Source organism: Micromonospora sp. NPDC050686 (genome assembly GCF_040654475.1).
Classification (GTDB): Bacteria; Actinomycetota; Actinomycetes; order Mycobacteriales; family Micromonosporaceae; genus Micromonospora.
The window spans coordinates 1-55,945 of record NZ_JBFAID010000041.1 but is presented as its reverse complement, the minus strand read 5'-3'; the positions used below and the strand labels follow the sequence as shown (position 1 = coordinate 55,945).

Sequence of the window (55,945 nt, the reverse complement as noted above, 5' to 3'; positions counted from 1 at the left end):
TCCGGGCCGGTCCCGCCCGGCACCCGGCTGCTGCGGGAGCCGGTCGCCGCGGCCCGCTACTACACCGAGACGCTGCGCCGACCGGTGCCGGTCGGTGCCGCCATCGCCGTCTTCGACTTCGGCGGTGGCACCCTCGACGTCACGGTGGTCCGCAACGAGGGCGCCGACCCGTGGGGAGACTCCGGCTTCCAGGTGATCTCCACCGGCGGGGTGGCGGATCTGGGCGGGCTGGACCTGGACTCGGCGCTGGTCGAGCTGCTCGGGGAGCTGGTCGGTGCGGACCACCCCCGGGAGTGGGAACGGATCACCAGCCCGGAGAGCTCGACCGCCTGGCGCGACCGCCAGCAGCTCTGGGACGCGGTACGCGGGGCGAAGGAGATGCTCTCCCGCGCCACGGTCGCCCCGGTCGCGGTGCCCGGGGTGGATGAGCCCACCCAGCTGACCAGGGCGGACCTGGAACGGCTGGCCACGCCGCTGCTGCAGCCGGCGGTGCACGAGACCCGCCGGGTGGTCGAGGCGGCCGGGCTGGCCACCACCGAGCTGGCCGGCCTGTTCCTGGTCGGCGGCTCGTCCCGGGTGCCGCTGGTCGCCCGGATGCTGCACACCGAGTTGGGTGTCGCGCCGACCGTGCTGGAGCAGCCCGAGCTGCCGGTCGCCGAGGGCGCCCTGACCGACATCCCGCTGCCGGTCGGCGCCCGCCGCCCCGGCGTGCCGGGTCAGGCCGCCGGTCGGGCGGGTCCCGCGATACCGAGGTCCACCCGGGTCGCCGATCCCGAGTTGACCGTGCCGGTCCCCGGTGGCCCTCCCCCGCCCGGCCCCGGCCTACTCGGTCGGCGCGGGGCGGGACGGGCGGCCGGCGGGGCGTTGCGCCGGTGGGCGCCCTGGATCGCGCTCGGCGCCGCGCTCGCCCTGACCGGCGTGGCCGTCCCGGCGGGGCTGTACTGGCTGAACCGGGATCCCTACCCCGCCCTGCGGTTCGGCAACGTCAGCGAGATCGCGCGCACACCGCCCGCCGAGAAGCGGGCGACCAGGATGTTCACCGCCCTGCTGGAGGGTCGCGCCTACCTCGCCGAGCAGCTGGACGACGATCGCCTCGACGTGCGGGCGGTCCGGGCCACCACCGGCGACGAGCTGTGGCGGATGCAGACGTCGGCCCGTACCCGCCAGTGGGCCTCCATCCAGGCGGTGCCGGGCGGGCTACTGCTGGTCGGCGGACCGTCCAACGCCGGCCCCACCCGAGAGCTGATCTTCCTCGACGGCGGCTCGGGGCGGCAGCGCTGGCAGCAGCCGATCGGCGACGACGACAAGGTCTTCGTGGGCCCACGTACGGCCGTCTGGGTGGACCGCGCCGGCGGGCGCCTGGTCGGCCTGGGCGTACGCGACGGCGAGCAGAAGTGGGCCAAGGCCAACCCGCGCGGCCGGTACGGCAGCACCGACACCCAGGTGGTGGTGCTGAGCACCGACCAGTCCCTGGGCGGCCCGTCCTACTTCGACGGCCGGCCGCGGACCCCGTGGGTGGGCGACATCGACCGGCTGGTCCAGGTGGGCGCGGACCGTTCCGTCCGGTTGATCGACCTCTCCAGCGGCAAGCTGCTGCGCGAGCGCCCCAACGTCGCCGACGTCGACGACCGGCTGGTGGCGTACGGAGACCGGCTGTACGTGACCGAGAACCAGAGCGGCTACCGGCTGCTCTCGTACGACCTGGAGACGCTGGGCGAGCCGACCACCCTCTACACCAGCCCCGACGACCAACGCCGCCCGCTGGACCTGGTGGCCTGCGGCGAGCACCGGGCGTGCGTGCTGGAGGAGCGGATCGGCGACGCCGAGCGGACCGAGGTGATCGCGGCGGCGGAGGGCGAGAAGGTGCGCCGGTGGCCGGCGCCGAGGGCCGAGGACCTGGTGCCGCTGGGCGAGCACCTGCTGGCCCGGCGCACCTCGTCGGATCAGTACGTCACCCTCTTCGACGCCCGGGGGCAGGCCGTGCTGGCCGACCGTACCGGCGTCGCGGTCCGGATCGACGGCGGCAACCTGCTGGTCTTCGCCGAGCCGCCGAGCGGCTACGAGGACGACCGCAGCGTCGCCGGAATGTCCGTGGCCGGGGACATCCCGTTCGAGATGGGACAGCTCGCCGACGTACGCAGCGAGACCTGCTCGTGGGACTCGGCGGTGATCGTCTGCGGGGCGGAGAAGCACTTCGTGCTGTACCGCTTCGCCGGCTGACGGCCGGGCTCGCCGACCGGCCGGGCGCCATCGGAGGGCGGCGGTCACGCTCGTTTCCGCCTCCGCCACCCCGGGTACGGCTGCCGCATGGAGACGAACACGAAGGCGTACCTGGTCGGCGGTCCCCGCGACGGCAGCAGCCAAGACGTGGACGAGCAGGCCCTGTTGGAGATCGAGATCGACGGCATGATCCACCGGTACGTCCGGACCACGATCCGGCACGGCGAGGACGGCACCGTCTACAACTACGACGGCATGGTGGCCCCGGGCGGCGGTGAGCCGGGAGTGGAGGACCCTGCGGCCCGGGTGGCCTCGCCGAAGGCCGACGCCGAGGGCCACGGCGGAGCGCACTGACCCGACCGTGGGCCCGGCCGGGCGGATGAACCGGGCCGGGCCGGGTATGCGCCCGCCGTCCTGTTGGGGGAACGACCGGTGTCGCGGCGATCCGCGACCGGGCGCGGGGCGGGCGGTGTGCCGGCCCGCCCCGCCCGTGCCGGCCCGCCCCTGCCGACCGTCAGCTGCCGGTGATCCAGTTCCAGGCCGAGACGACCCACTCCGTCTGCCGCAGGTACGCGATGCCGAGCACGGTCAGGAAGACCGCGCTGACCAGGTGGGCGCCGCGTGCGCCACGCCGCACCCGGCCCAGTTGCCGCTCCCAGACCACCCTGCCGACCAGCCGGGCCAGCGCGAAGAGGCCCACCGCCACCAGCAGGCTGAGCAGGAAGGTCAGCAGCGGCGCACCCAGGTCGCCCCGCCCGGAGATGGCCCAGATCCCCCAGCAGACGAAGGCGAAGAGCCCGGCGGCGGCACTCCACTGCCCGCCGATCTTGAGCTGCGCCAGGTGCCAGCTCATCGGCCGGCGCGGCGCCTCCGCCGCGCCGGCCCAGTCGACGTGCTCGTCGACCACCGGGAACGGCTCCGTGCGCTGCCGGCGGGGACCGACGGTCGCCCGCCCCCGGGAGAAGGCGTCCCGCTGCGGCGGCACCCCGACACCGGGCTGCGGCGGCACCTCGACGGTGCGTTCCGCCCACGGCTGCCTCTGGTCTGCCATCTCGTGTTCCTCCCCCGGGACCGACGCCGACCCTTCGGCCGGCCGCTCCGTTTCGAGGGTAGCCAGCGCGCAAATAGGTCGCCGCCCCGCACCTGGTCGGATAGACACAAGCGGTGACGGACATCCAGGTCGGCCGCGCCGACGAGTACCACCAGATCAGGCAGTTGCTGGCGCTGGCCTTCCACGACACGACGGAGCCGGAGACGAGCGAGGTCGAGCAGCCCCTGTTCGAGCCGGAACGGTCGCTGCTGGTGCGGGCCGGGGAGCGGATCGTCGCGCACGCCGGGGCCTTCACCCGGGAGCTGGAGGTACCGGGGGCGAGCGTGCCGGCCGCGCACGTGACGATGGTCTCGGTCGCGCCCACCCACCGGCGGCGCGGGCTGCTCACCGCGCTGATGCGCCGGCAGTTGCGCGACGTCCGCGCCGCCGGCCGGGAGCCGGTCGCCGTGCTGTGGGCCAGCGAGGGTGGGATCTATCCGCGCTTCGGCTACGGCCTGGCCGCGCAGCGCCTCAGCATGGAGTGCGACCGCACCGAGCTGCGCCTGCCCGAACCGACGCCCGCCGAGGGCACGCTGCGCCTGGAGTCGCCGGCCTCGTGCCAGGCCGAGTTGGCCCGACTGTACGAGCGGGTGCGCCCCGAGCGGCCCGGCTGGTCGGCGCGGGACGAACGCTGGTGGCAGTACGTGCTCAGCGACGTCGCCGCGCTGCGGGGCGGGGCGACCGAGCGGCGGGCGCTGCTGCACGACGGCCCGGACGGGGCGGACGGGTACGCGCTGTACCGCACCAGGGACCACTGGGACCGGCTCGGCCCGCGCGGCGAGGTGCTGGTCGACGAGGTGGTGGCCGCCACACCCGAGGCGTACCGGGCGCTCTGGCGGACCCTGCTCTCGCTGGACCTGACCCGGCGGCTGACGTACTACCGGGCGGCGGTGGACGAGCCGCTGCTGTGGCTGGTGAGCGAGCCCCGGCGGCTCGGCGCCGGCGTGGTCGACGCGCTCTGGGTACGCGTCGTCGACGTGCCCGCCGCGCTGGCCGCCCGCCGGTACGCCACGCCGGTCGACGTGGTGATCGAGGTCACCGACGAGCTGCTGCCCGAGAACACCGGCCGCTGGCGGCTGGTCGGTGACGCCTCCGGGGCCGCCTGCACGCCCACCGACCGGCCGGCGGACCTTGCCTGCGACGTGCGCACACTGGGTGAGCTCTACCTCGGCGGTGCCGGACCGGCCGTGCTCGCCGCCGCGGGCCGGCTGCGCGAGCTGCGGCCCGGCGCGCTCGCCGCGACCGCGCCGGCCCTCGGCTGGCACCGCGCCCCGTCCCCCATGGAGATCTTCTGACCGGCGCGGGTGGCGCTTGCTGAACCGGCGCGGGAGAGACCTTGCGGCAGGGCTGGCCGGAACCGGCGCAGCCGGACGGGCGACGGAAACCGGCGCAGCCGGACGGGCGACGGAAACCGGCGCAGCCGGACGGGCGACGGAACCGGCTCCGGGCGGTACGGTCGGCTGATGGGTGATGCGGAACGACGGCGACGCCGGCTGCGGCACCAGCCGGAGCTGGACGCGATCGGCCGGGAGGCCGACGGGGTCGCGGCCAGCACCGCCGCGGTGCACGACACGGCCGAGCCGCCGCCCCGAAGCCGCCGGAACGGCCCCGGCGAGGAGGGTGAGCGCGGGCTGCGCGGCCTGGTCGGTTCCGGCTCCACCCAGGTCGGGCTGACCGCCGCCCTGCGGGCCCGGGACGCCGCCCGGCCGAACGAGGAGGACCTGGCCGAGGCCGAGGCCCGGATGGTGATCATCCGCCGCAACTGGGTGCCGCGCGAGGACCTGCCCCGCCCCGGCCGCTGACGCTCCCGCGCGCGGGACCGCGTCGGTCTGTCCCCGGGTGTGGCCGACCGGACGCGGGGCGCGCCGGGTCAGGCGGGCAGCTCGGGAAGCTGGTGGCTCTCCTCGTACGTGGCCACCTGGGCGATCCGCCGGGCGTGGCGCGGGTTGCCGGAGAACGGCGTGGCGAGGAACGCCTCGACGATGGCGGTCGCCTCGTCCAGGGTGTGCTGGCGAGCGCCGATCGCCACCACGTTGGCGTCGTTGTGCTCCCGGGCCAGCTGCCCGGTGTCGATGTTCCAGGCCAGCGCCGCCCGGACCCCGGCGACCTTGTTGGCGGCGATCTGCTCGCCGTTGCCGGAACCGCCGATGACCACGCCGAGGCTGCCCGCGTCACGGACCACCCGGTCGCCGGTGTGCAGGCAGAACGCCGGGTAGTCGTCGTCGGCGTCGTAGGCGTGCGGGCCGACGTCGACCACCTCGTACCCCTGCTTGGCCAGGTGGTTGGCCAGGTGCACCTTCAGCTCGAAACCGGCGTGATCGGATCCCAGGTAGACGCGCATACCGCGCAGTCTGTCAGGCCGCTCTCCGCGCCGACGCGCGGGCGGCGGCACGGAGGCGGATTCGTCACAGGATTCAGCGGGGCAGCTCGGCGACCACCAGACCGGCGCGTGCCTTCGGGGTGAACCAGGTGCTCTTGCGCGGCATCTTCTCCCGGGTCAGGTTCACCGCGACGAAGTCGTCCACGGTCACCGGGGCGATCAGGATCGCCAGCTCCGCCCGGCCCGCGTCGACCTCACCGGTCAGCCAGGAGGCGGGGTAGTCGCCGCCGACGTAGGTGATCCGCTTGTCGCCCGGGTCCAGCCCCAGCGCGTCCCGCAGCACCAGCCGCTCGACCAGGGCGTGGTCCAGGTTCTCCAACCGGCCACCGCCGACGTGCGGCAGGCGCACCGCGTACCCCTGCCCGGCGAGGTGGAGGTGGACGGTGCCGCCGGCCGCCGGCACGCCGGTCGGGCCGGCGACCGGGGTGATCTCCGCGCCGGCGGCGCGGAGCCGGTCGAGCAGCTCCGGCGCGGTGGTGGTCAACTCGCTGACCAGCCGGTTGTACGGCTGGATGGCCACCGACGCCGGCGTGGTGATCACCGAGAGGAAGCGGGGCAGGCCGCCGGTCTGGGCGGCCAGGCTGCGGTGGTTGCCGTCCGCCACCACCAGCTCGCCGCCGGCGGCGAGCGCGGTCAGCCCGTCCTGCTCCGGGCCGGGGCCGACCAGCCAGATGGCGTGCGTCCGCCCAGCCTGGTCGGTGTCGGTCGCGGCGGGGGCGCCGGCCGCCTCGGTCGCCGCGGCGAGCGCGGCCTGCAGCTCGTCGCCCCGCCCGGTCTGCAACAGCAGTACGGGCGAGAGCAGGTGCCCGAGCGCCTCGGCCAGGGCGACCCGCTCCCGCACCTTGGCGATGAACACGTCCTCGTTGCGGATCACCAGGCCGGGCTCGTCGGCCCGGGTGGAGATCTGGTCCGTGTCGACCATGGCGAACAGCCCGTACGCGGTCTCCTCGCCGGGCGCGCTGATCCGGTAGAGCACCACCACCTGCTCGGCGGGGGTGTAGCTGCCGTCCGCCTTGGCCTCGGCGAGGCGGGCCACCGCGTCGGGGAGCGCGTCGAGGAAGGACTTCCCCAGGCTCTCCGGCGCCCGGTGGGGCATCTCGATGCCCAGGGCACTGTGCGGGTTCGCCTCGATGATCGCGGTGATCTCCGCGTCGTCGGCGAACTCGTCGTAGTTCTGCGCGCCGGTGCCGCCAGTGGTGATCCAGGCCCGGGCGATCGGATGCACGACCGTCATGCCCGCTGACGCTACCCGCGCCCCCATCCCGCCGACGCCAGACCCACCCGCCGTCCACCAGATGAAAGCAGGGGGCCCCGGTTAACGCATTCTGTACAGGCGGGGGCCCGCTCAACAACCGACGCCCCCGGCGGCTCTGGCTCAGCCGGCGCGGTCGGCCGGGGCGTGCGGGCTGCGGTGCCGGCCCGGCGTCGGGGCGGTCGGGCGGCGGCCCGGGACCGGGCCGGCGGGGCGGTACGGCCCGGCCGCCGGCCCGAGCCGTACCGTCGTGACCGCCGGCGGCATCGGACGGCCGGCCGGGGCGGTGGCCCGGACGGGGTCGACGGCGCGGGGATCGGCGACCGCGTCGGCCGGCGGGGTCAGCCGGGAGCTGGCCGCCACCCGGGCGACGCCGACCACGATCGGCGGGGCGAGCAGGTCGCCCAGTTCCGCCGGGAAGGTCGGCCGAAGCTCGGGCCAGTCGGCCTCGGCCACGGACCAGTACGTCGCACCGGGTTCCTCGGTCGCCACCTCCGGCGGCGCGTCGTCGGACAGGCTGCGGTGCTTACCCATGGGAACGCCTCCAGGAGCTGCCAGGGGTGCGGCCCGGAGGCCGCCGGCTGGGACAACACCCGGTGAAACGAGACCCGCGCCGACCGGGTGACGCCCGGGCGGCGCGGGGTTGCGGCTGTTGACAGGAGCCCCTCCTCTACCGAAAGCGTTAACCGGGGGCCCCGCCTTACACCTCAGTCGAAGATGGGGGACTGCTCGCGGGTGCGCTTGAGCTCGTAGAAGCCGGGAGTGCCGGCGACCAGCAGCACGCCGTCGTAGAGCCGGCCGGCCGCCTCGCCCTTCGGGGCGGGGGTGACCACCGGCCCGAAGAAGGCCACCATCGCGCCGTCCGGGCCGGGGGCGTGCACCACCGGGGTGCCGACGTCGGTGCCGACCGGCCGCATGCCGGCCTCGTGGCTGGCCCGCAGCGCCTCGTCGTACGCCGTCGACTCGGCGGCGTCGGCCAGCGCCGGGTCCAGCCCGACGTCGGTCAGCGCGGCCACCAGCAACTCCCGCCCGACCTGCTCCTTGCCGAGGTGGATCCGGGTGCCGAGCGCGGTGTACAGCTTGCGCACCTCCGCCGGGCCGTACCGCTGCTCGACCGCGATGCAGACCCGCACCGGGCCCCAGCCGGTCTTCATCGCCTCCTGGTACGGCTCGGGCAGCTCCCGCCCCTCGTTGAGCACGGACAGGCTCATCACGCGGAAGCGGATGTCCACGTCGCGGACCTGCTCGACCTCCAGCAGCCAACGGGAGGTGATCCAGGCCCACGGACAGATCGGGTCGAAAAACATGTCGACGGCGGCGCGCTCGGCCACGGTGATATCCCTTCACGATGCGACGCCGGGCCTCCGGCGCCTCTCCCCCGATCCTCACCCCGGCGGTCATCGACCGGCAGCGGAATGAGAGCGTGACCTCGACCACCGAGGGGCGTGGTGCATGGAAGACTCGATCCCGGGCCCGGCCGCCACGAACGGCCGCCGGGGTCGCGACGCCGGGCAGCGGCGATAGTGGGATGGAGACGAAAAGTGCCGGGAGTGCGCAACCTGAACCAGGTCGAGGCCACCGAGCGGGCCCGTCTGCTCGATGTGGCCGGATACGACATCCGCCTGGACCTGTCGACCGCCGTGCAGGCCGAAGGACGGACGTTCCGGTCCGTGACGGAGATCCGGTTCCGCTGCGCCGAGCCGGGTGCCAGCACCTTCATCGAGGCCGCGGCCGAGTCGGTCCGGTCGGCCACCCTCAACGGGGCCCCGCTCGACCTCAGCGGCTGGTCGGCCGAGAAGGGTCTCGCACTGCCCGACCTGCAGGCCGAGAACACGCTGGTGGTGGACGCCGACTTCGGCTACTCCAGCAGCGGGCAGGGCCTGCACCGCACCGCCGACCCGGTGGACGGCGAGACCTACCTCTACAGCCAGTTCGAGACGGCGGACGCGCAGAAGGTCTTCGCCTGCTTCGACCAGCCCGACCTGAAGAGCGTCTACACCTGGCACGCCACCGTCCCCGACCACTGGCGCGTGGTGTCCAACATGCCGGTGGAGCGGGAGGAGCCGGCCGGTGAGGGGCTGAAGACGGTCCACTTCGTCGAGTCGGCCCGGATGAGCACCTACATCACCGCGCTCTGCGCCGGGCCGTACCACGAGGTGCGGGACAGCCACGACGGCATCGACCTGGGGGTCTTCTGCCGCGCCTCGATGGCCCCGCACCTGGATTCGGACGACCTCTTCCTGATCACCAAGCAGGGCTTCGACTTCTTCCACGAGAAGTTCGGCGTGCGCTACCCGCTGCCCAAGTACGACCAGCTCTGGGTGCCGAACTTCAACGCCGGCGCGATGGAGAACTTCGGCTGCGTCACGCACGCCGAGTCGCACTACATCTTCCGCTCCCAGGTCACCGACTTCGAGTACGAGCAGCGGGCCAACACGATCCTGCACGAGCTGGCCCACATGTGGTTCGGTGACCTGGTCACCATGCGCTGGTGGAACGACCTGTGGCTGAACGAGTCGTTCGCCGAGTGGGCCAGCCACTGGTGCAACACCAACGCCACCCGGTTCACCGACGCGTGGACGACCTTCCTGTCCATCCGGAAGAACTGGGGCTACCGGCAGGATCAGCTCTCCTCCACCCACCCGGTCTACTGCGAGATGCCGGACCTGGAGGCGGTCGAGGTCAACTTCGACGGCATCACGTACGCCAAGGGCGCGAGCGTGCTCAAGCAGCTCGTCGCGTACGTGGGCGAGGAGCCGTTCCTGGCCGGCCTGCGGGCCTACTTCGGCAAGCACGCCTGGGGCAACGCCACCTTCGACGACCTGCTCTCCGAGCTGGAGGCGGCCTCCGGCCGGGAGCTGCGCAAGTTCGCCGCCCAGTGGCTGGAGACGGCGCAGGTCAACACGCTGCGCCCCGAGGTGAGCATCGACGCGGACGGCAACTATCAGCGGGTGGTGGTGCGCCAGGAGGCGCCGGCCGGACACCCGACGTTGCGTACCCACCGGATCGGGGTCGGCCTCTACGACCTGGCCGACGGGCGGCTCAGCCGCCGGGAGCGGGTCGAGGTGGACGTCACCGGGGACGCCACCGAGCTGTCCGCGCTGCACGGCAAGCGGGCCGCCGACGTGCTGCTGCTCAACGACGACGACCTGACGTACGCCAAGCTGCGGCTGGACGAGCGTTCGATGGCCACCGTGGTGCAGCACATCGCCGGCCTCGACTCGTCGCTGTCCCGGGCGCTGTGCTGGGCCGCCGCCTGGGACATGACCCGCGACGCCGAGCTGGCCGGCCGGGACTACGTGGCCCTGGTGCTGGCCGGGCTGCCCGCCGAGACCGACATCAACCTGGTCACGGCCACCGTGCGGCAGGCGGCCACCACGCTCGCCGTCTACGTCGATCCGGCGTGGGCGCCGACCGGCTGGGCCGAGCTGGCCCGGACTGCCAGGACCGCGCTGGCCGCGGCCGAGCCGGGCAGCGGCTTCCAGCTCGCCTGGGCCCGCGCGTACGCCTCGGCGGCCCGCTCGGCCGAGGACCTCGCCACGCTGCGCGGCTGGCTGAACGGCGGAGATGTGCCCGCCGGGCTGACCGTCGACACCGAGCTGCGCTGGTCGGTGCTCCAGTCGCTGGTGGCCAACGGCGCGGCCGGGGCCGCCGAGATCGACGCCGAGCTGGCGAACGACCGGACCACCAGCGGCGAGCGGGAGGCCGCGTACGCCCGGGCGCTGATCCCCACCGCCGAGAACAAGGCCGCCGTCTGGGCCGAGCTGACCGGCCCGGAGCAGTTGCCGAACTGGCGGCAGCGGGCGCTGCTGCAGGGCTTCAGCCACCCGACGCAGGTGGAGCTGGTCGCGCCGTACCGCGACCGGTACTTCGCCGCGGCCGGCGACGTCTGGGCCAGCCGGGACAGCGAGCCGGCGCAGGAGTTCGCGCTGCTGGCCTACCCGTCCTACCTGGTCGAGGAGGACACGGTCGCGGCCACCGACGCCTTCCTGGCCGCCGAGGGCCACCCGGCGTCGCTGCGCCGGCTGGTCGCCGAGGGCCGCGACGGCGTGGTCCGCGCGCTGAAGGCCCGCGCCAGGGACGCGCGGAGCGCCTGACGATCCGGAGTACGCGGCCCGGGGGTCGGCGTGGGCAGTGGCCCGCGTCGGCCCCCGGGCCGTTATCGTGACCGGAGGAGGTGGACGTGATGGCACAGCCGACCCACGAGTGGCGCCCACCGGAGCGTGCCTGGCGGGAGCAGGACCTCTTCGACCTGCCAGAGGACGGGAACCGCTACGAGATCATCGACGGGAGCCTGCACGTGACCCCACCTGCCGGGCCGGATCATCACGAGCTGGCCGATGACATCCGGATGTCGCTACGGCAGGCAGCTCCGGCAGGCTGGCGGGTGATCCGCGAGATCGGTGTCCGGATTCCGGACGGAAATCTGATCCCGGACATCACCGTCGTGCGGCCGGAGGCCCCCCGGGGCCGGCTGTGGACCGACGCCGCCGACGTCGCTCTCGTGGTCGAGGTCGAGTCGCCGAACAGCCGCCGGCAGGACCGGTTCACCAAGCCCGCCCTCTACGCCGAGGCCGGCATCACGCACTACTGGCGGGTGGAGCGGGGCGACTTCGGGCCGGTGGTGTACCGGCACCAGCTGGTCAAGGGCATCCACTACGACCTGCTCGGCACGGTCGGGCCGGACGACCCGGTCGAGGTGAGCGAGCCGTGGCCGATGCGGCTCGAGCCGAGCGACTGGCCCCGCTGACCCGGAGGACAGCCGGAAAGCCCGGCCCGCGGGAGTCGCGGACCGGGCTTCCTCGTAGGCGCAGGAGCGGGCTCAGCCCTTGCCGGCGTGGCTGGCGAGCTGGTCGAGGCCGTTGATGATGCCGCCGGCCAGGTCGCCGCCGCCGAAGGCGGCCACCATGCTCAGCGCGGCCAGCTTGGCGTACGTGTCGGGGATGCGCTTGCGCGCGTACTTCCCGGTGATGATCTCCAGCCGCCGCTGGTTCGGGGAGACCGCGAGGAGCACGGACTTGTCCGGCTCGGCGAGCTGCCGGTGCAGCCGCTCGGCGTGCTCCCGGATCGGCTCGTCCAGGCCGCCCACGTAGACCGAGAAGACCAGCCCCGTGCCCTGGTCGGCCAGGCGCAGGGCCTCATCGATCCGCAGCAGCTGGCGGGTCGAGAACGGCCCGTCCAGCACCTGGGGCGGGGTGCCCGTGCCCGCCTCGGGCTGCATCTCACCAACGGTCACTTGCGCCTCCGGTTCCACCGGCCGGCGCCTCGACACCGGCCTGCTCCTGCTTGCGGCTGGTCAGCGCGGGCGCTTGCGCCCCCGCGGCCAGGGCGGTGCCGGCCGAGTCGGCCAGCTGCTCCGGGCGGCCCAGGAACCAGACCGGAGTGAAGTCGAACCGCCGGCCCGGCCGGTAGCGCTTGGCGGGGCCGCCACTGCCGCGGTTGCCGGCGAAGACCAGCCCGACGATCACCAACATGATGGCCGCCGGGATGCCGACGAAGATCAGCGACGTCTCGGTAACAGACAATCCCAACGCCCCCAGGCGGAAGAGAGACCAGGAATTTCCGGGTCGGGTGGACGATCATGACATCGGCCGCCCGACTCCGCTTGTATTCACGTTAGCGGAGCCGACCGCTCGCCAGATTGCGGGGTGCTGATCCCACCCGTCACTCGCGTGCTCGACCTGCGCGGCGACGGCGAGCAGCCGCGCGTCCTCGCCGTACCGGCCGGTGAGCAGGGCGCCGACCGGCAGCCCGGCGGCGGTGCGGCCGACCGGCAGGGACACGGACGGTTCGCCCGTGAGGTTGAAGATGGCGCAGTACGGCGAGAACCGGCGTTGCCGGTCGAAGTCGCCGGCCGGGTCACCCTCCGCGAACCAGCCGACCGGAGCCTGCGGGGCGGCCAGCGTCGGGCAGAGCAGCAGGTCGCATCCGGCGGTGCGGCGTGCGCCGAGGCGTACCTGGTTCTGCAGCTCGCCGAGGGTGGCCATCAGCGTGGCCGCGCCCACCGCCGCGCCCCGGGCGCGCAGGTAGCGGGTCAGCGGCAGCAGCTCGCGCTCCCGTTCCGGCGGCACCGGGGCCAGCGCCAGGACGTACCAGACGGTCTCGAAGAGCGGCCAGGCGCGCGGCCCGAGCGGCGGATCCACCTCGACCACCTCGTGACCGGCGGCGGTGAGCAGCGCGGCGGCCCGGTCCACGGCGGCGACGCAGTCCGGATGGACCGGCGTGTCGGCCAGCATCGGCGCGGTGAACCGGCCGATCCGCAGGCGGCCGGGCGCGGCGGCGCGGGCCGCCGCCAGGTGGCCGCCGGCGGGCGCGGCGGGCGGCAGGTACGGCTCGCCGGGCACCGGTTGCGCGAGCACGTCCAGCAGCGCGGCGACGTCGGCGACGGTCCGCCCGATCGGGCCGTTGGTGGGCAGGCCGAACGCCCCGAAGCCGAGCGGCCCGCCGGAGACCAGGCCCCGGCTGGGTTTGTAGCCGACCAGGCCGCACAGCGACGCGGGGATGCGCAGCGAACCGCCGCCGTCGGAGCCCTGGGCCACCGGCACCAGGCCGGCCGCCACCGCGGCCGCCGCGCCGCCACTGGAGCCACCCGCCGTGTACGCCAGGTCCCACGGGTTGCGGGCCGGCGGCGCGACCAGCCCCTCGGAGTAGAGCGAACAGCCCAGCTCGGAGGTGGTGGTCTTGCCGAGGCTGACCAGGCCGGCGGCGGCCATGAACCGGACCACGTCGGCGTCGACCGGCGGCACGAAGTCGGCGAACGCCGCCGAGCCGAAGGTGGTGCGCACGCCCGCGGTCAGCGTCAGGTCCTTGAGCGCGGTCGGTACGCCGTGCAGCGGGCCGCGCTGCGCCACCGGGGCCGCGTCGGCCGCCCGGGCGGCGGCGCGCGCCCGCTCGGGGGTGACGGTGACGAACGCGCCCACCGTGTCGCCGAGCGCGTCGACGCGGCGCAGGTGGTGCTCGACCAGCTCCACGCTCGACAGCTCGCCCCCGGCGATCGCGGCGGCCTGCTCCAGCGCGGTCAGGTCGTGCGGCTCGGCCATGGGGACATCCTGCCCCGTCGGGCCGGCCCACGCCCGACCCGACACAGCTCAGGACAGGGTTCCGGGCGGGGCCACCCACTCGGACCGGGGACCGCCGACCTCCGCCAGCAGATCGAAGTCCCGGTCGTAGTGCAGGACGGTGGCGGAGTATTCGGCGGCTACCGCCGCGACCGTGAGGCCGGTGGGACTGGCCGCCCGGTGATGTCCCGGGGCGGTCAGTGCCAGTTGCAGGTCCCGGGCGCGAGTGGAGACGGCAGCGGTGACCGGAAGCTCGACCATCACCTGGGCGCGGCGGGCGCGGATCGCCATGGCATCGCGGAAGTCGCGTGCGCTGCGACCATCCTCAAGGTCGAGCGGTAGGCATGTCGCCGCCAAGCCTTCCTCCAGGACGGCGGTCAACCGCTTCGCCACCAAGGGCAACCGCAGCCGCGCCCATGCCGAGGTGTCGATCAGGTACAGGCCGGGGGCAACGTTCACGCGGCGTCCTTCTCGCTGTCGGGCACCTTGTCGTCGTCGACGATGCCCGTCCAGTCACGCTCGATCGACAGGAGTTCCCGGATCGCCTCCATCCGCTCGCCCCGCTCGGCGACCAACCGCAACGCGGCGTGAACGGTGTCCTTCTTGCTCTTCGTCCCCAGCTCACGCCGGGCTCGTTCGAGCAGTTCGTCGTCAAGGTCGATAACAGTCTTCACGCCAGCAGTGTATATGAAACCGAGACCTCTATATATCGACTCTGCCGAGGAAGCGCAGGGCGTTGCCGCCGAGCAGCGCGGCCCGCTGGGCGTCGGTGAGGAAGTCGGACCGGTGCACGACCTGCCCCACCGGCCGCTCGCCCAGCGGGTACGGGTAGTCGCTGCCGAGCAGCACCCGGTCCGCGCCCATGGTCTCCACCAGCAGCCGCAGCGCGGCCGGCGCGAAGACCACCGAGTCGACGCTGAACCGGTCGACGTACCCGCTGGGCGGGGCGGTGGAGGCGCCGCGGACCAGGTCGCCCCGGCGGTGCCAGGCATTGTCCGCGCGGCCCAGCCAGAACGGGAAGCTGCCGCCGCCGTGCGCGAAGCAGATCCGCAGCGTCTCCGGCACCCGGTCGAACACCCCGCCGAGGATCAGCGCCAGCACCGACAGGTGGGTCTCGGCGGGCATCCCGGTCAGCCAGCGGGCCATCCAGCGGTCCAGCCGGGGGCCGCCCGGCATGTCCCACGGGTGCACGAAGACCGGCGCGCCGACCTGCGCGCAGTGGGTCAGGAACTGCACGATGCCGGCGTCGTCGAGATCCCGGTCACCGACGTGGTTGCCGATCTCCACGCCGGCGTGCCCGGCGGCGAGGCTGCGGTCCAACTCGGCGCAGGCCGCGTCCGGGTCCTGCAACGGCACCTGGCAGAACGGCACCAGCCGGTCGCCGCCGGCGGCGGTGACCTCCAGGGTCAGGTCGTTGAAGATCCGGGCCACCTTGACGGCCTGGTCGGCCGGGCGGTCGTAGCTGAAGAAGACCGGCGTGGGCGAGACGACCTGCACGTCGACGCCGTCGGCGGCCATGTCGGCCAGCCGGGTGTCCGCGTCCCAGCACGGCGCGCCGACCGGGCGGAACTCCGTCTCCCCCACCATGATCATGGCGGCGCGCTCGGAGTCGATCCGCAGCCAGGGCCAGCCGGACCCGCCGCAGGCCGCGTCCAGGTCCGGCCACCCCTTCGGTACGACGTGCGTGTGCACGTCGACCACCGGCGCTCGCCCGGGCGCGCGGGTCGGGTCCGGCTCGGCCATCAGCCCTTGCCCGGGTGCAGCGCGCCGCAGTTGCCGCAGGTGCGCGCCTTCTCGTCGGCGTAGAACGCCTGGAACACCGGGGGCAGGTCGGCGGCGATGTCACGGACCTGCAACTCCACCTCGTGCACCTTGTGGTGACACTGCGGGCAGTACCACTGGAACTTCTCCAGGGTGCCCTGCTCGCGGACCCGCTCGATCACCATCCCGATCGAGCCGGCCTCCGGGCGCTGCGGCGAGTGCGGGGTGTTGCGCGGCAGCATCCACATCTGCCCCTCCCGCACGTGCACCGTACGCGGCCCCTCGGGAAGCATCAGATCGACGTGCATGTTGCCCTTGACCTGGTAGAAGAACTCCTCGTACGGGTCGACGTGGAAGTCGGTGCGCTGGTTCGGCCCGCCCACCACCATGACGATGAAGTCGTCACTGCCCGGCAGCATCTCCTTGTTGCCCACCGGCGGCTTGAGCAGGTGCTGGTTCTCCCCGATCCAGCCGGAGAAGCTGAACGGCTCGGCGATCTCACTCACGATGACCCTCCCGACGGAAGTAGCGCCACGGCCTGCATCTCGATCAGCAGGTGCGGATGCGGAAGCTGGTGCACCGCCACCGTCGTCCGGGTCGGCCCGGTGGCGTCGAAGAACTCCGCCCACACCTCGTTGTATCCACCGAAATCATTCATGCTGACCAGGTACGACGTCACCTGCACCAGATCGGTCAGCTCGGCGCCGACCGAGCGGAGCAGGTCCCGGATGTTCTCCACCACGGCCCGGGTCTGCGCCCGGATGTCCAGGTCGGTGGTGCCGAACTCGTCGACCGTCACGCCGGCGAAGGTGTTGTCCGGCCGGCGTGCCGACGTACCCGACACGAAGACGAAGCCGCCCGCGACCTTGACGTGCGGAAAGGCACCGCGCGGCACGGCCTTCCCGGCCACGACGCGCGCGGTCATCCGGCGGCCTTGAGGGAGGCGGTGCCGAGCTTCTCCACGACGGCCCGGACGTGCGCGCCCGGCCGCAGCGGCACGGCGGCGGTGGCCGCGCCGGCGAGGAAGACCCAGCCCTTGCGCAACCGGACGCCGTGCCGGCCGGCGAGCCGGATGCCCTCGTCCAGCGCGCGGCGCGGGTCGCCGAGGATCGCCGCCGTCGAGCCGACCTGCGCCACCCGGCCGTCGATCTCCAGCAGCACGCCGAGGTTGTCCAGCCCGTCCGGCACCGGGGACCAGGGCCCCACGACGAACGCCGCCGCCGAGGTGTTGTCGGCGATCACGTCCGGCAGGGAGAAGGTGAAGTTGGCGTACCGGGAGTCGATCAGCTCGATCGCCGGGGCGACCGCGCGGACGGCCCGGGTGAAGGAGCCGACCGGCTCGCCCGGGTCGGGCAGCCGGTCCAGCAGGAACGCCACCTCCGGCTCCACCCGGGGGTGGATGAAGTCGGCGACGTCCACGGTGCCCCCGTCGGGCACCCGCATCACGTCGGTGAGCCGGCCCCAGATCACCTCGTCCACCCCGACCTGGGCCATCTTGGCCTTGCTGGTCAGCCCCATCTTCAGCCCGACCAGCCGCTCGCCGCGGTCGAGGCGGCGCTGGAGCAGGGCGGCCTGCACCGCGTACGCGGTGTCCACGTCGAGGCCGGTCTCGGCGGCCAGTTGCGGGATCGCGGTGGCGGTGTCGGCCGCCGCCCCCAGCTTGTCGGCGATCCCCGCGACGTCCGGCCCGATCATGAGAGCTTCTCCTTACCGGCGGCGAGGTCCAGTGCCACGTCCACGATCATGTCCTCCTGGCCGCCGACCATCCGGCGCCGGCCCAGCTCCACCAGGATCGACCGGACGTCCACCCCGTACTTCGCCGAGGCCCGCTCGGCGTGCCGCAGAAAGCTGGAGTAGACACCCGCGTACCCGAGGGAGAGCGTCTCCCGGTCCACCTGGACCGGCCGGTCCTGGAGCGGACGGACGACGTCGTCGGCGGCATCCATCAGCGCGAAGACGTCGCAGCCGTGCTTCCAGCCGTGCAGTTCGGCGACCGCGACGAAGACCTCCAGCGGGGCGTTGCCCGCGCCCGCGCCCATGCCGGCCAGCGAGGCGTCCACCCGGACGGTCCGGCCGTGCGGGGCGTCCGGACCGGCCGGCCCGGCGCCGAGGACCCGGCCGTGCTCGACCGCCAGCACGCTGTTCGCCACGCCGAGCGACAGGTTGTGGTGCGCGTGGATGCCGATCTGTGTCTCCGGTTCGAGCACCTGCCGGTACGCGTCGACCCGCTGCGCCACGTCGGACATCAGCAGCCGGCCGCCGGAGTCGGTGACGTAGACGCAGTGCGCGCCGTACGACTCCATCAGCTTGGCCTGGGCGGCCAGCCCGGCCGGGTCGTTCAGGTGCGACATCATCAGGAACCCGGAGACGTCCATGCCGTGCTCCCGGGCCCAGGAGATGTGCTGCGCGGAGATGTCCGCCTCGGTGCAGTGGGTGGCGATCCGCACGCTGGTCACCCCGAGCGCCTTCGCCGCCTTCAGGTCGGCGATGGTGCCGATGCCGGGCAGCAGCAGGGTGGTGAGCTTCGCGCCGGTCAGCACCTCGGCGGCGGCGGAGATCCAGTCCGCGTCGCGGGCCGCGCCGTGGCCGTAGTTGACGCTGGACCCGGCCAGGCCGTCGCCGTGCGCCACCTCGATCGCGGCCACCCCGGCCGCGTCCAGCACGGCGGCGATGGTCCGCACCTGGTCCACCGTGTACCGGTGCGCGATGGCGTGCATGCCGTCCCGCAGCGTCACGTCCTGGATATACAGGTCGGTCATGCCGGGACTCCCTTCGCCCGCAGGGCCACCAGCCGCTCCGCGGTACGCAGCGCGGCCGAGGTCATGATGTCCAGGTTCCCGGCGTACGCGGGCAGGTAGTGCCCGGCGCCGGAAACCTCCAGGAAGACCGAGACCTGGAGCCCGGTGAAGTGCCGGCCGAGCACCGGCGCGTACGTGTCCACCCGGTCGAACTGCACGTCCTGCTTGAGCCGGTAGCCGGGCACGTACTCCTGCACCGCCCGCACCATGTCGGCGACGGAGGCGGCGATCGCGGCCCGGTCGGCGTCGGCGTCCGGGCAGAGGCAGTAGACGGTGTCCCGCATCAGCAGCGGCGGGTCGGCCGGGTTCAGCACGATGATGGCCTTGCCGCGCTCGGCGCCGCCGACCACCTCGATGGCCCGGGCGGTGGTCTCGGTGAACTCGTCGATGTTGGCCCGGGTGCCCGGCCCCGCCGACTTCGAGGCGATCGAGGCGACGATCTCCCCGTACGCGACCGGGGTGACCCGGCCGACCGCGTGCACGATCGGCACGGTGGCCTGCCCGCCGCAGGTCACCATGTTGACGTTCGGCTGGTGCAGGTGTTCGTCGAGGTTGACCGGGGGCACCACGTACGGGCCGATCGCCGCCGGGGTCAGGTCGACCACGGTGCGACCGTGCGCCCGCAGCACCGCGTCGTGCCGCCGGTGCGCGCCGGCCGAGGTGGCGTCGAAGACCAGCTCGACGTCGGCGAACTCCGGCATCGCCACCAGGCCGTCCACGCCCTCGGCGGTGGTGGCCACGCCGAGCCGGCGGGCCCGGGCCAGGCCGTCGGAGGCCGGGTCGATCCCGGCCATCGCCACCATCCGCAGGCTCGCCGGGGAGCGCGAGGAACGCAGCGAAGCGGAGTCCCGCAGTCGCGACCCATCAGCAGCACTGCTCAACCGCAGTACCTTGATCATCAGGTCGGTGCCGATGTTGCCCGACCCCAGCACCGCCACCCCGACTGTCATCGCGTCTCCTCGATCGCAGAGAAACAGGTCCGGACCGAGCCGAGCCCGGAGATCCGCGCCTCGTACGCGGCGCCCGGGGTGACCGGCACCATCGGGCCGAGCGCGCCGGAGAGCACCACGTCCCCGGCGCGCAGCGGGTCGCCGGCCCGGGCCATGGTGCCGGCCAGCCATTCCAGGGCGTGCAGTGGGTTGCCGAGGCAGGCCGCCCCGGCGCCGACCGACACCGGCTCCCCGGCGTGTTCGAGCACCATGCCGGCCAGCCGCAGGTCCACGTCGGCGAGCCGGCGGGGCGTGGTGCCCAGCACGAAGAGCCCACTGGAGGCGTTGTCGGCCACCGTGTCCACGATGGAGATGTCCCAGCCGGCGATCCGTGAGTCGACGATCTCGATGGCCGGCAGCACGTGGTCCACCGCGCGGATCAGGTCGACGCCGGTGACCCGTTCGTCGGGCAGGTCGGCGCCGAGCACGAAGGCGACCTCCGCCTCCACCCGGGGCTGGAGCAACCGGCTCATCGGCACCTCGACCCCGTCGCCGACCGACATGTCGTCGAAGAGCACCCCGAAGTCGGGCTGGAAGACGCCGAAGCTCTCCTGCACCGCCCGCGAGGTCAGGCCGACCTTCGCGCCCACCCGCCGGTGCCCCTTGCCGAGCCGCTGCCGGGTGTAGACCTGCTGCACCTGGTACGCGGCCTCGATGTCGCCCTCCGGCAGCAGCCGGCCCCGCAGGGGCGGGCACGGCTTCTCATCCTGCCGGGCGACGGCCAGTTCCCGGTTCGCGGCCTCGATGTCGACTGTGGTCATCCCCGCTCCTCGCTTCGCTCGCTGACGACCCCGTGCATTCTGCCCGGAACGTGCGCTCATGTGAGGTCCACGCAGACGTTGGTCAGCTCGGAGTAGAAGTCGAGCGAGTGCACGCCGCCCTCCCGGCCGACGCCGGAGGCCTTCACCCCGCCGAACGGGGTGCGCAGGTCGCGGAGGAACCAGGTGTTCACCCAGACGATGCCGGCGTCCAGCCGGGCGCCGGCCCGGTGCGCCCGGCCCACGTCCCGGGTCCAGACCGTCGCCGCCAGGCCGTAGTCGGTGCCGTTGGCCAGCGCGTACGCCTCGTCCTCGTCGTCGAACGGGGCGACGTGCACCACCGGGCCGAAGATCTCCTCCCGGTTGGTCCGGGCGTCCGGCCCGAGCCCGGTCAGCACGGTCGGCCGCACGTACGCGCCACCGTCCCGGGCGTCGCCGAAGTGCGGCACCCCGCCCCCGGTCAGCACCTCGGCGCCCTCGGCCCGGGCCAGCTCGTAGTGGCCGAGCACCTTGTCCCGGTGGGGGTGCGAGATCAGCGGCATGTTGACCGTCGCCTCGTCGGCCGGCCAGCCGTACGCCAACTCCCCCGCCCGCTTCGCCAGCCGGGCGGTGAACTCCTCGAACACCGGGCGCTGCACGTAGATCCGCTCGGTGCAGAGGCAGACCTGGCCGCCGTTGGTGAAGCTGGACCGGACCGAGCCGGCGACCGCGGCGTCCAGGTCGGCGTCGGCGAAGACCAGGCCGGCGTTCTTGCCGCCCAGCTCGAAGCTGACCGCCTTCACCCCGTCCGCGGCGGCCCGCATGATGGCGCTGCCGGTGGCGGACTCGCCGGTGAAGGTGATCGCGTCCACGCCCGGGTGCCGGGTGAGGAACTCGCCGGCCGAGTCCGGGCCGAAGCCGTGCACCAGGTTGAACACGCCGTCGGGCACGCCGGCCGCGGCCATCACCTCGGCCAGCAGGGTGGCCGACGCCGGGGTCTCCTCGCTGGGCTTCACCACCACCGCGTTGCCGCAGGCCAGCGCCGGGGCGACCTTCCAGGTCAGGAGCAGCAGCGGCAGGTTCCACGGCACGATCACCGCGACCACGCCGACCGGCTTGCGGACCGCGTAGTTCAACGCCCGGCCGCCGGTCGGGGTGACCGTGGTGAACGACTCGGTGGGCGCGGTCGCCACGATCTCGGCGAACGCCCGGAAGTTGGCCGCGCCGCGCGGGATGTCCAGCGTACGGGCCTGGGAGATGGCCTTGCCGGTGTCCGCCACCTCGGCGGCGACCAGGTCGTCGAAGCGCCGTTCCAGCTCGTCGGCGATCCGGCGCAGCACCTCGGCGCGTTCCCGCTCACCCGTCCGGCCCCACGGCCCGCGCAGCGCCGTCCGTGCCGCGGCCACCGCGTCGTCCACCGTGGACCGGCCCGCCTCGACCACCTCGAAGACCGGCTCGCCGGTGACCGGGCTGCGCTTGGTGAACCGGGAGCCGGCGTCGACGAACTCCCCGCCGACGAAGTTGCGCAGCAGGACCGGCCCGTCCGGCGCGGTCCCGGCCATCAGCCGCGGGTCCCAGCGCGTCATCCCCGCCTCCCCCGGCCGATCAGGGCGCCGATCGCGCCGGCCAGCAGCGCCGCCGCACCGGCGGCGGCCACCCCGACCAGTTGGTGCTGCCGCCGCACCCGGCGGCGCACCTCGGCGTACGGGGTGGTCGAGAAGGACACCATCTCGTAGCGGGACACGTACCGGCCGGGCAGGGCGCGTTCCAGGGCGTGCTCGATCCGCTTGCCGGCCCGGAACAGCGGGGAGGCGACCTTGTCCCGCATCTCCACGAAGTTCGCCAGCGCCATCCGGGCGATCGCCTCCGCGTTCTCCTGCCGCCGCGCCTGGTACAGCGGCAGCGCCGCGGCCCACTCGTCGGCGCACTCGTCGAGGCAGCGGTCCAGCTCCACGACGTCCTCGAACGCGCAGTTGGCGCCCTGGCCGTAGAACGGCACGATGGCGTGCGCCGCGTCGCCGACCAGCGCCACCCGGCCGTCGACCTGCCAGGGCGCGCAGCGGACCGTGCCGAGCACCCCGACCGGGTTGTGCTGGTAGTCGTCCACCAGGTTGGGCGCGAGCGGGATCAGGTCCGGGTAGTGCTCGGCGAAGTGCTGTTCGATCGCGGCCGGGCTGCCCAGCGAGGCGAAGCTGGCGGTGCCGTGGGTCGGCCAGAACAGGGTGCAGGTGAAGGAACGGTCCGGGTTCGGCAGCGCGATCATCATGGAGGTGCCGCGCGGCCAGATGTGCAGGGCGCCCGGGTCGAGGGCGAACTCGCCGCCGACCGGCGGGATGGCGAGCTCCTTGTAGCCGTAGTCCAGGAAGTCCAGGCTCTCGGTCAGCACCCCGTACCCGAGGAGCTGCCCGCGCACCGCGGACCCGGCGCCGTCCGCGCCGAGGACCACCGGGGCGGTCTCGACGACCTTGCCCTGCGGGGTCTCGAAGGTCAGCTCGCCGGTGGTCGGGTCGAGGCCGACCAGCCGGTGGTCGAAGGCGATCCGCACCCCGGGCAGCGCGGCGGCGGCGTCGAGCAGGGCGTTGTTCAGCGCACCCCGGCTGATCGAGTTGATCGCTCGGTCGCCGGAGACGCTGTACGACTGGAACTGCTGCTCGCCGGAGACCGGGTGGATCATCCGGCCGCGCATCGGCAGGGCGTCGGCCAGCACCCGCTCGTCGAGGTCGATCCGGCGCAGCGCGTCGATGCCGCGCTCGGAGAGCGCCAGGTTGATCGAGCGGCCCCGCTCGACCTTTCCGGTACGCGGGTCCGGCCGCCGCTCGTAGAGCGCCACCCGGTAGCCGCGCCGGGCCAGGTAACAGGCCAGCAGACAGCCGGCCAGCCCGGCCCCGACCACGGCGATCTCGTCCCGCTCGCTCACCGGTTCACCTCCACGGTCGAAGCCAGCGCGTCGGCGACCCGCCAGCAGTCGTGGTACGTCGAGTAGAGCGGCACCGGCGCGAACCGGACGACGTCCGGCTCGCGGGCGTCGGCGATCACGCCGTGCTCGTGCCGCAGCCGCTTGGTCAGCTCGTTGGCACTGCCGGTCCCGATCCGGATCGAGAGCTGGCAGCCGCGCCGGGCCGGGTCGCGCGGGGTGACCACGGTCAGCGGCCGATCCGCGGTCACCTCGTCGAGCAGCCGTTCCAGCCAGCCGGTGAGCCGCACGCTGCGCTCCCGCAGCGCGGGCATGCCGACGGAGTCGAACAGCTCCAGCGAGGTACGCACCGGTCCCATCGCGAAGATCGGCGGGTTGGAGATCTGCCACGCCTCGACGGTGGCCGGCGGCCGGGAGACCGGGGTCATCTCGAACCGGGTGGCCGCCTCGGTGCTCCACCAGCCCTCGAACCGGGGCAGCTCCGCCCGGCCGAGGTGCCGCTGGTGGACGAAGACGCCGGCCAGCGCGCCGGGCCCCGAGTTCAGGTACTTGTACGAGCACCAGGCGGCGAAGTCGACGTCCCAGTCGTGCAGGGCGAGCGGGACGTTGCCCACCGCGTGCGCCAGGTCCCAGCCGACCACCGCGCCCGCGGCCCGCCCGGCGGCGGTGATCGCGGGAATGTCCATCAGCTCGCCGGTGAGGTAGTTGACCCCGCCGAGCAGCACCAGCGCCACGGTGTGCCCCTCGGCGGCGAGGAGGTCCACCACGTCCTGGGTGCGCAGGGTGTCCTCGCCCGGGCGGGGCTTCAGCCGGACCACCGTGGCGTCCGGGTCCAGGCCGTGGAACCGGGCCTGGCTGCGCACCGCGTAGCTGTCCGACGGGAAGGCGCTGTCCTCGATGACGATCCGGGTGCGCTCCCCCGCCGGCCGGTAGAAGCTGACCATCAGCAGGTGCAGGTTGACCGTGAGCGAGTTCATCACCACGGTCTCCGCCGGCAGCGCGCCGACCAGTCGCGCGGCCGGCGCGGTCAACAGCTCGTGGTACGGCAGCCAGGGCCGCTCGGCCTCCAGGTGCCCTTCGACGCCGAGCCGGCGCCAGGCGTCCAGGTCGGCGAGGAGCTCGTCCCGGGTGGCCCGGGGCGGCAGGCCGAGCGAGTTGCCGGCCAGATAGGCGACCTCGGGATAGCGGCCCCCCTCGGCGGGCGGCACGTGGAACAGGTGCCGGTGCCCCGGGTCGGCGGCGTCGCGGCGGTGTGCCTCGGCTTCGGTGTGCATGTCCTGCCCTCCGGTCACATCGCGGTCCGGGCGGACCACAGCTCGGGGAAGACCACCCGGGCCATGCTGCGCTGCAGCCACGCCAGCCCGGCGGAGCCGCCGCTGCCGACCTTGGCGCCCATGGTCCGCTGCACCGCCTTGACGTGGTGCCAGCGCCAGTCACCGAAGCGCTCGGCGACCTCGGTCAGCGCCTCGCCCAGCAGCCGGAGGTGATTGTCCGGGCCGCCGTCGGCGTAGATCCGCACCCAGGCCGCCTCGACGGCCGGGTGCGCCTCGTGCTCGACCGTCAGGTCCCGGGCCAGCAGCTCGTCGGGGATGCCGAAGCCGCGCCGGGCGAGCAGCGTCACCACCTCGTCCCAGAGGCTCGGGGTGGCCAGCGCGGCGGTCAGCTCCGCGTGCACCTCGGCCTGCCGGCGGAACGGCCGGATCAGCGCCGGGTCACGCAGGCCGAGCAGGAACTCCAGCTGCCGGTACATCGCCGACTGGAAGCCCGAGCCCTCACCGAGCTGGTTGCGGAACCGGTTGAAGTCGGCCGGGGTCATCCAGCGCAGTCCCTGCCAGGCGGCGTTCAGCCCCTCCAGGTGCAGGGCGGCCCGGCGCAGCGCGGGCAACGCGTCCCAGATCCGGTTGGCGCGCAGCTCCCGCTGGGCGTGGCGCAGCTCGTGGCAGGTCAGCCCGAAGTACAGCTCCATGATCTGGCTGACCATCAGGAAGGACATCTCGCCCGGGTCGTCGCTGAGCGGCTGCTGCAACTGGTGCAGGGTGCTCGCCCGCACGTACGCGTCGTACGGCACCCGGTCGGCGAACTCCAGGGTCGGCTCGCCGCCGTTGCGGGCCGCCCGGGCAGCCCGCTGCCGGGCGGTGGCCGGGCGCACCGCCGCGGTCATCGTGGGTGCGCGCAGGTCCGACTGTTCCACCTGTCGTCTCCCTCCGTGGGCCGGTAGCGTCATGATCTCGCGGTCGGAACGGCCAATGGAATGCCGGATCAACGGCGCTGCGGCACGGTGGCCTACCATTCGGAAAGCCGTACGGAGTTCGGGTTCACGAGTGAAAGGTCACGCAGTGGATCACATGGACTGGGCGCTGCTGCGGGAGCTGCAGGCCGACGCCCGGCTCTCGTTCAGCGAGCTGTCCCGCCGGGTGCACCTGTCGCCGCCGGCGGTGGCCGAGCGGGTCCGCCGGCTGGAGGAGGCGGGGGTGATCACCGGCTACCACGCGCACGTGGACCTGGCCCGGGCCGGCCGGACGGTGGTCGCGCTGATCCGGATGTCCTGCTACGGGTCCCGCTGCATCCTGAACGACCCGGAGGTAGCCGGCTGGCCGGAGATCATCGAGATCCACCGGATCACCGGCGACGCGTGCAGCATGCTCAAGGTGGCGGCCGGCTCGATCACGGAGTTCGAGCGGGTGATCGACCGCCTCGCCCCGTACGGCCAGCCGTCCAGCACGATGGTCCTCTCCACCCCGCTCGACTGGCACCCGGTCACCCCCCTGGCGTGACCGGAGGGGCCCCTGCCGGGGTTTGTCCCGGGGCCAAGGGGAAAGCAGTCCCCGCTGCCCGTCAGCAGGATTCCGGTGCGACCGCACCGGGAGGGGGGAAATCATGCGAGGGCTTCACGTGTCACATCGCGCCCTTTCGGCCGCGCTGGTGCTGCTCGGTCTGGTCGGGGCGTTCGTCCTGGCCACCGGCACGCCGGCCCACGCGGGCGAGAACGTCTTCGTCGAAGTCACGCCGAGCAGCGTGCAGGCCGGCAGCCGGGTGAACATCCGGGCCAGCTGCGGCAACAACAACAATCGCCAGGCGACGGTACGCTCGGACGCCTTCGGCGGCCCGGTGACGCTGCGGCCGAACAACGGCTTCCTCACCGGCTCGGCCACTGTGCCGGGCAACAAACAGCCCGGTGACTTCCCGGTCGACCTGCGGTGCGAGAACGGCCAGACGGCCTCGACCATGCTGACCGTGCTGAACATGGCCCAGCCGAGCAAGGGCCCGGCCACCGGGGGCGGCGGCACGGCGGGCGGCGGCCCCGGCGTCGGCTCGGTGCTGCTGGTGGGCGGTCTCGCCGCGGTGGCGGTGGTGGCCGGCTTCGGTGCCCGCCGCAGGACCACGTCCGGCCGCTGAGCCCGGGTGCGGCGATGGCCCGCTCAGCTGACCGCGCGGACCGGAGCAGGCGGGACGAGCCGGCCGCCCGGCACCGGCGAGGCGCTCGACGAGGTGCCCCGACAGCCCGGGACCGACGCGACGGTCGCGGTGGCCGGCACCGGCGGAGTCGGGGCGCGGGCGACCGGTTCCGGAAGGCGCTGCGGCTGGCTGCCCGGACGTCCCGGCGGTTCGTCCGGGTGGCCGGGCACGCCTACTCGGCCAGCGTGGCGACCCCGGATCCGCGGGCCCGTCCGGTGCGCGCCGCAGCCGTCGGGCCGGGGCGCCGGTATCCCGTCGGGCAGCGCGGCCCCGGGGCGCCGGTGCTGGTGGTCGCGGCGGTGATGGCGCTGATCGTGGCGATGCTCGGGGTGGAGCGGTTCACCGGGATCAGCGTGCTGCCGGCGCAGCTCAGCGCGGGGTTGCGCCCGCCGCCGAGGAAGTTCCCGGTGCTGCCGGCCAGCCCGCCGACGGACATCACCATCGGCAAGATCGGCCTACGGGCACCGGTGCACCCGGTCGGCATCGCCCGCGACGGCAGCATCGACGTGCCGGACCTCGGCCGGGCCCAGGAGGCCGGTTGGTACGACCAGGGCCCGACCCCGGGCCAGTACGGTCCCGCGGTGATCGTCGGTCACGTCGACACCACCACCGGCCCAGCGGTCTTCCACGACCTGAAGAGCCTGGCGGACGGGGACCGGGTGGAGGTCACCCGGGAGGACCGGTCGGTGGCGGAGTTCGAGGTCACCGAGATCCGGCGGTACGGCAAGGAGCGGCTACCGGTGGACGAGATCTACGGCGACTTCAGCCGACCGAACCTGCGGCTGATCACCTGTGGCGGGCGCTGGGTGGGCGGCGAGACGGGGTACGCCGACAACCTGGTCGTCTACGCGTCACTGGTCAAGGCCCGGTGACCCGTCGGGGCGGGCCGGTCCGCCGCGCTCAGGCCGCCTCGGGCTCGCGCAGGTCGAGCCAGTCCGCCCAGCGCGGGTCGGGTGCCCGGTGGCCGAGCACCCGCCAGGCCGTACCCTTCGGCGCGGCCGGCAGGTTGTGCAGCCGCCAGCCGAGCTCGGCCGGGGTCTTGTCGCCCTTGGTGTGGTTGCACCGGGCGCAGGCGGCGACCACGTTCTCCCAGGCGTGCCGGCCGCCCCGGCTGCGCGGGAAGACGTGGTCGATGGTCTCGGCGGGCCCCCGGCAGTACGCGCACCGCCAGCCGTCCCGGGCGAAGATCGCCCGGCGGGAGAGCCCGACGTGGGTGCGGTATGGCACCCGGACGAAGCGGGTAAGCCGCACCACCGACGGCACCGGCAGCGCGTTGCGGGCGCTGTGCAGGAACCCCTCGCCGTCCGCCACGCAGACGGCCTTGGCGGAGAGCACGAGAATCGCGGCTCGACGCACCGACACGACACACAGCGGCTCGTAGGTGGCGTTGAGAACCAACGCGCCGGAGCCCACCATGGGTCGTATGTCAGGCATCGTGCTCACCCTCCCGGTCCAGCCGCTCCCACCGCATCGCGTCGACCGGGCCCGGGGGGCAGCCGGCAACCACGCCGACGCCGGCGGGACCGCCGACGTCCGTTGCGCCAATCGTCCCTGATCGGAACCGGGATTGCACGTACTAATCCGGGGTCCCCGGTGAAGCTTTCTCGACCTGTGACACGATGACCGGTTTCGGCCCGGATGACCATCGAGTCGGGGCCCGGCCACGAGGCGGAGGGCCGAAAGCGGAAGGCCCCCCGCCGTGCGGTACGAAGACAGCGTGACTTCCGTCAGCTTCCCGGCGCCCGTCGCGGCGCTCCCGCCGATCACCAGCGAAAGCCCGAGCGTGGAGTGCCTCGACGACCCGCTCTGCGAGATCGCCTACCGGATCAGCGGCTCGACCTGGTTCGCCGAGGGCAGCTACTGGATCGTGGTGAAGCCGCTGCGGATCGTACTGATCCTGCTGCTCGCCCTGATCGCCCGCTGGGCGCTGCACCGGACCATCAACCGGCTGGTCCGCACCACCGGCCACAGCCCGATGCCGACCCTGCTGCGCCCGTTGCGGGAGCGGATCCCCACCGCCGCCACGGAGCCCGGCGAGTTCGTCCCCGAACGGCGCCGGCAGCGGGCCGAGGCGATCGGCTCGGTGCTGCGCAGCGTGGTCACCGCGTTCGTCCTCGGCATCGCGCTGCTGATGATCCTGCGCGAGTTCAACTTCGACCTGGCCCCGCTGCTGGCCAGCGCGGGCATCGTCGGCGTGGCGCTGGGCTTCGGCGCGCAGAGCCTGGTCAAGGACCTGCTGGCCGGCCTGTTCATGCTGATCGAGGACCAGTACGGGGTGGGTGACACGGTGGACCTGGGCGAGGCGACCGGGGTGGTCGAGTCGGTCGGCCTGCGGGTCACCACCGTCCGCGACGGTCGCGGGGTGCTCTGGTACATCCGCAACGGCGAGATCGTCCGGGTGGGCAACAAGAGCCAGGGCTGGGCGCTGGTCGTGGTGGACCTGCCGATCGGCTTCGCCGGGACGGAGGAGGCCACCGCGGTGCTGCGCACCGCGGCGGAGTCGGTGGCGCTGGATCCGGGGCTGGCCGAGCAGATCGTCGAGCCGCCGAACGTGCTGGGCGTCGAGCAGATCACGGTGGACGGCGCGGTGCTCCGGACGGTGGTGAAGACGACCGCCGAGGGGCAGTTCGCGGTCGGCCGGGAGCTGCGCCGCCGGTTGGCCGAGGCGCTGGACAACTCGGGCATCACCGCGCGGCTCGCCGCCGCCCGCCTCCAGCCGGGCGTAGCCCCGTTCGGGCCGACCGAGACCGACCGGGGCGGAAGCACCTGAGGACCGGCGGACGGGTGGCCGGCCGCGCTGGGCGGGCAGGGGTCGCGAGCCGCCCGACCCCTCAGGTATCGTCCGTTCGTTCAGTCGGAGATGCGACGATCGAGCCGTTCGCACTAGCCAGCCTTCGGACGATCGGGCAGAATCCGGTAAACCGCGGCTCCGATGGGAGGCGCGCAGACGTCCTCGCTGATCCGTAGATCTGACGACGGTCCCCGACCCGCCATCACGAGTGGCCAACCCCCGGGGACGATGGAGGCCACGGTGTCCGACGAGCGACCCCCTGCGGACGGGCCGGCCACCTTCCGCGAGGTGTTCGCCGAGCGTGAGTACCGGGCAATCTTCGCCGCCAGCGTGCTGTCCTGGCTCGGCGACTACGTCGCGCGAGCCGCGGTGACCGTGATGGTCTACCGCCAGACGGAATCGGTCGCCCTCTCCGCCACCGCGTTCGCCGTCAGCTACCTGCCCTGGCTGGTCGGCGGGCCGCTGCTGACCACGCTCGCGGAGCGGTGGCGCTACCGGTCGGTCATGGTCGCCGCCGACCTGGCCCGGATGGTGCTGATGGCGCTGGTGGCCATCAAGGGCCTTCCGGTGCCGGCGGTGCTGGCGCTGCTCTTCCTGGTCACCCTCGCCAACCCGCCCAGCCAGGCGGCCCGGTCCGCGCTGCTGCCGGTGATCCTGACCGGCGACCGCGTGGTGCTCGGGCTCTCCCTCAACGCCAGCGCCGGCCAGGCCGCGCAGGTCGTCGGCTACCTGGTCGGCGCCAGCATCGCCGTGGTCAACCCGACCGTGGCGCTGCTGCTCAACGCGACCACCTTCGGCCTCTCGGCGCTGCTGGTGCGGTTCGGGGTGCGGAACCGGCCCACGGCGATGACCGCCGCGCACCGCAGCCACCTCCTCCGGGAGACCGCGCAGGGCTTCCAGATGGTCTTCGGCACCCCGATCATGCGGGCCATCGCGCTGCTGGTCTTCGCCTCGATGCTCTTCTCGATCGTGCCCGAGGGGCTCGCCGCCGCCTGGGCGGACGATCGCCACGACGGCATGGAGGCCGGCCTCAGCCAGGCAGTGATCATGGCGGCCAACCCGGTCGGGTTCATCCTCGGCGGCCTGCTGATCGGGCGGATGGTGGCGCCGGCCCGCCGGTTACGCCTGATCCGCCCGCTGGCGGTCTTCTCCCCGCTGGTGCTGGTGCCGGCGTTCTTCGACCCGCCCCCGACGGTGGTCGCCCTGCTCGCCGCCGCCTGCGGCTTCGCCGTGGCCGGCCTGCTGCCGACGGCGAACGGCCTGTTCGTCCGGGTCCTGCCCGACGGCTACCGGGCGCGGGCCTTCGGCGTGATGGCCACCGGCGTGCAGGTGATCCAGGGCGCGGCCGTGCTGATCACCGGCCTGCTCGCCGAGCGGTTCCCACTTCCCAAGGTGGTCGGGGTGTGGAGCGCGGCGGGCGTGCTGCTGATGCTGCTGATCACCTTGCGCTGGCCGAGCGCGGCGGCGGTGGACGCCGCCGTGCGGGCGGCCAGGCAGCCGGACGGCCAGGCCACCCGGGCGCCGGTGGTCGCGCCCCGATCCGCGCCCGCCCAGGAGGGGCCGACGAGCGGCATCACCGCCGCCACCCGCTGACCGGGCCACCCCACCCCGCCGGGCGGTCCCCGTTCCGCGCGCCTGGCAGGATGGGAGGGTGACTCCCGCAACCGGACCCGACCGCCCCCAGCCGTCGATCACCCTCTTCGAGGCGGTCGGCGGCGAGCCCACGTTCCGCAAGCTGGTGGACGAGTTCTACGCCGGGGTCGCGACCGACCCCCTGCTGCGCCCGATGTACCCGGAGGAGGATCTCGGGCCGGCGGCCGACCGGCTGGCGCTCTTCCTCATGCAGTACTGGGGCGGCCCGAACACGTACTCGACCACCCGCGGGCACCCGCGGCTGCGGATGCGGCACGCGCCCTTCCGGGTCGACGCGGCGGCCCGGGACGCCTGGCTGCGCCACATGCGCCGGGCGGTCGAGTCGCTGGACCTGGCACCGGAGCAGGCCACCGCGCTCTGGGACTACCTGGAGCGGGCCGCCTACTTCATGGTGAACGTGGCGGAGGAACCGGCGGGCTGACGACCCCCCCGCCGGCCGCCCCGGCCAGAGCAGGCGCCCGTCAGAGCAGCGCACCCTCGTCGTGCAGCCAGTCCACGAAGCTGGTGGCGACCGCCGCACCGCAGTCGAGCATCTCGATCAGCAGCGCGTCGTGCGTGCCGGCGCCCAGCGGCACCTGCAACTCGGCGTAGATCGGCAGCTGGCCCCGCTCGGTCGGGTCCCCGATGTACGCCTTGCAGAACCGGCGGGTGTGGTTCCACTCGTTGACCACCCGGTAGGCCCGATCGGCCCAGTCGGGCGGGACGGTGGCGTGCGGGCGGGCCCGCATCACCAGGATCTCGTCCTCCGGCCCCTCCAGGGTCACCAGCACGGCGTGCCGCTCCCACATGGCCAGCAGGTTGCCGTCGCCGTCGGCCAGGTATCGCACGTCGAGCAGGTCGAGCGCGTCGCAGACCCGGCCGAGGGTCACCGGCTCGACGGTGGTCCCCATGTCCCCGATGGGAGCCCGCTCACTGGCGAGCACGTCGTCCTCGGGCTGGCGTTGGGCCGGTGGACCGACCCGTACGGTGGCCTCCTCCACTGTGATCCCGCTTCGACCGTCGTCCGGATCGCCGCCACCGGCGGGCCCGGGGCGCCATGACCACCACGGCATCGCTCGCGCACCTCACTCCCCAGCGGATCCAGCCGCATACGGTGCGTTGGATCCGAGGATGGACGGTACCCGGACAGCCGGGTTGAAGCACCCCCCCAACGGCCGCCCCAAACCAGAAGAACGACCATGGGTCATCCTTTCGGCCGATCAGGGAGCCGGTCGGACGACCAGACCCCCGGGCTTCTGCGACCAACTGGCCCCGTACGGTCCGACCAGCCCGACCCATCGGCCCGCCACCCGGACCTGGACCCCGCCGTCGGCCGGCGGCGCGGCCCCGGCGGCCGGCGCCGCGCCGAGGAAGCCCATCCGGACCAGCCCCTGGACCAGGCGCTGCGGCACCTCCACCGGTTCGGCGCCCGGGTCACCCTCGGGGGTGACCACCACCGCCACGTGGTCCAGCAGCGCGTCGCGCAGCGCCCGCTGCCCCACCGCGCGGCCGGCGACCCCGTGCGTGGCCGCGCTGCGCAGGGTGCCCGCCGCCGCGTCGGCGATCCGCCGCACGTCGGCCACCGGCAGCAACTCCACCGGCCGGCTCACCGGCGGCGGCAGCGGCCAGCGCCACTGCGCGTCCCGCGGCCCGGGCAGCACGGTCCCGCCCCGTTCCAGTTCGGACAGCAGCTCGCCGGCCGCCACGGTCACGTCCCCCGGGCCCACCCCGGCCACCGTGCGGACCACCAGCACGCCCCACGGCAACCGGGCCCAGAGGGCCGTACGGCCACCTTCGGGCGCCGGGCGGAGCCGGACCAGGGCGGCCGGGTCCAGCCGGACGAGGCGGGCCAGGAAGGCCCCCGCGTCGGCCACCCCGGCCAGCCCGTGCCCGCCGCCGGTGGCCGGCCCGCCGACCGTCGGGCTCACCCCGGGCCGCCGGGCAGCGCGTACCGGCTCAGGAACGCCCGCTCGTCGGCGCTGATCCGGCGGGGTCGCTGGGTGGACAGGTCGAACGGCACCAGCACCGAGCGGGCCCGGCTGGCCAGCACGTCACCGTCGTACAGCTCGTAGTCGACGGTGAACCGGGCGGCCCGGATCTCGGAGATCCACAGCTCGATCCGGACGGCCGGGGCCGCCTCCGCGGTCGCCCGGCCCAGCGCGTAGTCGACCGGGCGCAGGTAGTCGACCTCGTGCCGGCTGATGACCACCCCGTCGGCGAACGAGCCCACTCCCCACGCCCGGCCGCCGGCGAACATCAGCGCCACCCGGGCCTCCTCGTACAGGGTGAGGAAGCGGGCGTTGTTGATGTGGCCGTACGCGTCCAGGTCGGACCAGCGCAGCGCGCAGTGGTAGACGAACTTGTCAGTCACGGGTGAGCTTGCGGTAGGTCACCCGGTGCGGCCGGGCGGCCTCGGCGCCGAGCCGGTCGATCTTGTTCTTCTCGTACGCCTCGAAGTTGCCCTCGAACCAGAACCACCTCGACGGGTCCTGGTCGTCGCCCTCCCAGGCCAGGATGTGCGTGGAGACCCGGTCCAGGAACATCCGGTCGTGGGAGATGACCACGGCGCAGCCGGGGAACTCCAGCAGCGCGTTCTCCAGGCTGGAGAGGGTCTCCACGTCCAGGTCGTTGGTCGGCTCGTCGAGCAGGATGACGTTGCCGCCGATCTTCAGGGTCAGCGCCAAGTTGAGCCGGTTCCGCTCGCCACCGGAGAGCACCTTGGTCGGCTTCTGCTGGTCCGGCCCCTTGAAGCCGAACGCGGCGATGTACGCCCGGGACGGCATCTCGACCTTGCCCACCATGAGGTGGTCCAGCCCGTCGGAGACGACCTCCCAGACGGTCTTGTCGCCGTCGAGGCCCTGCCGGTTCTGGTCGACGTACGACAGCGAGACGGTGGGCCCCACCTTGACGTCGCCGCCGGTCGGCTGCTCCAGCCCGACGATGGTCTTGAACAGGGTGGTCTTGCCGACGCCGTTCGGGCCGATGATGCCGACGATGCCGTTGCGCGGCAGCGAGAACGACAGGTTGTCGATCAGCAGCCGGTCGCCGAAGCCCTTGCTGAGGTTGTGCGCCTCGATGACCGTGCTGCCCAGGCGCGGGCCCGGCGGGATCTGGATCTCCTCGAAGTCCAGCTTCCGGGTCTTCTCCGCCTCGGCGGCCATCTCGTCGTAGCGGTCGAGGCGGGCCTTGGACTTGGTCTGCCGCGCCTTGGCGTTGGAGCGCACCCACTCCAGCTCCTCGGAGAGGCGCTTCTTCATCTTGGCGTCGCGGCGCCCCTCGACGGCCAGCCGGGCGGCCTTCTTCTCCAGGTAGGTGGAGTAGTTGCCCTCGTACGGGTAGGCCCGGCCGCGGTCCAGCTCCAGGATCCAGTTGGCCACGTTGTCCAGGAAGTACCGGTCGTGGGTGATGGCGATGACCGTGCCGGCGTACTTGGCCAGGTGCTGCTCCAGCCACTGCACGCTCTCCGCGTCCAGGTGGTTGGTGGGCTCGTCGAGCAGCAGCAGGTCGGGCGCCTCCAGCAGCAGTTTGCACAGCGCCACCCGGCGACGCTCACCGCCGGAGAGCTTGGTCACGTCGGCGTCCGGCGGCGGGCAGCGCAGCGCGTCCATCGCCAGTTCGAGCTTGGAGTCGATGTCCCAGGCGTCGGCGTTGTCCAGTTCCTCCTGGAGCCGGCCCATCTCCTCCATCAGCTCGTCCGAGTAGTCGGTCGCCATCTCCTCGGCGATCTTGTTGAACCGCTCCAGCTTGGTCTTGATCTCCGCGACCGCCTCCTCGACGTTGCCGAGGACGGTCTTGGTGTCGTTGAGCGCCGGCTCCTGGGCCAGCATGCCGACGGTGAAGCCGGGCATCAGCCGGGCCTCGCCGTTACTCGGCTGATCCCAGCCTGCCATGATCTTGAGAAGGCTGGACTTACCGGCGCCGTTCGGGCCGACCACACCGATCTTGGCCCCCGGCAGGAAATTCAGCGTCACGTTGTCGAGCACGACCTTGTCGCCGTGCGCCTTGCGCGCCTTTTCCAGGACGTAGATGAACTGGGCCACGGTGCGGGCTACCTCCGTCGGTTGCGATCGCGGGCTGGCGGGGCGCGGGGCGCGGGCTTCGACCTGCACCCGCCGCCGCCGGCCGGGAGCCGGCCGCGCGCACGCCATCGTCAATCCTGACAGGTACGGCGCGCCGCGCCCACATCACCCCGCCCGAGGAGTACGCGGCGGGCCGCCCTGCCCCGCTCCGACGAGGGAGTTGTCGACAAGATCACCATCGCGGTTCGGCGGTTCTGGGACGGGTAGGTAACTCCGGCACGGGGCAACAGAGGCCGCAGCTACGCTCAGTAGGCTCATCGCGGTGGACCCGTCAGCACCCGGAGGTGGCCGATCGTGACCGTCCGTAGCTCCTTTGTCGTAGTGGCGAACCGACTGCCGGTCGACGAGGTGAGCACCCCCGAGGGACGCCAGTGGCGGCGCAGCCCCGGCGGGCTGGTGACCGCGCTGCACCCCGTCCTCGCCGAGCACCGAGGCACCTGGGTCGGGTGGGCCGGGGGCACCGGGCCCGCGCCCGAGCCGTTCGACCTGGAGGGCATCCGGCTGCACCCGGTGCCGTTGAGCGCCGAGGAGCTGGAGCGGTACTACGAGGGGCAGTCCAACGCCACCATCTGGCCGCTCTACCACGACGCGGTGGAGACCCCGGCCTACAAGCGCCGGTGGCGCGAGGCGTACCGCCTGGTCAACGCCCGGTTCGCGGAGGCCGCGGCGGAGGTCGCGGCCGAGGGCGCGACGGTCTGGGTGCAGGACTACCAGCTCCAGTTGGTGCCGTCGATGCTGCGTGAGCTGCGCCCGGACCTGCGGATCGGATTCTTCCTGCACATCCCGTTCCCGCCGATCGAACTGTTCATGCAGATGCCGTTCCGCACCGAGATCCTGCGCGGCCTGCTCGGCGCGGACCTGATCGGCTTCCAGCAGCGGCTGGCCGCGCAGAACTTCGTCCGGCTGGCCCGGCACCTGCTCGGGCTCCGCTACGAGGGCCAGATGATCCAGGTCGACGGGCGGCAGGTGAAGGCGGGCGCCTTCCCCATCTCGATCGACACCAAGGAGATGGAGCGGCTGGCCGAGGACCCGGCGATCCAGGCCCGGGCCAAGCAGATCCGCGAGGAGCTGGGCAACCCGCGGACCATCGTCCTGGGCGTCGACCGGCTCGACTACACCAAGGGCATCGAGCTGCGGCTCAAGGCCTTCCGGGAACTGCTGGCTGACGGAAAGTTGACAGTTCCCGAGGCGGTGATGGTGCAGGTGGCCACGCCCAGCCGGGAACGGGTCGAGCACTACCAGGCACTTCGGGTGAAGGTGGAACGCGAGGTCGGCCGGATCAATGGCGAGTTCGGCCGGGTCGGCGTGCCGGCGGTGCATTACCTGCATCAGTCGTACAGTCGCTCTGAACTGGCGGCGATGTACGTCGCTGCCGACGTGATGATGGTGACCCCGCTGCGAGACGGAATGAATCTGGTGGCCAAGGAGTACGTCGCATCGCGCGCCGACCAGGGCGGCGCGCTCGTGCTCAGCGAGTTCGCTGGCGCCGCCACCGAGCTGCGCCAGGCGTTTCTGTGCAATCCGCACGATCCCGACGCGGTCAAGGACGCCCTGCTGAAGGCCGTGCACGTGGAGCGTCCCGAAGCGCGCCGCCGCATGCGTATCATGCAACGCCACCTGCGCAGCCACGACGTCGGGCACTGGGCCAAGTCCTTCCTGACCGAACTGGGTGTGCCCGATGCGGAGGAAGCCGCTTGACCACCGCCCTCAACACCCCGGCCAGTCCCTCCGGAGTGATGGATCCCGAGCTACGCGCCGCCATCGGGCGGATCGCCCGGGTTCCCCAACTGCTGATCGCCTGCGACTACGACGGCACCCTCGCCCCGATCGTCGAGGACCCGAGCAAGGCCGTACCGCTGCCCGAGTCCGTCGCGGCGGTCCGGGCGCTGGCCTCGCTGCCGCAGACCACCGTCGCGGTGGTCTCCGGGCGGGCCCTGCGTGACCTGGCCGCGCTCTCCCGGCTGCCCAGCGAGGTGCACCTGGTCGGCAGCCACGGCTCCGAGTTCGACATCGGCTTCGTCGAGCGGCTCTCCCCCGAGCTGATCGCGACCCGCACCCGGCTGCGCGACGCGCTGCGCGAGATCGCTGCGGCCCACCCGGGCGTACGCCTGGAGCGCAAGCCGGCCAGCGTCGCCGTGCACACCCGCGGCCTGGACCCGCAGGTCGCCGCCTCCGCCATCGACGCGGTCCGCAGCGGCCCCGCCACCTGGGATGACGTCACCGTCACCCAGGGCAAGGAGGTGATCGAGCTGTCGGTGGTGGCCACCCACAAGGGCACCGCCATCGACCAGCTGCGCACCCAGTTGGCGGCGAGCGCGGTGCTCTTCATCGGCGACGACGTCACCGACGAGAACGCCTTCGGCAACCTGCACGGCCCCGACGTCGGCATCAAGATCGGCCCCGGGGAGACGAAGGCCGACTACCGGGTGGCCGAGCCGATCGAGGCGGCCCGGGCGCTCGGCCTGCTGCTGGAGACCCGGCGGCACTGGCTCTTCGGTGAGCGGGCCGTACCGATCGAGCGGCACTCGATGCTGGCCAACGGCCGCACGGTGGCGCTGCTGACCCCCGAGGCCAAGGTCACCTGGCTCTGCCACCCGAAGCCCGACTCGGCCGCGATCTTCGCCGACCTGGTCGGCGGCAGCCCGGCCGGGCACTTCACCGTCGGCCCGGAACGCGGCGGCATCCCGCTCGGCCAGCGCTACCGCAACGGCACCATGACCGTGGAGACCCGCTGGTCCGGCCTCACCGTCACCGACTGGCTGGACCTGCCGGCCCGGGAGACCACCCCCGACGGTCCGGCCGTGATCACCGGCGACTCGGCGCTGGTCCGGGTGCTCACCGGTTCCGGTCGAGCCCGGGTCGAGTTCGCGCCGCGGCCCGAGTTCGGGCAGGTGGCGGTGCAGCTCCAGCCGATGGACGACGGCCTGCTCGTGCTCGGGTCCAACGAACCGGTCGCGCTCTACTCGCCCGGGGTGGAGTGGGAGGTCGGCAACGACGGCGGGTACGAGACCGCCAAGGCGGTGGTCGACCTGCGGGCGGCCGGCGGCCAGGTGGTGCTGGAGCTGCGCTTCGGCACGCAGAGCCTGGAGCACCACCGGGTGCCGATCCACGAGCGGCAGGCCGCGGCCGAACAGCCGTGGAAGGACTGGGTCGGCACGCTGCGGCTGCCCGGCACCGCCCGGGACCTGGTCGCCCGGAGCGCGCTCACCCTGCGCGGGCTGGTGCACGGGGGGACCGGCTCGATCCTCGCCGCCGCGACCACGTCGCTTCCCGAGGAGCTGGGCGGGGTCCGCAACTGGGACTACCGGTACTGCTGGCTGCGCGACGCGGCGATGACCGCCCGGGCGCTGGTCGACCTGGGCTCGACCGAGGAGGCCGAGGGCCTGCTGCGCTGGATCGACGGCGTGGTCGAGCGCACCGGCGGGCACCCCGAGCGGCTGCACCCGCTCTACACGGTCGACGGGTACGAGCTGGGCGCCGAGGCGGTCATCGACACCCTGCCCGGCTATGCGGGCTCCCGTCCGGTCCGGGTCGGCAACCTCGCCAACCACCAGCTCCAGCTCGACGTCTTCGGTCCGATCGCCGACCTGATCGCCGCGGTGGCCGACGCCCGGGGCTCGGTCCGGGAGGACGAGTGGCGGGTGCTGGACAACATGGTCGAGGCGGTCCGGCGCCGCTGGCACGAGCCGGACCACGGCATCTGGGAGGCCCGCCTGCCGCCACGGCACCACATCTTCTCGAAGGTCATGTGCTGGATGACGGTGGACCGCGCCCTGCACGTGGTGCGCCAGCACGGCGGCGAGGACCAGCCCGAGTGGGTGGAGCTGCGCGACCGGATCGGCGCCAACGTGCTGGAGCACGGTTGGCACTCCGAGGCGGAGGCGTACAGCGTCGCGTACGGGCACGACGAGTCGGACGCCTCGTCGCTCTGGATCGGCCTGTCCGGGCTGCTTGCCGGCGACGACCCCCGCTTCCTCTCCACCGTGCTGAAGATCGAGGCGGACCTGCGCAGCGGCCCGGTTGTCTACCGGTACCACTGGGACGACGGCCTGCCCGGCCGGGAGGGCGGCTTCCACATCTGCACGGCGTGGCTGATCGAGGCGTACCTGCGCACCGGCCGGCGCACCGACGCGGAGGAGCTGTTCGCCCAGATGGTCGACACCGCCGGCCCCACCGGCCTGCTCCCCGAGCAGTACGACCCGCTCGCCGAGCGGGGGCTGGGCAACCACCCGCAGGCGTACAGCCATCTGGGGCTGATCCGGTGCGCCCTGCTGCTGGACAACATGCTCAAGCAGTGACCTGACGCGAGCGCACGGCGGCCCGGGACCTCGGTCCCGGGCCGCCGTCGTCCTGCCCCACGTCTCCTGCGGGGCCGTGGCCGCCGGGAGGCCGCCGGAAGGCTGCCGGGAGGCCGCCGGGACCCTTCTTGCAGCCTTTGCTCTGCTTCAGCCGAGGCAACACTTTCGGGGTCCCGGTGTTGCCCGGGCTGAAGCAGAGCAAAGGCTGCGGAAGGACCACCCGGGAGGGCCTTCCCGCAGCGCGCGAGAGGCCCGCCCGTGTGGGCGCGGGTGAGAGGCGGCCGGCACGCGAGAGAGCCACGCCGCGGACGCGCGCGAAAGCCGGCCCGCAGGGGCGAGAGAGCCGGCCCCCGTCAGCGGCCGAGGGCTTCCGGGCCTGAGCCGTCTGGGCCGTCTGGGCCGTCCAGAGCACCCACGACGTCCCCGATCACCACGATGGCTGGCGGACGCAGCCCGGCGGCGACCACGTCGGCGGAGACCTCGCCCAGCGTCGAGCGTAGGGTGCGCTGGCTGCCGGTCGTACCCTCCTGGATCACCGCGGCCGGGGTCCCGGCCGGCCTGCCGTGCGCGACCAGCGTCGCCGCGATCGCCGGCAGGTTCTTCAGGCCCATCAGGACGACCAGCGTGCCGCGCAGCCCGGCCAGCGCGTCCCAACGCACCAGCGAGGCCGGCGAGTCGGGCGCGACGTGGCCGGAGACCACGGTGAACTCGTGCGCCACCGCCCGGTGGGTCACCGGCACGCCGGCCACCGCCGGCACCGCGATCGCGCTGGTCACCCCGGGCACCACGGTCACCGGCACGCCGGCCTCCGCGCAGGCCAGCAGCTCCTCGCCGCCCCGCCCGAAGACGTACGGGTCACCGCCCTTGAGCCGGACCACGAACCTCCCGGCCAGGGCCCGGTCCACCAGGATCCGGTTGATCTCCTGCTGGGTGCGGGACGGGCCGTACGGGATCTTCGAGGCGTCCACCAGCTCGACGTCCGGCCGCAGTTCGTCCAGGAGCAGCCCGGGCACCAGCCGGTCGGCGACCACCACATCCGCCTCGGTGAGCAACCGCCAGCCCTTGACGGTGATCAGCTCCGGGTCGCCCGGCCCCGCACCCACCAGCGCCACCCGCCCCGCCGCGCTGACCGCGCCGGCCGAGATGTTGACCGCGGCCCCTTCCTCCACCGAATGCGTTAACAGGGGGCCCTTCGTTGCACTCAGGAGGTGGCGGATGGCGTCGCGGACGGTCATCGCGCGGCGGGGGTCGCCACCGCCGAGCACGGCGACGGTGACCGGGCCGTGCCGGGTGACCGCCGGGGTCCACGCCGTGGCCGCGGTCCGGTCGTCGGCGCGGACGCAGAAGATCCGGCGCTCCTCGGCGGCGGCGCTGACCTCGGCCGCGGCGGTCCCGTCGTCGACGGCGACCTGGACCAGCCAGGCGCCGTCCAGGTCGCTCGGCACGAACCGGCGCGCCGCCCAGCGCAGCCGGCCCGCGTCGACGTGCGATCGCAGCGCGGGAGTCAGGTCCGGCGAGACGAGCAGCACGTCCGCCCCGGCGTCCAGCAGCGCGGGGACGCGACGGGTGGCGACCACTCCCCCACCGACCACCACCACCCGGCGGCCGGGCAGGCGCAGCCCGAGCGGGTACGGGTTGGGGCTCCCGCCGCCGGGCCCCACGGCTGGCTCGGTCACTTCTCGGCCACCCCGGCGGCGTCGAAGGTGGCGACCTCGTGCAGCACCCGGACCGCGCCGGTGACCACCGGCAGTGCCAGCAGAGCACCGGTGCCCTCACCGAGCCGCAGGCCGAGGTCGATCAACGGGTCCAGCCCGAGGTGGCGCAGGGCGACCCCGGCACCCGGCTCGGCCGAGCGGTGGCCGGCGATCATCGCGCCCACCGCGTCCGGGGCGAGGGCCGCCGCGGCGAGCGCCGCGCTGACCGCGATCACCCCGTCCAGCAGCACCGGGACCCGGCGGGCCGCAGCGCCGAGGATGAACCCGGTCAGGGCGGCGTGTTCCAGGCCGCCGACCGTGGCGAGGGCGCCCAGCGGGTCGGCCGGGTCCGGGGCGTGCCGGCGGAGCGCGGCGCGTACCACCTCGATCTTGCGGCGGTGGGTCGCGTCGTCAACCCCGGTGCCCCGGCCGGTGACCGCCGCGGGGTCCGCGCCGGTGAAGACGGCCACCAGGGCCGCGGCGGGGGTGGTGTTGCCGATGCCCATGTCCCCGGTGAGCAGGATGCCCGCCCCGTCGTCGGCCAGCCGCTCGGCGACCGCGACCCCGGTCCGCACGGCCGTGATCGCCTCGTCGCGGGTCAGCGCGGCGGTGACCGTCATGTCCCGGGTGCCCGGGCGCACCTTCGCCGCGATCAGCCGCGGCCCGTCGGCGCCGGCCGCCTCGACGGGCAGCGGGGTGGCCACCCCGACGTCCACCACGGTGACCGTGGCGCCGGCCTGCCGGGCGAACGCGTTCACCACCGCGCCGCCGGCCAGGAAGTTGCCCACCATCTGCGCGGTGACCTCCTGCGGCCACGGGGTGACCCGCTGGGCGTGCACCCCGTGGTCGCCGGCGAAGACGACCACCGCCGCGGGCTCGGGCAGCGGCGGCGGGCAGCGGCCGGCCAGCCCGGCGAGGCGTACCGAGAGCTCCTCCAGGGCGCCCAGCGAACCGGCCGGCTTGGTCAGCCGCCCCTGCAGCTCGCGGGCCGCCGCCATGGCGCCGGCGTCGAGCGGCCGGATCGCCGCGACGGTCTGCTGCACTGTCATGCCTCCAGGATCTCCGCCAGCGTCCGGACGAACGCGTCGGTGGTGGCCGGGTCACGGACGGCCAGCCGCAGCCAGTCCGGGCCCAGGCCGGGGAAGGTGTCGCCCCGGCGTACCGCCCAGCCGCGCTCGCGCAACCGTTCGCGCACCGCCGCCGCGCCGGGCCGGTGGATCAGCACGAAGGAGCTGGCCGGGTGGCCCGCGACGCGTACCCCGGGCAGGGCCGACAGGCGGGCCACCAGGTGGTCGCGGTCGGCCGCGAGCCGGTCGGCGAGGGCGCGTTCCGCCGCGACCGCCGCCGGCGTCGCGCAGGCCGCGGCGGCGGCGAGCGCCGGGGTGGAGACGGCCCAGAGCGGCTGGCCGGCGGCCAGCCGGTCGACCAGCTCGGCGTCCGCGAGCAGGTAGCCGATCCGCAGGCCGGCCAGCCCCCAGGTCTTGGTCAGGCTGCGCACCACGACCAGGCCGGGCAGCTCCCGCCGGCCGGCCAGCGACTCCGGTTCGCCGGGCACGGTGTCGGCGAACGCCTCGTCGACCACGAGGATCCGGCCGGGGCGGGCCAGCGCGGCCAGGTCCGCGGCGGGATGCAGCACCGACGTCGGGTTGGTGGGGTTGCCGATCATCACCAGGTCGGCGTCGTCCGGCACCCGGGCCGGGTCCAGCCGGAAGCCGTCGGCCGGGTCGAGCAGCAACCGCTCCACCCGGTGCCCGGCGGCCCGCAGCGCCGCCTCCGGCTCGGTGAACTGTGGGTGCACCACCACCGGCCGGCGCACCCCGGACAGCGCCCGGGCGAGCAGCACGAAACCCTCGGCCGCGCCGGTGGTGAGGAGTACCTCTTCCGGGGGACGGTCGTGCCGGGCGGCGACGGCGGCCCGGGCCGGCCGGGGGTCCGGGTACGCGGCCAGCTGGCCCAGCGCGGCGACCAGCGGATCGGCCAGCCAGTCCGGCATCGGGTCGCGCCGGACGTTGACCGCGAGGTCGACCAGGCCGGCCGCGACCTCGGCGTCCCCGTGGTGGGTCAGGTCCGGTTCCGGCCCTGTCGTCCCGTTCCGTTCCCGGTCCGCCCTGGGCTCGGCATCGACCAGTTCACCACGCATGTCCGCGATCCTGCCGGGAAGCCGTCGTCCGGGACAGCGGATCCCGGCGTGCGCCGCGTCACCCCACGTCCGTTTATGAATTCTTCTCATTTCCGAATCGGAAATGTCATAGCTTGACGACGTGAGCAAACGACCCCTTGCCGCCACTGGTCGAACCGTTCCCCTCCTCCGCGCCGGGCTGATCGCCGGGATCGTCGTCGCCGCCGCGCTCTATCCGTTGGCCGCCGTCACCGGCATCGGCGCCAAGGCCACCGCGCACGCCGTCGAGCAGAAGACGGACATCCTCCGCGAGGCGCTGCCCGCCGAGACCTCCTACCTGTACGCGCCCGACGGCAAGACCGTGCTGACCATGTTCTACGAGGAGTACCGGCAGTACACGAAGCTGCGGGACATGTCGCCGAACATCCAGCAGGCGATCGTCGCCGCCGAGGACAACCGCTTCTACCAGCACCACGGCGTCGACCCGAAGGGCGTCGCCCGGGCCTTCGTCGCCAACGCCCACTCCAGCGGCGTCTCCCAGGGCGCGTCCACGCTGACCATGCAGTACGTCCGGATGGCCCTGCGGGACAGCGCCAAGACGCCGAAGGACGTCCAGGAGGCCACCCAGCAGACCAGCCTGCGCAAGGTCAAGGAGATGCGGATGGCGCTGGACGTCGAGAAGTCGCTGACCAAGGAGCAGATCCTCGAGCGCTACCTCAACTCGGCGTACTTCGGGCACCGCGCGTACGGCATCTACGCCGCCTCGCAGATCTTCTTCTCCAAGACCCCGGCCACCCTCACCCCGGTGGAGGCGGCCACCCTCGCCGGCCTGGTCAAGTCCCCCTCCGAGTACGACCCGATCACCTCGGACCAGAAGGACGCCACCGGGCGGCGCAACTACGTGCTCGACAACATGACCCGCCTCGGCTACATGTCCCCGGACGCGGCGGCGGCGGCGAAGAGCGAACCCATCCAGCTCAAGCTGACCACCCCGGCCAACGACTGCGCCTCGGTGCCGAAGAAGTTCAACAGCTGGGGCTTCGCCTGCGACTACGTGAAGAACTGGTGGAGTTCGCAGCCCGCGTTCGGGGAGAACCGGCTGGAACGGATGGACAAGCTGCGCCGCGGCGGCTACCACATCGTGCTGAGCATCGACCCCAAGATCCAGGAGGCGGCCGAGAAGAACGTCGGCGCCCAGTACGGCAGCCCGTTCGCCAACGGCATCGTGGTCACCGAGCCGGGCACCGGCCGGGTCAAGGCGATGGCGGTGAACCGGACGTACTCGCTGGACCTCGACGAGAACCCGCCGACGTCCAACCCGGAGGCCGACCCGAAGGTCAAGGCGAACTATCCGAACACGGTGGCGCCGCTGCTCGGCGGGGGCACGCTGCCCGGGTACCAGGCCGGGTCGACGTTCAAGATGTTCCCGATGCTGGCCGCTCTCAATGAGGGCATGCCGCTCTCCACCACGTACAACTCGCCGTACCGCTACCAGTCCAAGGTCTACGACGGCTGGGCCCCGTCCAACGCCAGCGGCGCGATGACCGGCGTGCAGACCATGTGGTCGGGGTTCGGCAAGTCGGTCAACACCTACTTCGTGCAGCTGGAGGAGCAGGTCGGGGCGGACAAGGGGGTCCGCCTCGCCGAACAGCTCGGGTTGCGCTGGCGCACCGACGTCGACCGGGATCACGCTTCCCCCCAGAAGGCGAAGAAGTGGGGCGCCTTCACCCTGGGCGTCTCCGACGCCACCCCGCTGGAGATGGCGAACGCCTACGGCACGATCGCCGCCGACGGGCGCTACTGCGAGGCCATCCCGGTCAACTCGATCAAGAACCGGGACGGCACGCCGACCATGTACCGGACGGCCGGCGGGGTCGAGCGGGAGGTCGCCAAGCCGCGCTGCCGGCAGGTGGTGAACGCGGACGCGGCGCGGGCCGCCACCGACGCCGCCCGCTGCCCGACCGGCGACACCCCGGCCAAGGGCGGTTGCGGGGGCTGGTCCACCGCGGACAGCGTCCGGGGCACGGTCGGCCGCCCGGTGGCCGGCAAGACGGGTACCACGGACAGCACCCGCTCCGCCTGGTTCGTCGGCTACACCCCGGAACTGGCGGCGGCCAGCTTCATCGCCGACCCGGACAACCCGTTCAACGCCGTGGGTGACGGGCAGTCCCAGATCCCGATCGACGCGGTGGCCCAGACGCTGCGCGACGCGCTCAAGGGCCAGCCGGTTCGCCAGTTCACCCCGCCGTCGGACCAGATCGTCGGCTGAGCACCGCACCGGACCGCCCGGGGGTGCGCCCGGGCACCGGTCAGGGGGTTCGCGTCCGGACGCGAACCCCCTGACCGTCGTCGCGCCCGGGCCGCCCGCTCAGTGCAGGTCCGCCGCCACCAGGGACCACAACTCCAGGTCCGCCCGGGCGCCCCGGACGAAGCCGGCGTTGCGCAGCAGCCCCTCGTAGCTGAAGCCGGCCTTCTCGGCGACCCGGCGGGACGCCACGTTGCCCGGCGCCACCCGCAGCTCGATCCGGTGGAAGCCGTGCTCCAGCAGCAGCGCGATGGCCACCGCGTCCACCGCCTCCGCGGCCAGGCCGAAGCCCCGGGCGTGCGGGGCGACCGCGTAGGAGATCTCGGTGAGCCGGGCACCCCAGTCGGTGCGCCGGGTCCACAGGCAGCCGACCACCCGGTCGTCCTCCCGGCGGACCAGCGCGTAGTGGTCGCCGTCGCCGCTGTCCCGGCGCTGCCGGGCCAGGTCCGTGCACCAGGCCCGGCCGTCGATCCGGCCGGTCGGCTCGGCCAGCGGCAGCCAGCGCTGGGTCTGCCGGTCGGCGAAGACCTCGTGGACCGCCGCGACGTCCGCCGGCACGTGCCGGCGGACCTCGGTACGCGGGGTGGAGACGGTCAGCGTCGGAAACCGGCGGACCGCGACCTGGCCGATCACCGGGTCGCCTCGGCGCCCTCGACGCCGGCCGGCTCGGCCGTGGCCGCGGCGACCAGCCGGCCGGCGATCTCCGGGGCGGCCGCCCAGTGCAGGCTCAGCTGCGAGGCGTGCACCCCGCGCCAGACGAACCCCTCCGGCGTGCCGCCGTCCCAGCTCCACGCCGGGGTCTGCCCGGCCCGCGGGGTCAGTACGGCGGCATGCTGCTTGTGGCCGACCAGCACCGCCCCGGCCGGCGCGACCACGCTCGGCGTGCAGGCGGTGGCCTCGCGGTAGCCGACGACGAGGCCGTCCCGGGTGTGCCCGGCGGCGTCCAGCACCCCGCACATCGGCGCCCCGTCCAGCTCCCGGGCCAGCCAGAGCAGGCCGGTGCCCTCGGCGAGCACCGGCCGGCCGGTGCGCGCCAGCTCGGCCACCGCGATGCACAGCCGGCGGTTGGCGGAGAGTTGCTCCGCGTACGCCTCGGGCAGGCCGGCGCCGACGACCAGCGCGCGGGTGCCCGCGGGCAGTTCCTCGTCACACAGCGGGTCCACGGTGACCACCTCGGCCCCGGCGGCGCGGAGCAGCTCGGCCGTTTCGGGATGGCTGTAGCTGCCGCCGGCGACCCCGGCGACCGCGACGACGGGCGCACCGGGGACGGCGACCGGCTCCACCGGCTCGGGCGACCAGGCGGTGACCGCCAGCGGCGGCGCCGAGCGGGCCAGGCCGAGCAGCCGGTCCAGGTCGACGGTGGCGCTGACCGCGTCGCCCAGCCGGCGCACCGCGCGCACCGCCTCGGCCTCGCCGCCGATCGCCGGGAGCACCCCGTGCCGGCGGGCCGGCAGCACCGGGGGCAGCTCGTGGCGGCGCAGCGCCCCGTAGACCGGCACGCCCAGGTCGTCCAGCGCCTCCCGCAGCATCGTCTCGTGCCGGGGCGACGCGACCCGGTTGAGGATCACCCCGCCCAGCCAGAGCTGCTCGTCGTACGCCCGGAAGCCGTGCACCAGGGCGGCCACCGACTGGCCCATCGCCGCGACGTCCACGACCAGGACGACCGGGCTGCGCAGCCGGAGCGCGACGGCGGCGGTGGAGTCCTCGTCGGGGCGGCCGGAGACCGAGTCGTAGAGGCCCATGGTGCCCTGGACCACGGCCAGGTCGGCTCCGGCGGCGCCGTGCGCGAAGAGCGGGGCGAGCCGGTCCGGGCCGGTCAGCCGGGCGTCGAGGATCCGGCCCGGCCGGCCGGCGGCCAGGCCCAGGTAGGCGGCGTCGACCTGGTCGGGGCCGACCTTGAAACCCGCGCCGGTCAGCCCCCGGTCGGCGAGCGCGGCGAGCAGGCCGATGGAGAGCGCGGTGGTGCCGTGCCCCGAGGCGGGCGCGCTGAGCACGAGGCGAGGCACGGCGGTCATCATCGACTCCTCGGTGCGACGGGTGCGGATGGCGGGTGCGGGTGGCGGTCGGTGCGCGGCGGGAGCGGTCGCCGGCGTGACGATACCGGTCCGGTGCGACCGGTGGCGGCCGTCGCACCAGCGGTCCGGTCGGTGTGACTGAGGGTCACCGGGCCACCGCTCGGGTGGTGCCGGTCATACGGGTAGCCTCGTGCTGTGTACCGGTTCCTCCTGACCCCCCGCTGGCTGGGCTATCTGGCGCTCGCGCTGGTCGCCGCCGCGGTGATGGTCCTGCTCGGCAACTGGCAACTGGACCGTTACCGCGCGCGTACGGCGGTGAACGAACAGATCGACGCCGGGGCGCGGATGACCCCGGTGCCGGTGACCGACGCGCTGGCCGCCCCGGCCGGCGGTCGCGGCACGGCCGGGCCCGCCCCGGCCGAGGCGGTCAACTGGACCAAGGTCACCGCCACCGGCCGCTACGACACCGACAACCTGGTCCTGGTCCGGGGCCGGACCGTGGACAACTCGGTCGGCTTCGAGGTGCTCACCCCGCTGGTGCTCGCCGACGGCTCGGCCGTCCTGGTGGACCGGGGCTGGATCCCACCCGCGCCGGGTGGCGCGATCGCCCAGCCGACCGTGCCGGCCACCCCGGGCGGGGAGGTGACCGTGGTCGGTCGGGTGCACCCGGGCGAGAGCGGCGGCGCGGTCGACCGGCGGGACGGCCGGCTGGAGACCCGGCGGATCGACGTGTCCCGGCTCGCCGGGGAGCTGCCGTACCCGGTGCGGGGCGCGTACGTGCTGCTGGACGAGCAGACCCCGGCCGCGGACCCGACGTTCAAGGCCATCCCGATCGGGCACACCAACAACTGGCAGAACTTCGGCTACGTGATCCAGTGGTGGATCTTCGCCGGGATGACCCTGATCGGCTACGGCTGGGCCGCCCGGCGCGAGGCCCGGGGCCGGGCCGGGCTGAACCGGCCGCAGCCGCCGGTGGACCGGGCCGCCGAGCCGGCGCCACCTGCGCCCGCCTGACCGGGACGGGCCGCCCGCCGGCGGGTCAGCCGCCGGCGACCCGGCCGGCGTGGATCGCCCGGACGGTGTCGACGGTGTCCGCCTCGGCGGCGGTCTTGTCGTGCCGGTAGCGCAGCACCCGGGCGAAGCGCAGCGCCATCCCGCCCGGGTAGCGGGTGCTGGTCTGCACCCCGTCGAACGCGATCTCGACCACCTGCTCGGGGCGCACTCGCACCACCCAGTCGCCCCTCTCCACCGCGAGGGCCAGGAAGCGCTCGGTCTGCCAGCGCAGCACCTCGTCGGTCAGCCCCTTGAAGGTCTTGCCGAGCATCACGAACTCGCCGGTGGCCGGGTCGCGCGCGCCGAGGTGGAGATTGGACAGCCAGCCCCGCCGCCGGCCGCTGCCCCACTCCACCGCCAGCACCACCAGGTCGAGGGTGTGCCGGGGTTTCACCTTCACCCAGGCCGAGCCGCGCCGCCCCGCGTCGTAGGGCGCCGCCGGGTCCTTGACCACGATGCCCTCCTGGCCGGCGTCGACCGCCGCGGCGAACGCCGCGCCGGCCTGCTCGGCGTCGTCGACCTCGACCCGGCCGACCAGCAGCGACCCGTCGACCGCGCCGGCGAGGGCGGCCCACCGCTCCCGGCCGGGTTGGTCGATCAGATCCTGTCCGTCGAGGTGCAGCAGGTCGAAGAAGTACGGGGTGAGCACGGTCGAACCGGTGGCCCCGGCGGCGGCCAGCGTGGCCGGGGCGGCGGCGGCCGGGCCGGTGGTGCTCGCCGTGGTGCGCCGGGCGGCCCGGCCGGCGGTCTCCTGGAAGGGCAGCGGGCGCCCGGCCGGGTCCAGTCCGATCGCCTCGCCGTCGAGGACCAGCTCGCGGCCCGGCAGGGCGCGGACGGCGGCGACCACCTCGGGCACCCGGGTGGTGATCTCGTCCAGGCTGCGGGTGAACACCGCGATGTCCGACCCGGACCGGTGCACCTGGATGCGGATGCCGTCGAGCTTGACGTCGACCATCGCGGGAGCGCCGGTGGCGGCCAGCGCCTCGTCCACCGACGGCGCGCTCTGCGCGAGCATCGGGGCGAGCGGGCGGCCGACCTGGAGCCGGAAGGCGGCCAGCGCGGGGGCGCCGCCGCCCAGCGCCGCGACCGCCACCGAGCGCAGGTCACCGGCGAGCAGCAGGGCCCGCCGCACCGCGGCCACCGGCACCTCGGCGGCCCGGGCCACGGCGTCGGCGAGCAGGCCGGCCTGCGCACCCTGGCGCAGCTCGCCGCTGAACAGGCCGATCAGCAACCGCTGCTCGTCGGCGGTGGCGGCGGCGAAGAGCCGGTGCAGCAGCGCGCGCCGGCGGGCCTGCGAGCCGGCGCCCGCGACCGCCGCGATCTCGTCGATGGCGGCGTCGACGCCGGCCACGGTCAGCGTCGGGGTGGCCGCCGGGGGCGGCAGGTCGCGCAGGCCGGCGTAGCCGACGCCGGTCTGCCGCTGGCGCAGCTCACCGGCGAGCCAGCCGGAGCCGGCCGCCACCTCGCCCGGGTCGAGTGAGCGCAGGGCGGCGGCGAGCAGCTCCACCTTGGCCCGCCGGCCGCTGGTGGCGCCCACCGCCGCGGAGGTGGCCGCCAGGTCGAGAAACCGCACGTCCACCATCCTGCCAGCCAGCACCGGCACCGCCCGGCCGGTCGGTCCGACCGGAACGGCGGAAGCTGGGCCGGTCGCGCCGGGCGGTGCGGCGGAAGCTGGGCCGGTCGCGCCGGGCGGTGCGGTCAAGACCGGGGCCCGCCGCCCGCCGCCTCAGGCGGGGACCGGCTCCTCGATCCGCAGGCCCCGGGCGCGGACCTCGTCCGCCACCCGGGTCAGCTGCGCGTCGATGGCGACCAGAGCCGCGGAGAGCTCACCGAGCTGTTCCTTGAGCGTGTCCTCGGGCCACGCGGAGACGTCCAGGTCCCCCAGAGCGCGGACGGCGGCCTCCAGCCGCACCATCACCTCATTCGTACGCATGTTCGAAAGGCTATAACACCCCTGCGTCCGACACACCGCAAACTTCCCGACCGGGCGGGAAGTTACGGTTTCGACACCTCAGGCCGGGACGCCGACGCGGGCCACCTTCGCCAGCAGCAGCGCCTCGGCCAGGCAGACCCGGGCGAACTCGCCCAGGTGCAGGCTCTCGTTCGGCCCGTGCGCCTGGGCGTGCGGGTCCTCCACGCCGGTGACCAGGATCGCGGCCCGCGGGAAGAGCTCCTGGAAGGTGGCGATGAACGGGATCGAGCCGCCGATGCCGATGTCCACCGGGGCGGTGCCGTCCCAGGCCTCCCGGAAGGCGGCCCGGGCGGCGTCGAACATCGGCCCGGAGGCGTCGATGACGCACGGGGCCCCGTCGTGTTCGAAGGTCACCGTGACCTGGGCGCCCCACGGCGCGTGCTGCTCCAGGTGGGTGCGGAGCGCCTGGTACGCGCGCTTCGGGTCGTCGCCCGGCGCGAGCCGTACGTTCAGCTTGGCCTTGGCCCACGGGACCAGGGCGTTCGCGGCCTCGCCGGTGGCCGGCGCGTCGATGCCGAGCACGGCCAGCGCCGGCTTGGTCCAGATCCGGTCGGTGATCCGGCCGGTGCCGACGAGCGAGACCCCGTCGACCACGCCCGCCTCGGCGCGGAACCGGTCCTCCGGGTAGTCGACGGCGGCCCCCGCCCGGCCGACCATCCCCTCGACCGCCACGTCACCGGCGTCGTCGTGCAGCGTGGCCAGCAGCCGGGACAGGGCGGTCAGCGCGTCCGGCACGGCCCCGCCGAACATCCCGCTGTGCACCGCGTGCCGCAGCGTGCGGACCTCGACGAAGCAGTTGATCACGCCGCGCAGCGAGGTGGTCAGCGCCGGCACGCCGACGTCCCAGTTGCCGGAGTCGGCGATCACGATGACGTCCGAGGCCAGCTCGTCGCGGAACTCCGCCAGCAGCGCCTCCAGCGAGTCGGAGCCGTACTCCTCCTCGCCCTCGATGAAGAGCACCACCCCGACGGGCAACTGGTCGCCGAAGGCGCGCAGCGCCGCCACGTGCGCCATGACGCCGGCCTTGTCGTCGGCCGCGCCGCGGCCGTACAGGCGGCCGTCCCGCTCGACCGGCTCGAACGGGTCCGACTCCCACAGCGACAGGTCGCCGACCGGCTGCACGTCGTGGTGCGCGTAGAGCAGCACCGTCGGCGCGCCGGCCGGGGCTGGCTTCCGTCCGATGACGGCGGGCTGCCCGCCGCGCCGCACCACCTTGACGTCGAGGTCGCAGCCGCGCAGCAGCTCGGCCACCGCCTCGGCGGAGCGCTCGACGTGCGAGTGGTCGAAGCCCTCGAAGGCGATGCCGGGGATGCGGACGAGGCGCTCGAGGTCGGCGCGTACGCCGGGCAGTTCCTGCTCGACGGCGGCCCGGATGTCGGACTCGGACATGATCGGAGGGGTCATGACCGGCATCGTATGCCGGGCCTTACCGGCGGGCATCGCCGGAGCCGGTCCGGAGCCGGCGGGCATAGTAGCGCCGGGCGTCGTGCGGCAGCACCGGCGCGCCGTCGACCACCAGGTCCACGGCGGCCGGCGTACCGTCGGCGGCGAAGTGCGCGCGCTCCCCGGCGTGCCAGCGGAGCAACTCGGGCAGGATCTCCGGCCCGTCCCGGGTGAGCGCCCGCTCCCGGCGCAGCAGCGCGGGCGCGGTGACGAAGACCGACAGGCTCGCCTCGGGCCGCACCACGGCCCGGGCCGCGCTCACCCCCTCCACCAGCAGCACCGGCCCGACCGGCACCGCCACCTCCCGGTCCAGGAACCGCCGCCGGACCCAGCTGTACCGGCGGTAGGCACCGGGCCGGCCGGCCCGCACCGGGGCCAGCACGCGCTCCTCCAGCCGGGACCAGAAGGTGAGCTGGTCGTCCCAGCCGGCCAGCAGGTCGTCGGTGCGGACCACCGGCGGCGGCCCGCCGGTGGTCGCGGTGAGGGCGTCCGCGAGGCGCGTCGCGAAGACGCTCTTGCCCGCGCCGCTCGGCCCGTCGACCACCACCAGTCGGGTACGCCCCAACCGCGCCGGCCCGGCCAGCACCCGGCGGGCCAGCCCGGCGTACGCCTCGAACCCGACCACCGTCACGCACCGACGCTAGCGGCCAGCCACGGTCCGGTGACCGCCCACCCAACCTCCGGGTGATTCTCCGGGGCGGGCCGGTTTTGCCCGGCGCGCCCGGCGGCCTGCAGGGATGATCGGGAGGTGCTTCCTGACGTGATGAGTCCGGGTGTCGACGCCCTGCTGGAGCAGGCCCGCGCCGGGCTGCGCCGACTGACCCCGCAAGAGACCGTCGAGGCGGTCCGGGCGGGCGCGTTGCTGGTCGACACCCGGACCGATGCGCAACGCCGGGAGCAGGGCGAACTGCCGGGCGCAATCGTGATCGACCGGACCGTGCTGGAGTGGCGGCTGGACCCGGCCAGCGCGTGGCGGATCCCCGAGGCCACCGCATACGACCGGGAGATCGTGGTGGTGTGCCGGCAGGGCTACAGCTCCAGCCTCGCGGCGGCGAGTCTCCAGGTGCTGGGGCTGCGCGCGGCGACCGACATGATCGGCGGCGTCGAGGCGTGGCAGGAGGCCGGGCTGCCGATGTCCGACGCGCCGGCCGACGTCCGCCACTGACAAGTCGCCCCGAGTCGGTCCCCGGTCGGCGGGCCGGTGCGCGGTCAGCCGGCCGGGGCGCCGGGTGGGACGAAGGGCAGGCCGGCGGGCGGGCCGGATTCGATCAGCCGCCAGAGCGCGTCGGTGTCGAGGTGCTCCTCGACGAGGTCGCCGAGGAGGTCGAGGGTCCGCTCCCGAGCCGCCGCGAAGGAGACGTCCGGGGCCACCCGGAAGCCGTGCCGGCCGGCCGCCCGGGCCACGCCGGTGAGGAACCGGCGGCGGAACCCGTCGGACTCGAACGCGCCGTGCCAGTGGGTGCCGTGCACCGCGCCGAGCCGGGCCCCCTCGCCGGTGCCGTCGGCGTGTTTCAGCAGCGGCGGCAGCCCGGGGTCGGCGGCGGAGACGTACCCGTGGTGGATCTCGTAGCCGCACACCGGCTCGCCGTCGGCGGACCCGACCACCTGGCGGACGGTCTTGCGCGGGTCGAAGGTGATCTCGACGGGGAGCAGCCCCAGCCCGGGGACGCTGCCCCGCCCGCTCTCCACCGGGTCGTGGATGACCCGGCCGAGCATCTGGAACCCGCCGCAGATACCGAGCAGCGGCCGGCCCGCGGCGGCGTGGGCCCGTACCGCGTCGGCGAGGCCGGTCTCCCGGAGCCAGGCCAGGTCGGCGACGGTGGACTTCGTACCGGGCAGGACGACGAGGTCGGCGGCGGCCAGTTCGGCGGGCTCGACGGTCAGCCGGACCCGGACGCCCGGCTCGGTGGCGAGCGCCTCGACGTCGGTGGCGTTGCTGATCCTGGGCAGCCGGACCACGGCCACGTCCAGCCACTCGGTGCCGCGTGGCGCGGCCGGCCGGCCCAGCACCCGGCCGTAGGCGAGCGAGTCCTCCGCGTCGAGCCAGAGGTCCAGGTGCCAGGGCAGCACCCCGTACGTGGGCCGGCCGGTGACCTGGCACAGCATGTCCAGCCCCGGGCGCAGCAGGCCGAGGTCGCCGCGGAACTTGTTGATCACGAAGCCGGCGACCAGCGCCTGGTCGGCCGGGTCGAGCAGGGCGACGGTGCCGAACATCGAGGCGAAGACGCCGCCCCGGTCGATGTCGCCGACCACGACGGTGGGCAGGCCGGCGTGCCGGGCCAGGCCCAGGTTCACGTAGTCGTGGTCCCGCAGGTTGATCTCGGCCGGGCTGCCGGCCCCCTCGCAGACCACCACGTCGTACGCGGACCGCAGCTCCGCCAGCGCGGCGAAGGCGGTCGCCGCGAGCCGGGGCCGCAGGCTGCGGAAGTTGCCGGCGGTGACCGTGTCGACCGCCTCGCCGAGCAGCACCACCTGGCTGGACAGGTCGCTGCCGGGCTTGAGCAGCACCGGGTTGAACCGCAGGTCGGGGGCGAGGCCGCAGGCCGCCGCCTGCATGGCCTGGGCCCGCCCGATCTCGCCGCCGCGCCCGTCGGCGCCGACCACCACCGCCGAGTTGTTGGACATGTTCTGCGCCTTGAACGGGGCCACCTTCACACCGCGACGGTGCAGCCAGCGGCAGATGCCGGCGGTCACCACGCTCTTGCCCGCGTCGGAGGTGGTGCCGGCGACCAGCAGCCCGCCGCTCACCCGGCCCTCCCCCACCGGGCCGACGGCGCCGCCGCCCGGCCGAGCCGGGTCGCCGCGCGACCCGCGACCGCGCCGAGCCGGCCGGCGACCGGCGAGGCGGCGACGGCCAGCCCCAGCGCCGCCAGCCCCACCGTCCGGGAGACCTGGGCCGCTCGCTTCAGGTGGCGGGCGTCGGGGCGGGGGCCGTCACCGAGGAACGGGCGCACCTCGGACCGCCCGGCGTAGACGTTGCGGCCACCCAGCCGGACGCCGAGCACGCCCGCCATCGCCGCCTCGCACTGGCCGGCGTTCGGGCTGGGATGGTCGTTGCGGTCGCGCCGCCAGACCCGCCACGCCCGGTCCCGGTCCCCGTGCGCCACCGGGGCGACCGCGACGGTGAGCAGCCCGGTCAGCCGGGCGGGCACCAGGTTGAGCAGGTCGTCCAGGCGGGCGGCCGGGGTGCCGAACCGGGCGTACCGGGGCGAGCGGTGGCCGACCATGGCGTCCAGCGTGTTCGCCGCCCGGTAACCCAGCAGCCCCGGCAGGCCGGCGACGGCACCCCAGATCAGCGGGGCGACGACCGCGTCGGAGGTGTTCTCCGCGACCGACTCGACGGTGGCCCGGGCCAGTTCCGGCTCGTCCAGGGCGGACGGGTCCCGCCCGCACAGGTGGCCGAGCCGGTCCCGGGCGGCGGGCAGGTCGCCACCGCGCAGGGCGGCGCCCATCGCGGTGGCCTCCCGGCGCAGCGTACGGCCACCCAGCACCGTCCAGGTCGCCCCAGCGGTCAGCAGCGCCCGGGCCAGTGGCCGGCGGCGGGTGGCCAGGGTGGCGGCGGCGCCGACCAGCACGGGCGCCCCCACCGCCAGCGCGGTGAACATCGCGCCGGCGGTGCGGTCGGGCCGGTGCAGGCGGCGTTCCAGGGCACCGGCCGCCCGGCCGTAGCCGGCCACCGGATGCCACCGGCGGGGGTCACCGAGCCACGCGTCGAGGGCGTAACCCGCCACCAGACCCGCCGCGTTCGCCACTGCGGTCGACCGCCGCACCCGTACCACCTCCGGCCGGTCAGCCTAGACGATCTATTCCAAGGGTTCAGTGGTCGTACGCGGTCAGTGAGCGGAGTACGGGTTGGTTGGTGTGCCAGTTGTGCCAGATCACGGCGGTG

The 55,945-nt window shown here is 74.0% G+C and carries 54 protein-coding genes (1 of these 54 cut by a window edge); 17 read left to right on the top strand and 37 right to left on the bottom strand.

Features of this window, described 5'->3' with window-relative positions; all coding sequences use genetic code 11:
* On the top strand, nt 1–2,220 hold the 3' portion of the coding sequence (locus AB0H57_RS23365) for an Hsp70 family protein (protein WP_357509742.1). Its footprint begins 450 nt before the window's first position; 2,220 of the gene's 2,670 nt are visible here — the last part of the coding sequence; its start codon lies beyond the left edge, outside the window; it ends in the stop codon at nt 2,218–2,220.
* Between the two features lie 87 nt (nt 2,221–2,307).
* Nucleotides 2,308–2,574, top strand: coding sequence for a hypothetical protein (locus AB0H57_RS23360; protein WP_357509740.1), 267 nt, complete (start codon nt 2,308–2,310; stop codon nt 2,572–2,574).
* A gap of 160 nt (nt 2,575–2,734) precedes the next feature.
* Here the strand turns inward: AB0H57_RS23360 and AB0H57_RS23355 are convergent, their stop codons facing one another.
* Nucleotides 2,735–3,271 (bottom strand): hypothetical protein, encoded by a 537-nt coding sequence (locus AB0H57_RS23355; protein WP_357509738.1) that lies wholly within the window; start codon nt 3,269–3,271, stop codon nt 2,735–2,737.
* A gap of 113 nt (nt 3,272–3,384) precedes the next feature.
* Between AB0H57_RS23355 and AB0H57_RS23350 the strand changes: the two genes are divergently transcribed.
* The gene (locus AB0H57_RS23350) at nt 3,385–4,605 is read left to right on the top strand and encodes a GNAT family N-acetyltransferase (RefSeq protein WP_357509736.1); all 1,221 of its coding nucleotides are present in this window, start codon (nt 3,385–3,387) and stop codon (nt 4,603–4,605) included.
* A gap of 168 nt (nt 4,606–4,773) precedes the next feature.
* Entirely contained in the window at nt 4,774–5,112 is a 339-nt protein-coding gene (locus AB0H57_RS23345; RefSeq protein ID WP_357509733.1) for a hypothetical protein, read from the top strand.
* A gap of 68 nt (nt 5,113–5,180) precedes the next feature.
* On the opposite strand, the gene AB0H57_RS23340 is transcribed toward AB0H57_RS23345, so the two are convergent.
* The 4 genes from AB0H57_RS23340 to AB0H57_RS23325 form a co-directional block, all read right to left on the bottom strand.
* On the bottom strand, nt 5,181–5,651 hold the full coding sequence (locus AB0H57_RS23340; RefSeq protein WP_357509731.1) for a ribose-5-phosphate isomerase: 471 nt from the start codon (nt 5,649–5,651) through the stop codon (nt 5,181–5,183).
* Between the two features lie 73 nt (nt 5,652–5,724).
* A complete protein-coding gene (locus tag AB0H57_RS23335) occupies nt 5,725–6,924 on the bottom strand; it encodes a DUF1015 family protein (RefSeq protein WP_357509729.1) in 1,200 nt (399 codons plus the stop codon).
* A gap of 141 nt (nt 6,925–7,065) precedes the next feature.
* A complete protein-coding gene (locus tag AB0H57_RS23330; protein ID WP_357509727.1) occupies nt 7,066–7,476 on the bottom strand; it encodes a hypothetical protein in 411 nt (136 codons plus the stop codon).
* A gap of 173 nt (nt 7,477–7,649) precedes the next feature.
* Nucleotides 7,650–8,273: a disulfide bond formation protein DsbA gene (locus tag AB0H57_RS23325; protein WP_357509725.1), complete on the bottom strand. Its 624-nt coding sequence runs from the start codon at nt 8,271–8,273 to the stop codon at nt 7,650–7,652.
* Between the two features lie 219 nt (nt 8,274–8,492).
* Between AB0H57_RS23325 and pepN the strand changes: the two genes are divergently transcribed.
* Complete coding sequence (pepN, locus tag AB0H57_RS23320; protein ID WP_357509723.1) at nt 8,493–11,039, top strand: aminopeptidase N; 2,547 nt, start codon at nt 8,493–8,495, stop codon at nt 11,037–11,039.
* 89 nt (nt 11,040–11,128) lie between these two features.
* Nucleotides 11,129–11,692: a Uma2 family endonuclease gene (locus AB0H57_RS23315; protein WP_357509721.1), complete on the top strand. Its 564-nt coding sequence runs from the start codon at nt 11,129–11,131 to the stop codon at nt 11,690–11,692.
* Between the two features lie 72 nt (nt 11,693–11,764).
* On the opposite strand, the gene AB0H57_RS23310 is transcribed toward AB0H57_RS23315, so the two are convergent.
* The 16 genes from AB0H57_RS23310 to AB0H57_RS23235 all read right to left on the bottom strand — a co-directional run bounded on the left by AB0H57_RS23310 (nt 11,765) and on the right by AB0H57_RS23235 (nt 25,390).
* Nucleotides 11,765–12,178, bottom strand: coding sequence for a DUF5130 family protein (locus AB0H57_RS23310; protein ID WP_357509719.1), 414 nt, complete (start codon nt 12,176–12,178; stop codon nt 11,765–11,767).
* Nucleotides 12,165–12,416 carry a hypothetical protein gene (locus tag AB0H57_RS23305; RefSeq protein ID WP_357509773.1) on the bottom strand — a complete coding sequence of 84 codons (252 nt, stop codon included), beginning with the start codon at nt 12,414–12,416 and terminating at the stop codon, nt 12,165–12,167. The genes AB0H57_RS23310 and AB0H57_RS23305 overlap by 14 nt, the downstream gene beginning before the upstream one ends.
* A gap of 105 nt (nt 12,417–12,521) precedes the next feature.
* Entirely contained in the window at nt 12,522–13,982 is a 1,461-nt protein-coding gene (locus AB0H57_RS23300) for an amidase (RefSeq protein WP_357509717.1), read from the bottom strand.
* A gap of 48 nt (nt 13,983–14,030) precedes the next feature.
* Nucleotides 14,031–14,459, bottom strand: a complete 429-nt coding sequence (locus AB0H57_RS23295) for a hypothetical protein (protein ID WP_357509715.1) — start codon at nt 14,457–14,459, stop codon at nt 14,031–14,033.
* Nucleotides 14,456–14,674, bottom strand: coding sequence for a type II toxin-antitoxin system VapB family antitoxin (locus AB0H57_RS23290; RefSeq protein WP_357509713.1), 219 nt, complete (start codon nt 14,672–14,674; stop codon nt 14,456–14,458). Before AB0H57_RS23290 ends, AB0H57_RS23295 begins: the two co-directional genes overlap by 4 nt.
* A 28-nt stretch (nt 14,675–14,702) precedes the next feature.
* Nucleotides 14,703–15,743 (bottom strand): amidohydrolase family protein, encoded by a 1,041-nt coding sequence (locus AB0H57_RS23285; RefSeq protein ID WP_357509712.1) that lies wholly within the window; start codon nt 15,741–15,743, stop codon nt 14,703–14,705.
* Complete coding sequence (locus AB0H57_RS23280; RefSeq protein ID WP_357509710.1) at nt 15,743–16,267, bottom strand: 3-hydroxyanthranilate 3,4-dioxygenase; 525 nt, start codon at nt 16,265–16,267, stop codon at nt 15,743–15,745. Before AB0H57_RS23280 ends, AB0H57_RS23285 begins: the two co-directional genes overlap by 1 nt.
* The gene (locus tag AB0H57_RS23275; RefSeq protein ID WP_357509708.1) at nt 16,264–16,686 is read right to left on the bottom strand and encodes a RidA family protein; all 423 of its coding nucleotides are present in this window, start codon (nt 16,684–16,686) and stop codon (nt 16,264–16,266) included. The genes AB0H57_RS23280 and AB0H57_RS23275 overlap by 4 nt, the downstream gene beginning before the upstream one ends.
* Nucleotides 16,683–17,456, bottom strand: coding sequence for a 4-oxalocrotonate decarboxylase (locus tag AB0H57_RS23270; RefSeq protein ID WP_357509706.1), 774 nt, complete (start codon nt 17,454–17,456; stop codon nt 16,683–16,685). Before AB0H57_RS23270 ends, AB0H57_RS23275 begins: the two co-directional genes overlap by 4 nt.
* Complete coding sequence (dmpG, locus tag AB0H57_RS23265) at nt 17,453–18,520, bottom strand: 4-hydroxy-2-oxovalerate aldolase (RefSeq protein WP_357509704.1); 1,068 nt, start codon at nt 18,518–18,520, stop codon at nt 17,453–17,455. The genes AB0H57_RS23270 and dmpG overlap by 4 nt, the downstream gene beginning before the upstream one ends.
* On the bottom strand, nt 18,517–19,509 hold the full coding sequence (locus AB0H57_RS23260) for an acetaldehyde dehydrogenase (acetylating) (protein WP_357509702.1): 993 nt from the start codon (nt 19,507–19,509) through the stop codon (nt 18,517–18,519). The genes dmpG and AB0H57_RS23260 overlap by 4 nt, the downstream gene beginning before the upstream one ends.
* The gene (locus AB0H57_RS23255) at nt 19,506–20,309 is read right to left on the bottom strand and encodes a fumarylacetoacetate hydrolase family protein (RefSeq protein WP_357509700.1); all 804 of its coding nucleotides are present in this window, start codon (nt 20,307–20,309) and stop codon (nt 19,506–19,508) included. Before AB0H57_RS23255 ends, AB0H57_RS23260 begins: the two co-directional genes overlap by 4 nt.
* A 56-nt stretch (nt 20,310–20,365) precedes the next feature.
* The gene (locus tag AB0H57_RS23250; protein ID WP_357509771.1) at nt 20,366–21,847 is read right to left on the bottom strand and encodes a 2-hydroxymuconic semialdehyde dehydrogenase; all 1,482 of its coding nucleotides are present in this window, start codon (nt 21,845–21,847) and stop codon (nt 20,366–20,368) included.
* Between the two features lie 20 nt (nt 21,848–21,867).
* Entirely contained in the window at nt 21,868–23,202 is a 1,335-nt protein-coding gene (locus AB0H57_RS23245; protein WP_357509698.1) for an NAD(P)/FAD-dependent oxidoreductase, read from the bottom strand.
* On the bottom strand, nt 23,199–24,473 hold the full coding sequence (gene kynU, locus AB0H57_RS23240) for a kynureninase (RefSeq protein ID WP_357509696.1): 1,275 nt from the start codon (nt 24,471–24,473) through the stop codon (nt 23,199–23,201). The genes AB0H57_RS23245 and kynU overlap by 4 nt, the downstream gene beginning before the upstream one ends.
* A gap of 14 nt (nt 24,474–24,487) precedes the next feature.
* Nucleotides 24,488–25,390: a tryptophan 2,3-dioxygenase family protein gene (locus AB0H57_RS23235; protein ID WP_357509694.1), complete on the bottom strand. Its 903-nt coding sequence runs from the start codon at nt 25,388–25,390 to the stop codon at nt 24,488–24,490.
* Nucleotides 25,391–25,535: 145 nt separating this feature from the next.
* On the opposite strand from AB0H57_RS23235, the gene AB0H57_RS23230 reads away from it, so the two are divergent.
* The 3 genes from AB0H57_RS23230 to AB0H57_RS23220 all read left to right on the top strand — a co-directional run bounded on the left by AB0H57_RS23230 (nt 25,536) and on the right by AB0H57_RS23220 (nt 27,527).
* A complete protein-coding gene (locus tag AB0H57_RS23230) occupies nt 25,536–25,973 on the top strand; it encodes an Lrp/AsnC family transcriptional regulator (protein ID WP_357509692.1) in 438 nt (145 codons plus the stop codon).
* Between the two features lie 103 nt (nt 25,974–26,076).
* Nucleotides 26,077–26,595, top strand: a complete 519-nt coding sequence (locus tag AB0H57_RS23225) for a hypothetical protein (protein ID WP_357509690.1) — start codon at nt 26,077–26,079, stop codon at nt 26,593–26,595.
* Nucleotides 26,596–26,609: 14 nt separating this feature from the next.
* Complete coding sequence (locus AB0H57_RS23220; RefSeq protein ID WP_357509688.1) at nt 26,610–27,527, top strand: class F sortase; 918 nt, start codon at nt 26,610–26,612, stop codon at nt 27,525–27,527.
* A 28-nt stretch (nt 27,528–27,555) separates the two neighbouring features.
* Here AB0H57_RS23220 and AB0H57_RS23215 read toward each other — a convergent pair whose 3' ends face one another.
* Nucleotides 27,556–28,089 carry an HNH endonuclease gene (locus AB0H57_RS23215; RefSeq protein ID WP_357509686.1) on the bottom strand — a complete coding sequence of 178 codons (534 nt, stop codon included), beginning with the start codon at nt 28,087–28,089 and terminating at the stop codon, nt 27,556–27,558.
* A 283-nt stretch (nt 28,090–28,372) separates the two neighbouring features.
* On the opposite strand from AB0H57_RS23215, the gene AB0H57_RS23210 reads away from it, so the two are divergent.
* The 3 genes from AB0H57_RS23210 to AB0H57_RS23200 all read left to right on the top strand — a co-directional run bounded on the left by AB0H57_RS23210 (nt 28,373) and on the right by AB0H57_RS23200 (nt 31,520).
* Nucleotides 28,373–29,425 carry a mechanosensitive ion channel family protein gene (locus AB0H57_RS23210; protein ID WP_357509684.1) on the top strand — a complete coding sequence of 351 codons (1,053 nt, stop codon included), beginning with the start codon at nt 28,373–28,375 and terminating at the stop codon, nt 29,423–29,425.
* Between the two features lie 249 nt (nt 29,426–29,674).
* The gene (locus tag AB0H57_RS23205) at nt 29,675–31,039 is read left to right on the top strand and encodes an MFS transporter (RefSeq protein WP_357509682.1); all 1,365 of its coding nucleotides are present in this window, start codon (nt 29,675–29,677) and stop codon (nt 31,037–31,039) included.
* Nucleotides 31,040–31,097: 58 nt separating this feature from the next.
* Entirely contained in the window at nt 31,098–31,520 is a 423-nt protein-coding gene (locus tag AB0H57_RS23200) for a globin (protein ID WP_357509680.1), read from the top strand.
* A gap of 40 nt (nt 31,521–31,560) precedes the next feature.
* On the opposite strand, the gene AB0H57_RS23195 is transcribed toward AB0H57_RS23200, so the two are convergent.
* The 4 genes from AB0H57_RS23195 to ettA all read right to left on the bottom strand — a co-directional run bounded on the left by AB0H57_RS23195 (nt 31,561) and on the right by ettA (nt 35,118).
* A complete protein-coding gene (locus AB0H57_RS23195; protein WP_357509678.1) occupies nt 31,561–32,151 on the bottom strand; it encodes a YbjN domain-containing protein in 591 nt (196 codons plus the stop codon).
* A gap of 147 nt (nt 32,152–32,298) precedes the next feature.
* Nucleotides 32,299–33,006: a hypothetical protein gene (locus tag AB0H57_RS23190; RefSeq protein WP_357509676.1), complete on the bottom strand. Its 708-nt coding sequence runs from the start codon at nt 33,004–33,006 to the stop codon at nt 32,299–32,301.
* Nucleotides 33,003–33,449, bottom strand: a complete 447-nt coding sequence (locus AB0H57_RS23185; RefSeq protein WP_357509674.1) for a thioesterase family protein — start codon at nt 33,447–33,449, stop codon at nt 33,003–33,005. The genes AB0H57_RS23190 and AB0H57_RS23185 overlap by 4 nt, the downstream gene beginning before the upstream one ends.
* Nucleotides 33,442–35,118, bottom strand: coding sequence for an energy-dependent translational throttle protein EttA (gene ettA, locus AB0H57_RS23180; RefSeq protein ID WP_357509672.1), 1,677 nt, complete (start codon nt 35,116–35,118; stop codon nt 33,442–33,444). Before ettA ends, AB0H57_RS23185 begins: the two co-directional genes overlap by 8 nt.
* A 333-nt stretch (nt 35,119–35,451) precedes the next feature.
* Between ettA and AB0H57_RS23175 the strand changes: the two genes are divergently transcribed.
* Both AB0H57_RS23175 and otsB read left to right on the top strand, forming a co-directional pair.
* Nucleotides 35,452–36,855 (top strand): trehalose-6-phosphate synthase, encoded by a 1,404-nt coding sequence (locus AB0H57_RS23175; protein WP_357509670.1) that lies wholly within the window; start codon nt 35,452–35,454, stop codon nt 36,853–36,855.
* Between the two features lie 38 nt (nt 36,856–36,893).
* Entirely contained in the window at nt 36,894–39,455 is a 2,562-nt protein-coding gene (otsB, locus tag AB0H57_RS23170) for a trehalose-phosphatase (protein ID WP_357509769.1), read from the top strand.
* A 353-nt stretch (nt 39,456–39,808) separates the two neighbouring features.
* On the opposite strand, the gene cobA is transcribed toward otsB, so the two are convergent.
* The 3 genes from cobA to cobC are packed head-to-tail and all read right to left on the bottom strand — an operon-like array spanning nt 39,809 to nt 43,289.
* Nucleotides 39,809–41,131 carry a uroporphyrinogen-III C-methyltransferase gene (cobA, locus tag AB0H57_RS23165; protein ID WP_357509668.1) on the bottom strand — a complete coding sequence of 441 codons (1,323 nt, stop codon included), beginning with the start codon at nt 41,129–41,131 and terminating at the stop codon, nt 39,809–39,811.
* On the bottom strand, nt 41,128–42,198 hold the full coding sequence (gene cobT / locus AB0H57_RS23160) for a nicotinate-nucleotide--dimethylbenzimidazole phosphoribosyltransferase (protein ID WP_357509667.1): 1,071 nt from the start codon (nt 42,196–42,198) through the stop codon (nt 41,128–41,130). Before cobT ends, cobA begins: the two co-directional genes overlap by 4 nt.
* The gene (gene cobC, locus AB0H57_RS23155) at nt 42,195–43,289 is read right to left on the bottom strand and encodes an Rv2231c family pyridoxal phosphate-dependent protein CobC (protein ID WP_357509665.1); all 1,095 of its coding nucleotides are present in this window, start codon (nt 43,287–43,289) and stop codon (nt 42,195–42,197) included. The genes cobT and cobC overlap by 4 nt, the downstream gene beginning before the upstream one ends.
* 121 nt (nt 43,290–43,410) lie before the next feature.
* On the opposite strand from cobC, the gene AB0H57_RS23150 reads away from it, so the two are divergent.
* Nucleotides 43,411–45,537, top strand: a complete 2,127-nt coding sequence (locus AB0H57_RS23150; RefSeq protein ID WP_357509663.1) for a transglycosylase domain-containing protein — start codon at nt 43,411–43,413, stop codon at nt 45,535–45,537.
* Between the two features lie 99 nt (nt 45,538–45,636).
* Here AB0H57_RS23150 and AB0H57_RS23145 read toward each other — a convergent pair whose 3' ends face one another.
* Both AB0H57_RS23145 and AB0H57_RS23140 read right to left on the bottom strand, forming a co-directional pair.
* The gene (locus AB0H57_RS23145) at nt 45,637–46,206 is read right to left on the bottom strand and encodes a GNAT family protein (protein ID WP_357509661.1); all 570 of its coding nucleotides are present in this window, start codon (nt 46,204–46,206) and stop codon (nt 45,637–45,639) included.
* Complete coding sequence (locus AB0H57_RS23140) at nt 46,203–47,588, bottom strand: cobyrinate a,c-diamide synthase (RefSeq protein WP_357509659.1); 1,386 nt, start codon at nt 47,586–47,588, stop codon at nt 46,203–46,205. The genes AB0H57_RS23145 and AB0H57_RS23140 overlap by 4 nt, the downstream gene beginning before the upstream one ends.
* Nucleotides 47,589–47,783: 195 nt before the next feature.
* Here AB0H57_RS23140 and AB0H57_RS23135 point away from each other — a divergent pair, with 195 nt between their 5' ends.
* On the top strand, nt 47,784–48,602 hold the full coding sequence (locus AB0H57_RS23135) for an SURF1 family protein (protein ID WP_357509657.1): 819 nt from the start codon (nt 47,784–47,786) through the stop codon (nt 48,600–48,602).
* A gap of 25 nt (nt 48,603–48,627) precedes the next feature.
* On the opposite strand, the gene AB0H57_RS23130 is transcribed toward AB0H57_RS23135, so the two are convergent.
* From AB0H57_RS23130 to AB0H57_RS23115, 4 genes are all read right to left on the bottom strand, one after another.
* The gene (locus AB0H57_RS23130) at nt 48,628–50,223 is read right to left on the bottom strand and encodes an ATP-dependent DNA ligase (protein WP_357509767.1); all 1,596 of its coding nucleotides are present in this window, start codon (nt 50,221–50,223) and stop codon (nt 48,628–48,630) included.
* Between the two features lie 144 nt (nt 50,224–50,367).
* Nucleotides 50,368–50,574, bottom strand: coding sequence for a hypothetical protein (locus tag AB0H57_RS23125; protein ID WP_222955556.1), 207 nt, complete (start codon nt 50,572–50,574; stop codon nt 50,368–50,370).
* A 78-nt stretch (nt 50,575–50,652) separates the two neighbouring features.
* Nucleotides 50,653–52,002, bottom strand: a complete 1,350-nt coding sequence (locus AB0H57_RS23120; protein WP_357509765.1) for a dipeptidase — start codon at nt 52,000–52,002, stop codon at nt 50,653–50,655.
* A 37-nt stretch (nt 52,003–52,039) separates the two neighbouring features.
* Nucleotides 52,040–52,687: a hypothetical protein gene (locus tag AB0H57_RS23115; RefSeq protein ID WP_357509655.1), complete on the bottom strand. Its 648-nt coding sequence runs from the start codon at nt 52,685–52,687 to the stop codon at nt 52,040–52,042.
* 132 nt (nt 52,688–52,819) lie between these two features.
* On the opposite strand from AB0H57_RS23115, the gene AB0H57_RS23110 reads away from it, so the two are divergent.
* Nucleotides 52,820–53,221: a rhodanese-like domain-containing protein gene (locus tag AB0H57_RS23110; RefSeq protein ID WP_357509763.1), complete on the top strand. Its 402-nt coding sequence runs from the start codon at nt 52,820–52,822 to the stop codon at nt 53,219–53,221.
* A 44-nt stretch (nt 53,222–53,265) separates the two neighbouring features.
* Here AB0H57_RS23110 and AB0H57_RS23105 read toward each other — a convergent pair whose 3' ends face one another.
* Together AB0H57_RS23105 and AB0H57_RS23100 are read right to left on the bottom strand one after the other, a co-directional pair.
* Nucleotides 53,266–54,804 carry a cobyric acid synthase gene (locus AB0H57_RS23105; RefSeq protein ID WP_357509653.1) on the bottom strand — a complete coding sequence of 513 codons (1,539 nt, stop codon included), beginning with the start codon at nt 54,802–54,804 and terminating at the stop codon, nt 53,266–53,268.
* The gene (locus AB0H57_RS23100) at nt 54,801–55,826 is read right to left on the bottom strand and encodes a cobalamin biosynthesis protein (RefSeq protein ID WP_357509651.1); all 1,026 of its coding nucleotides are present in this window, start codon (nt 55,824–55,826) and stop codon (nt 54,801–54,803) included. The genes AB0H57_RS23105 and AB0H57_RS23100 overlap by 4 nt, the downstream gene beginning before the upstream one ends.
* Nucleotides 55,827–55,945 lie beyond the last annotated feature (119 nt).

Bases quoted from the DNA above. Each gene is read 5' to 3' on its own strand.
- AB0H57_RS23335 (WP_357509729.1), bottom strand. From the start codon at position 6,924: ATGACGGTCGTGCATCCGATCGCCCGGGCCTGGATCACCACTGGCGGC.
- otsB (WP_357509769.1), top strand. From the start codon at position 36,894: ATGGATCCCGAGCTACGCGCCGCCATCGGGCGGATCGCCCGGGTTCCC.
- AB0H57_RS23270 (WP_357509706.1), bottom strand. From the start codon at position 17,456: ATGATCGGGCCGGACGTCGCGGGGATCGCCGACAAGCTGGGGGCGGCG.
- AB0H57_RS23330 (WP_357509727.1), bottom strand. From the start codon at position 7,476: ATGGGTAAGCACCGCAGCCTGTCCGACGACGCGCCGCCGGAGGTGGCG.
- kynU (WP_357509696.1), bottom strand. From the start codon at position 24,473: ATGCACACCGAAGCCGAGGCACACCGCCGCGACGCCGCCGACCCGGGG.
- AB0H57_RS23255 (WP_357509700.1), bottom strand. From the start codon at position 20,309: ATGACCACAGTCGACATCGAGGCCGCGAACCGGGAACTGGCCGTCGCC.
- AB0H57_RS23250 (WP_357509771.1), bottom strand. From the start codon at position 21,847: ATGGCCGGGACCGCGCCGGACGGGCCGGTCCTGCTGCGCAACTTCGTC.
- AB0H57_RS23355 (WP_357509738.1), bottom strand. From the start codon at position 3,271: ATGGCAGACCAGAGGCAGCCGTGGGCGGAACGCACCGTCGAGGTGCCG.
- dmpG (WP_357509704.1), bottom strand. From the start codon at position 18,520: ATGACCGACCTGTATATCCAGGACGTGACGCTGCGGGACGGCATGCAC.
- AB0H57_RS23285 (WP_357509712.1), bottom strand. From the start codon at position 15,743: ATGGCCGAGCCGGACCCGACCCGCGCGCCCGGGCGAGCGCCGGTGGTC.
- AB0H57_RS23220 (WP_357509688.1), top strand. From the start codon at position 26,610: ATGGCCCGCTCAGCTGACCGCGCGGACCGGAGCAGGCGGGACGAGCCG.
- AB0H57_RS23125 (WP_222955556.1), bottom strand. From the start codon at position 50,574: ATGCGTACGAATGAGGTGATGGTGCGGCTGGAGGCCGCCGTCCGCGCT.
- AB0H57_RS23225 (WP_357509690.1), top strand. From the start codon at position 26,077: ATGCGAGGGCTTCACGTGTCACATCGCGCCCTTTCGGCCGCGCTGGTG.
- AB0H57_RS23215 (WP_357509686.1), bottom strand. From the start codon at position 28,089: ATGCCTGACATACGACCCATGGTGGGCTCCGGCGCGTTGGTTCTCAAC.
- AB0H57_RS23360 (WP_357509740.1), top strand. From the start codon at position 2,308: ATGGAGACGAACACGAAGGCGTACCTGGTCGGCGGTCCCCGCGACGGC.
- AB0H57_RS23300 (WP_357509717.1), bottom strand. From the start codon at position 13,982: ATGGCCGAGCCGCACGACCTGACCGCGCTGGAGCAGGCCGCCGCGATC.
- AB0H57_RS23130 (WP_357509767.1), bottom strand. From the start codon at position 50,223: ATGGTGGACGTGCGGTTTCTCGACCTGGCGGCCACCTCCGCGGCGGTG.
- AB0H57_RS23275 (WP_357509708.1), bottom strand. From the start codon at position 16,686: ATGACCGCGCGCGTCGTGGCCGGGAAGGCCGTGCCGCGCGGTGCCTTT.
- AB0H57_RS23140 (WP_357509659.1), bottom strand. From the start codon at position 47,588: ATGACCGCCGTGCCTCGCCTCGTGCTCAGCGCGCCCGCCTCGGGGCAC.
- AB0H57_RS23315 (WP_357509721.1), top strand. From the start codon at position 11,129: ATGGCACAGCCGACCCACGAGTGGCGCCCACCGGAGCGTGCCTGGCGG.
- AB0H57_RS23205 (WP_357509682.1), top strand. From the start codon at position 29,675: ATGGAGGCCACGGTGTCCGACGAGCGACCCCCTGCGGACGGGCCGGCC.
- AB0H57_RS23305 (WP_357509773.1), bottom strand. From the start codon at position 12,416: ATGTTGGTGATCGTCGGGCTGGTCTTCGCCGGCAACCGCGGCAGTGGC.
- AB0H57_RS23345 (WP_357509733.1), top strand. From the start codon at position 4,774: ATGGGTGATGCGGAACGACGGCGACGCCGGCTGCGGCACCAGCCGGAG.
- AB0H57_RS23195 (WP_357509678.1), bottom strand. From the start codon at position 32,151: ATGCCGTGGTGGTCATGGCGCCCCGGGCCCGCCGGTGGCGGCGATCCG.
- cobT (WP_357509667.1), bottom strand. From the start codon at position 42,198: ATGACAGTGCAGCAGACCGTCGCGGCGATCCGGCCGCTCGACGCCGGC.
- cobC (WP_357509665.1), bottom strand. From the start codon at position 43,289: ATGCGTGGTGAACTGGTCGATGCCGAGCCCAGGGCGGACCGGGAACGG.
- AB0H57_RS23110 (WP_357509763.1), top strand. From the start codon at position 52,820: ATGAGTCCGGGTGTCGACGCCCTGCTGGAGCAGGCCCGCGCCGGGCTG.
- AB0H57_RS23340 (WP_357509731.1), bottom strand. From the start codon at position 5,651: ATGCGCGTCTACCTGGGATCCGATCACGCCGGTTTCGAGCTGAAGGTG.
- AB0H57_RS23260 (WP_357509702.1), bottom strand. From the start codon at position 19,509: ATGACAGTCGGGGTGGCGGTGCTGGGGTCGGGCAACATCGGCACCGAC.
- AB0H57_RS23120 (WP_357509765.1), bottom strand. From the start codon at position 52,002: ATGTCCGAGTCCGACATCCGGGCCGCCGTCGAGCAGGAACTGCCCGGC.